Consider the following 56901-nt stretch of genomic DNA (forward strand, 5'->3'; position numbering starts at 1 on the left):
CGGTCGCGCTCGCCCCCGACGAGGTGATCATCACGGAGACCCCGCGCGAGGGCTGGTCGGTCGCCTCGGACTCCGGCGCGACGGTCGCCCTGGACCTGGAGATCACCCCGGAACTGCGCCTAGCGGGCCTGGCCCGTGACGCGATCCGCCTCATCCAGGAGGCCCGCAAGAACAGCGGCCTCGACGTGGCGGACCGTATCGCGGTCCGCTGGACGACGTCGTCCCCGTCCACCACGGAGGCCCTGACGGCACACGCCCCGCTGATCTCCGAGGAGGTCCTCGCGGCGGACTTCGCCACGGGCGAAGCGGACGACGCGTACGGCACCGCCTTCACGGACGAAGGCCTGTCCCTCACGTTCCACCTGCGCAAGATCTAACGCCCCCCTGAACGGCCCGGCCCGGCATCCCGGACCGGGCCGGGGTGGCCGGGGCGCACGGGCGCGTGAGCCGGCACCCGATGCCCGCGCGCGCAGGGGCACGAGAACTCGCGCCGCGAAGCAGGCGCACCCGGGGCGCGGGGCCCCGCCCCGGGTGGCGCGCTCACAGCAGCGGGAGCCGACGCCACGAGGCCGCCGCGGCCATAGCGCAGGCCCCCCATCCGCGCTCCACCGGCACGCTACGCCCCAGGGGCGCGTGAGTCGGCACCCGATGCCCGCGCGCTCAGGGGCACGAGAACTCGCGCCGCGAAGCAGCCGCACCCGGGGCGCGGGGCCCCGCCCCGGGTGGCGCGCTCACAGCAGCGGGAGCCGACGCCACGAAGCCAACACACCCACAGCACAGCACCCACCCCTGAACAGCGCGCTCACAGCAGCGGGAGCCGGCGCCGCGAAGCAGGCGCGCCTGGGGCGCGGGGCCCCGCCCCGTCGTCCCTACCCCACCGCAACGGTGGGGGCCGGGGTCCGGGGCAGCGCCCCGGTTTCGGGAAGGGGCGGGTCAGGGGAGAGCCCCGCGCAGCGGCCCAGCCCCGCACCGGCCACCGCACCGCCACCCGCACCCGCACACCCGCACCCCGCCCACAAAAAAGGCCGGGCCCGAGGTAAAAACCCCGGGCCCAGCCCTCAGCCTGCCGACGGCTACGCGCAGCTCACGCGCGCGCCGCCCCTCAGTTGTCGTCCTCGTCGATCAGGAAGCCCCGCATCGGCGACGGTGCCTGCTGCATCGGCTGCGGCGCCTGCGGCCGCACCGGTGCCATCGGCTGGGTCATCGCCGGAGACATCTGCTGCTGACCGCCGTACGACGGGCCCGGCGAAGGCGTGTGGCCACCCATGGAACCACCCATGGAACCGCCCATCGAACCGCCCATGGACGGGCTGCCACCCATGCCGTGTCCCATCGCGCCCGCACCGGCCGGAGCCATGGACGGCGACGGCGGCAGCGACGCGGTCGCCGGGGTCCTCGGCGGGGCCAGCGAGTCGTCGGCCTGGGTCTCCAGCTGACGCAGCTGGCTCTCCAGGTAGGACTTCAGCCGCGTACGGTACTCGCGCTCGAAGCCGCGCAGGTCCTCGACCTTGCGCTCCAGCGTCGCGCGGGCGGACTCCAGGGAGCCCATCGCCACGCGGTGCTTCTCCTGCGCGTCCCGCTCCAGCGCGTCCGCCTTGGCGCGTGCGTCACGCTCCAGACCCTCGGCACGGCTGCGCGCCTCGCCGACGATCTTGTTGGCCTCGGAGCGCGCCTCGGCGATCGCCTGGTCGGCGGTCTGCTGGGCGAGCGAGAGGACCCGCGCGGCGCTGTCGCCGCCGGGGCCCTGACCGGGCTGCGGCATCCCCGGGCCGTGGCCGCCCATGGGGCCGCCCATCGGTCCACCCATGGGACCGCCCTGCATGGGGCCACCCTGCATCGGACCGCCCTGCATGGGGCCGCCCTGCTGCATGGGACCACCCTGCATCGGACCGCCCTGCATGGGGCCACCCTGCTGCATGGGGCCACCCTGGCCCATCGGGCCCGGGCCGTGCTGGCCCCGCGGGTCATGACCCTGCGGACCGGGGCCGTGGCCGTGCGCGCTCGGACCCGCGGGCAGCTGCGGAGCTCCGCCGGGCAGCTGGGGGGGACCCATCTGCGGGGGCTGCTGCTGCTGCGGCGGTCCGGATATGGCGGCGGGTACCGGGGCACCCGGCCGTTCCTGCTGTTCGGGAGGCTTCCGCATACCCTGCTGCTGTTGGTTCTGCGCGGCGGCACGCGTGGCGGCGGCCAGCTTGGCGCGCAGGTCCTCGTTCTCGCGGAGCAAGCGGGTCAGTTCCGCCTCGACCTCGTCGAGAAAGGCATCGACCTCGTCCTCGTCGTAGCCTTCTCGGAGGCGGACGGTCGTGAACTGCTTGTTCCGCACGTCCTCAGGGGTCAACGGCATCTCTACTTCACCTCTACGTAGTCGTCGGCAGTCGGCAAGACCGTATCGTTCACATTCCCCTCGCCAGGTTGCTCACAAGCGAGATCAGGATGTAAACGATGATCATCAGAACGAAGAAGGACAGGTCGAGTGCCACGCCCCCGAGACGCAGCGGCGGGATGAACCGCCGCAGAAGCTTGAGCGGTGGATCGGTGACAGTGTAGGTGGCCTCCAGAACGACCACCATCGCCTTGCCGGGCTGCCATGAGCGGGCGAACTGGAAGACGTAGTCCATGACCAACCGGAAAATAAGCACGATGAGGAAGCACATCAGCGCGATGTAAACCACCTGTAGTGCGACGCCCATCCCGCTGCTTCCCTCTCCCCTGGCTCACTCTGGTCCGGCCGTTCGCCGGGTCTTTCCCGCCGTTCGACCGGGTCGTTCCCGGTGCTGCTTCCTAGCTCTGGTTGAAGAACCCGCCCTCTGCGATGCGGGCCTTGTCCTCCGCCGTGACATCGACGTTAGCAGGAGACAGCAGGAACACCTTCTGGGTCACTCGTTCAATGCTGCCATGGAGACCGAAGACAAGTCCCGCGGCAAAGTCGACAAGTCGCTTCGCATCGGTGTCGTCCATCTCGGTCAGATTCATGATCACCGGGGTGCCCTCACGGAAGTGTTCCCCGATAGTACGGGCCTCGTTGTAGGTCCTCGGGTGCAGCGTGGTGATGCGGTAGGGCTCCCGCTCGGACACAACCTTGGGCATGATCACCGGTGCGTTCTTCTCCAGGCTCGGACGTTCAGGTGTGATGGACGCCACGGGGGCGATTCGGGCGGGACGTCCGCTTTCTGCCGCTAGCGACACCGGCTCGCGCTCGCGCTGCGCGGGTGGCTGGGCCATCCGCACCGGCTCTTCCCGCTCCTGCTGACGCACGGGCTGGTGACGCCGGTGTTCCCGTTCGGGTTCCGGCTCGGGTTCGAAATCATCGTCGGGGTCGAAGCCCCGGCCGTCGTACCCATCGTCCTCCACGAGGCCGAGGTAGACCGCCATCTTGCGCATCGCGCCGGCCATGCTCTGAGTCCTCCGCTCTGTGGTGGATCGGCCTCGTCACCAAGTGCCCGCGATCCACTAGGCCTGTCCGCTTTTTGGCGAAATGACCATATTTTCTGCTGTGGTCCGACTTGCTTCGCGACGTTACCCGAGGCTGGGTCGGACTCCGAGTACCGCCGTACCGACGCGTACATGTGTCGCACCGGCCTTCACGGCGTCCTCAAGGTCCGCACTCATCCCTGCTGAGACCATGTTCGCAGCCGGATGGTCCGCGCGCAGGCGGGATGAGAATTCCAGCAGCCGCTCGAACGCCGCCTGTTGCCGGCCCGCGTACGGTCCGGCGAGCGGCGCCACGGTCATCAGACCGCCGAGCCGCAGTCCTGGTGCACCGGCCACCGCTGTGGCCAACTCCTCAATTCCGTCGGGTGCCGTGCCGCCCCGCGCACCGCGTTCGCCGGACTCGGCGTCGAGGGCGACCTGAATCAGACAGGTCAGCTCACGCTCCGCGCGCACCGCGGCGGCGGAGAGCGCGGAAACCAGCTTGATCCGGTCGACAGACTGCACGACTTCGGCGTAACTGGCTACGGAACGGGCTTTGTTCGTCTGCAATTGACCAACAAAGTGCCAGGTCAGCGACAAATCCGCGCAGGCAGCGGCCTTGGGGGCGGCATCCTGGTCACGGTTCTCCGCGACGTGCCGTACGCCGAGTTCATGAAGCAGCCGGACATCGCTCGCGGGGTAGGTCTTGGTGACCACGATCAGGGTCACGTCCTCCCGCGGACGCCCGGCCGCCGCGCAGGCGGAGGAGATACGTTCCTCCACCATCACCAGATTCTCGGCGAGTTCGGTCTTCCGGTCCTTCATGTGCTTATCAGTCCAGCCAGACATAGCCGGCGAGCCGCCCGGTGGTGCGGTCGCGGCGGTACGAATAGTGGTCGTCCGACTCCAGTGTGCAGATAGCCGAACGCTGCCGGTCGCGGACCCCGAGCGCGTCGAGCTGTGCGTGGACCCCGGCGACGACATCCACGGCCGGGGTGGACCAACTGGTCTCGGAGCGAGCCTCCGGTACGACGGCGGCGACCTCGTCCCGCATCCGCTCGGGGACTTCGTAGCAGCGACCGCAGACGGCCGGTCCGGTACGGGCGGTGATCCGGGACGGTTCCGCGCCGAGTGTGATCATCGCCTCGACGGCGGCCGGTACGATCCCCGCGACCAGTCCGGGACGGCCGGCATGGGCGGCGGCCGCGATCCCGGCGACCGGATCGGCCAGCAGCAGCGGAACGCAGTCCGCGGTGAGTACGGCGAGTGCCAGTCCGCGACGCGGTGTGACGATCGCGTCGACGGCCGGGATGTCCGCGCTCGTCCACGGCCCTTCGACAACGGCCACATCGCGGCCGTGCACCTGGTTCATCCAGACGACCCGCGCGGGGTCGAGCGCCAGGGACTTCGCGGCGAGTTCGCGGTTGGCGCGTACGGCCCCGCGGTCGTCGCCGACCGCGCCGCCGAGATTGAGCTGATCATACGGAGCGGCGCTCACCCCGCCCCACCGGTCGGTGAAGGCGAAGTGCGCGCCGCTCCGTGTTTCGTGCTGTCCTATCACTTCAAGAAGTCCGGGACGTCCAGCTCCTCGGCCTGGCTGTCCTGGTACGGACGGGCCGGGGGAACCTGCGGGGGGTTCACCGGGGAGAGCGGCTTCTCGTTGACCGTCGGAATGGGCTCGGGCTTGACCGGGCCGTCCTCACGCGGCGGGACGGTGCCGAGTCCGCCGGAGCGGCCGGTGTCCGAGGACCGGGAGGGCGCAGGCTGGTCGTCGCGCTTCGCGGAGCCCGCGCCGAGTACGGTCTCGCGCCGGGTCGGCGGCTGTCCGCCGTCGAAGCCTGCCGCGATCACCGTGACCCGTACCTCGTCGCCCAGGGCGTCGTCGATGACGGCGCCGAAGATGATGTTGGCCTCGGGGTGGGCCGCCTCGCTGACCAGCTGCGCCGCCTCGTTGATCTCGAAGAGACCGAGGTCGCTGCCGCCGGAGATGGAGAGCAGGACACCACGGGCGCCGTCGATGGACGCTTCGAGGAGCGGCGAGGAGATCGCCATCTCGGCGGCGGCCACCGCGCGGTCGTCGCCGCGGGCCGAGCCGATGCCCATGAGCGCGGAGCCCGCCTCGGACATCACGGACTTGACGTCGGCGAAGTCGAGGTTGATCAGGCCCGGGGTGGTGATGAGGTCGGTGATGCCCTGGACACCCGACAGCAGCACCTGGTCCGCGGACTTGAACGCGTCGAGGACGCTGACCTGGCGGTCCGAGATGGACAGCAGCCGGTCGTTGGGGATGACGATGAGGGTGTCGACCTCTTCGCGGAGCTCGGCGATGCCGTCCTCCGCCTGGTTCGCGCGGCGGCGGCCCTCGAAGGTGAACGGGCGGGTGACCACACCGATCGTGAGGGCGCCCAGCGAGCGGGCGATATTGGCGACGACGGGCGCGCCGCCGGTGCCGGTGCCGCCGCCCTCGCCGGCGGTGACGAAGACCATGTCGGCCCCCTTGAGGACCTCCTCGATCTCCTCGCGGTGGTCCTCTGCCGCCTTGCGGCCGACCGCCGGGTTGGCTCCGGCGCCGAGGCCGCGGGTGAGTTCCCGGCCGACGTCGAGCTTGACGTCGGCGTCACTCATCAACAGGGCTTGTGCGTCGGTGTTGATCGCGATGAACTCGACGCCCTTGAGGCCGACCTCGATCATTCGGTTGATGGCATTGACACCACCGCCGCCGACACCGATGACCTTGATGACTGCGAGGTAGTTCTGCGGTGCTGCCACGTCGAAGGCCTCTCGCCTCGAGTTACGTGTCGTCGCTTCGCTGATGTGGCGCCGCGACGACTGATGCCGATGGGACGGTCCGAAACGCCGACCCAAACCCTCACGTTGAAGTTCAGGGTTACCAGTGTGTCCGCTTCTTGGACTCTTCCGAACAGGACACTAAGTCGACAAGTGGCGCACGTTCAACGAACACGCCGAACCTCCCGTTTTTCTTTTCACCCTATGTGATCACCCATAGCGCTGACCAACCAGGGTGCTGGCCAGCACATATGCCCGTCAACTCCCGGACGCGGCAGGCGCGGTGGGTGCGCTCACATCGAAGTGCCCCGCCGCGGGGACCGCTTTCATGAGAGCGGTGAGCGCACGCGCCTTGGCCGAACCGTCCTCTCCGCTTCCCCAGATCACCGTACGGCCGCCGGTCAGCTCCAGGGAGATCGAGTCGTACGAACGGACTCGTACGACCCTGATGTCCCCGGCCACTTTCTCCGGCAGTTCGGCGCGGACCCGTACCGCTTCACGCATCAGCCGTTCCGTTCCGAAGCGTTGCGTTCCGGCTGACTGATCCACCGTCAATTCGAGGAGGGGGACATCCTTGGGCGCCTTCTCGACCGTAGCGAAACGTACGCCCCCGGCGTCCACTTCGATGAACTTTGCTCCCTTTTCGAGAAGCAGCGCGGGCTTTCGCTCGATCACTTTCAGCCCGATGCCGTTCGGCCATGAACGGACCACCTCGACCGAATCGATACGCGGCAGCTTCCGGCGGAGCCGCGCCTCAATCCCGTCCGTGTCGGCGGAAATCAGCGGAGCCCCGACCGGCACGGCGGCGGCCGCCACGACTTCGGCGCGGGTCAGCACGTCGGTGCCCGAGGTGTTCACCTTCTCGATCCGCAGCCACGAGGAGCCGTACAGCGCCCAGATCCCGCCGGCGGCCAACAGGACCACGGCGATGACCACGATCAGCGTGCGGGAGGAGAAGCGGAGGCGGGGGAGCCCGAACCGGCGGCCCGGCGGCCCCTCGTCGGGGCGGCCGGGCTCCGACCGCGGTCGGGCGCCACGCTCGGCGGTCGTCGGTCCGGCCACGCTCCCCTGCCTCCCTGCGCCGCTACGCCTGGCGGCGTGCGGCGATCGCCTCGTACACCATTCCTACGAGCAGATCATCAGCGTCCCGACGGCCGAACTCTGAGGCCGCGCGGGACATCTCGTACAGCCGGTGCGGATCGGCGAGCACCGGGAGCACATGGCTCTGGACCCACTCGGGGGTCAGTTCGGCGTCGTCGACCAGCAGTCCACCGCCGGCCTTCACCACCGGCTGGGCGTTGAGCCGCTGTTCACCGTTGCCGATCGGCAGCGGTACATAGGCGGCCGGCAGTCCGACGGCGGAGAGTTCGGCGACGGTCATCGCGCCCGCGCGGCAGAGCATCATGTCGGCCGCGGCGTACGCGAGGTCCATCCGGTCCACATACGATACCGGGATATAAGGCGGCATTCCGGGCATGTTGTCCACGCGCGGCATTTCATTCTTCGGACCGACCGCGTGCAGGATCTGAATTCCGGAGCGCTGGAGCACCGGCGCGATCTGCTGGATCACCTCGTTGAGCCGGCGCGCGCCCTGGGAGCCGCCGGAGACGAGCAGCGTCGGCAGATTGGGGTCGAGCCCGAACGCCGCGCGCGCCTCGGGGCGTACGCGGGCCCGGTCGAGGGTGGCGATGGTGCGGCGCAGCGGGATGCCGATGTACCGGGCGCCGCGCAGCTTGCTGTCCGGGGTGGAGACGGCCACACCGGCCGCGTACCGCGAGCCGATCTTGTTGGCCAGTCCCGGCCGCGCGTTGGCCTCATGGACGATGATCGGCACCCCGAGCCGTTTGGCGGCCAGATAGCCGGGCAGCGCGACATAGCCGCCGAAGCCCACCACACAGTCCGCCTTGGTGCGCTCCAGGATCTGCTCGGCGGCCTTGATCGTGCCGCGCAGCCGCCCGGGGACGGTGATCAGTTCGGGCGTGGGTTTGCGCGGCAGCGGTACGGCGGGGATCAGCCCCAGTTCGTACCCCCGCTCCGGTACGAGCCTGGTTTCCAGTCCGCGCTCCGTGCCGAGGGCCGTGATCCCCACGGTGGGGTCCTGCCTGCGCAGGGCGTCCGCGAGGGCGAGCGCGGGCTCGATGTGGCCGGCGGTCCCCCCACCGGCGAGTACGACATGCACCGAAATTCACCGCTCTCCGGACGGACGCTTCTTGACGCGCCGTCTCATCGTCTTCCATCTCACCCCGGGCCGTCGCATGGCCAGGGCCGCTTTCGCGGCGGGATCCTCTCGCGCGAACGCGATCAGCAGCCCGATAGCGAACATGGTCGGCAGCAGAGCCGACCCTCCGTAGGAGAACAGCGGGAGCGGGACTCCGGCGATCGGCAGCAGGCCGAGCACCGCACCAATGTTGATCACGGCCTGCACCGTGATCCAGGTGGTCACACCTCCCGCGGCGTACCTCACGAAGGGATCCTCCGTGCGTCCGGCCACGCGGATACCCGCATAGCCTAGAGCCGCGAACAGTGCGAGTACCGACAGCGTCCCCGCCAGCCCCAGTTCCTCCCCGGTGATGGCGAAAATGAAGTCGGTGTGCGGTTCGGGCAGTTGACCCCACTTTTCCACACTCGCGCCGAGACCGGAACCGAACCATCCGCCGGAGGCCAGCGCGTAGATCCCGTGGACCGCCTGCCAGCACTCCCCGTCCGGGCCCAGATCGATCGCGCCGACGCAGGAGAACCGCGACAGCCTGTTCTCGCTGGTCTTGATCAGCGCGAAGCCGATCAGCCCGGCGACGGCCAGCACACCGGCGAAGAGCCGGGTGGGGGCGCCGGCCAGCCAGAGCAGTCCGAAGAGGATCGCCGTGAGAATGATCGCGGTCCCCATGTCGCCGCCGAGCATGATCAGTCCGAGCAGCATCAGGGCGACCGGGACGAACGGCACCAGCAGATGTTTCCACTGGGTCAGCAGCCGCTTGTCCTGTTTACGTGCGAGCAGATCGGCGCCCCAGAGGATCAGCGCCAGTTTGCCGAACTCGCTGGGCTGGAGCTGGAACGGGCCGCCCAGATAGATCCAGTTCTGGTTGCCGTTGACGGAACGCCCTATCCCCGGGACCTGGACGAGCACCATCAGGAAGACCGTCCCGACCAGCAGCGGGTACGAGAGCGCGCGGTTGAGCTTGATCGGCATCCGGGAGGCGAGCAGCAGCAGGCCGGTGCCGAGGACCACCGCGAGGAACTGCTTGCGGAAGAAGTACGTGGCGGGCAGCGACAGCTGGAGCGCGTAGATCATCGACGCGGAGTACACCATCACCAGACCGAGCACGGTGATCAGCAGACCGCTGCCGAGGATCAGGTAATACGCGGTGAGCGGCCGGTCCCAGGCACGACGCATCCGCTCGTAGAAGCGCCGGGGGCCGCCGCGCGGCCTGCGGGGGGCGGCGCTCCTGCCGCCCCCGCGCCGGGCGGTGGCCGGACGCCCTACGGCGGCTCCGGCGCCCCGGCCGCGCAGCACAAGCCCGGCCGGGCGCCTCGCGCGGGCGTCCGCACCGGCGTGCGCGCTCTCCTCGGGGGTGTCCACGCCACCTGGCGCCCCCGCGAGAGCGGGAGCGCCAGGAAATGCGCCCAGGTAGCCCCAGCCGCGCCTGACAGGCCCCGGCGCGGGCCGCGGATCTCGGTCCCCGGTGTCGTCGGCCGGCATCGTCGCTGTCCCCTCCAGTCGTGCCTGGCGCGGCTGGCGCGGGTGGTCAGTGGGCTGCGGCCTGCTGCTGCGACACCGGGTCAGGCGTGCTCGGCGGCGAGGGCGTGTACCGCGTCCGCGAACGCCTCGCCCCGCTTGTTGTAGTTGACGAACATGTCCATCGAGGCACAGGCCGGGGCCATCAGTACCGTGTCCCCCGGCTGTGCGAGCCGTGCCGCTTCGCGGACCGCGGCCGACATCGCCCCAGTGTCGGTCCGGTCGAGGTCCACGACCGGGACTTCGGGGGCGTGTCGCGCGAGGGCTTCCCGGATGAGCGCCCGGTCCTTGCCGATGAGGACCACACCGCGCAGCCGCTTCGCGGACGCCTCGACGAGTTCGTCGAAGGTCGCGCCCTTGGCGAGACCGCCCGCGATCCAGACGATCGGGTCGTACGCCGCGAGCGACGCCTCGGCGGCATGGGTGTTGGTGGCCTTGGAGTCGTCGATGTACGTGACGCCCGCGACCTCCGCGACGCGCTCGATCCGGTGCGGGTCGGGGCGGAAGGCGCGCAGTCCGTCACGTACGGCGGCCGGCTCGACACCGTACGCGCGCGCCAGCGCGGCGGCGGCCAGCGCGTTGGCGATGTTGTGCGGTACGGGCGGGTTGACGTCGGAGACGTGGGCGAGCTCCTGGGCCTGCTCCCGGCGGTTCTCGACGAAGGCGCGGTCGACCAGGATGCCGTCCACGACGCCGAGTTGGGACGGTCCCGGGGTGCCGAGGGTGAAGCCGATCGCGCGGCAGCCCTCCTCGACGTCGGCCGCGCGCACCAGGTCCTCGGTGGCCGGGTCGGCCACGTTGTAGACGCAGGCGACGCTGTTGCCCTCGTAGATCCGGCCCTTGTCGGCGGCGTACGCCGCCATGGAGCCGTGCCAGTCCAGATGGTCGGGCGCGAGGTTGAGCACGGCGCCGGAGTGGACGCGCGGACTCGGCGCCCAGTGCAGCTGGTAGCTGGACAGCTCCACGGCGAGTACGTCGTACGTCTCCTCGCCGGTGACCGCGTCCAGCAGCGAGACGCCGATATTGCCGACGGCGGCCGTACGCAGCCCCGCGGCGGCCAGGATCGAGGCGAGCATCCTGACGGTCGTCGTCTTGCCGTTGGTGCCGGTGACGGCGAGCCAGGGGGCCGCGCCGGGCCCGCGCAGCCGCCAGGCCAGCTCGACATCGCCCCAGATCTCCACCCCGGCCGCCTCGGCGGCCTGGAAGAGCGGCTTGTCCGGCTTCCAGCCGGGGGTCGTGACGACGAGTTCGGTGGCCTCGGGCAGCGTCGCCCCGTCGCCGAGGCGGACGGTGACTCCCAGTTTCTCCAGCTCGGCGGCCTGGGCGCGGGCCCGCTCGTCGTCGCCGTCGTTGACGACGGTGACCTCCGCGCCGAGTCCGTGCAGCACCCGGGCCGCCGGGATCCCGGAGATCCCGAGACCCGCGACGGTGACCCGCTTGCCCTGCCAGTTCACTTCTCGGCCGCCCACCCTGCGTAGAAGAGCCCCAGACCCACGATGACGCACATGCCCTGGATGATCCAGAAGCGAACCACCACAAGGACTTCCGACCACCCCTTGAGTTCGAAGTGGTGCTGGAGTGGCGCCATCCGGAAGACACGCTTGCCGGTCATCTTGAACGAACCGACCTGGATGACCACGGACATGGTGATCATCACGAAGAGGCCGCCGAGGATGGCCATCAGGAACTCCGTACGGGAGCAGATCGCCAGACCGGCGAGCGCGCCGCCGAGCGCGAGCGAGCCGGTGTCCCCCATGAAGATCTTGGCCGGTGAGGTGTTCCACCACAGGAAGCCGAAGCAGGAGCCCATCAGCGCCGAGGCGACGACCGCGAGGTCCAGTGGATCCCGTACCTCGAAACAGGCGTTGGGGTTGGTCAGGGTCGTCGCGTTGGCGCAGGACTCCTGGAACTGCCACAGACCGATGAAGGTGTACGCGCCGAACACCATCACCGAGGCGCCGGTGGCGAGACCGTCGAGACCGTCCGTCAGGTTCACACCGTTGGACATCGCGAGAATCATGAACAGCGCCCAGACCACGAACAGCACCGGGCCGATCGACCAGCCGAAGTCCGTGACGAACGACAGCCTGGTGGAGGCGGGGGTGTTGCCGCGGTAGTCGGCGAACTGGAGCGACAACACCGCGAAGGCGATACCGACGATCAGCTGGCCGGCCATCTTCGCCTTCGCCCGCAGGCCCAGCGACCGCTGCTTCACGATCTTGATGTAGTCGTCGAGGAACCCGACGAGCCCCATCCCGGCCATCAGGAACAGCACCAGCACACCCGAGAAGGTCGGGTCCTCACCGGTGATCACCTTCGCCAGGGCGTAGGCGATGAGCGTGGCCAGGATGAAGGCGATGCCGCCCATCGTGGGCGTGCCCTTCTTGCTGCCGTGCGTGCGCGGGCCGTCGTCCCGGATGAACTGCCCGTATCCCTTGCGGGCCAGGAGCTTGATCAGCAGCGGGGTGCCGATCAGGGTCAGGAAGAGCCCGATGGCTCCCGCGAAGAGGATCTGCCTCATCGGCCGGCGACCTCGCCCTCGGTGGCGTTCTCAAGCAGTGCCTCGGCGACTCGCTCAAGACCGACCGACCTCGAAGCCTTCACCAGCACGACGTCTCCCGGACGCAGTTCACTGCGCAACAGGTCGACCGCCGCCTGCGCGTCGGACACGTGCACCGACTCCTCACCCCACGAACCCTCGTTGTAAGCGCCCAGTTGCAGCCAGGACGCTTCCCTGCCCCCGACTGCCACGAGCTTGCTGACGTTGAGCCGGACGGCGAGCCGTCCGACCGCGTCGTGCTCGGCGAGCGATTCGTCACCCAGCTCGGCCATCGGGCCGAGCACCGCCCACGTACGGCCCCCCGTGGCCCGTGAGGCACCACCCATGGCGACCAGCGCGCGGAGCGCCGCTCTCATGGATTCCGGGTTCGCGTTGTAGGCGTCGTTGACGATCGTCACGCCGTCCGAGCGCTCGGTGACCTCCATACGCCAGCGGGAGAGGGTTCCCGCCTCGGAGAGCGCCACGGCGATCTCGTCGACGGACATGCCCAACTCATGGGCGACGGCGGCCGCGGCGAGCGCGTTCGACACGTGGTGCTCACCGTACAGCCGCAGCGTCACGTCGCTGCACCCGGAGGGTGTTCGAAGCCGGAAAGCGGGCTGTCCGGTCTCGGTGAGGCGGACGTTCTCTGCCCGTACGTCTGCTTCGTCTGACTCTCCGAACAGGACGGTACGGGCCTTGGTGCGGGTGACCATCGCCCGGACGAGCGGGTCGTCGGCGTTGAGGACCGCGACCCCGCCCTCGGCCGCGGACGGCAGGGACTCGACCAGTTCCCCCTTGGCCTGGGCGATCTGCTCCCGGCCGCCGAACTCGCCGATGTGGGCGGTGCCTACGTTCAGTACGAGGCCGATCCGGGGCGGGACGAGTCCGGTGAGGTAACGGATGTCACCGATGTAGCGCGCGCCCATTTCGAGGACGAGATAGCGGGTGTCCTCGACGGCCCGCAGGGCGGTGATCGGCAGGCCGATCTCGTTGTTGAGATTGCCCTCCGGCCAGATCGTGGGCGCGCTGCGCTGGAGCAGCTGGGCGATGAGGTCCTTGGTGCTGGTCTTGCCGGCCGAGCCGGTCAGCGCGACGGCGGTGGCGCCGAGGCGCTCCACGACGGTACGGGCGAGGGCGCCGAGGGCGCGTACGACGTCGTCCACGACGATCGCGGGCACACCGACGGGGCGGGTGGCCAGTACGGCCACCGCGCCCGCCTCGACGGCACGCCGCGCGTAGTCGTGGCCGTCGACGCGCTCGCCGGCGAAGGCGGCGAACAGGCTGCCGGTCTCCACCGCGCGGGAGTCGTAGACGACGGATCCGGTGACACGGACGGCCGGATCCGGTATGTCGTGCGGCTGCCCGCCGACGATGGCGGCGATCTCGGCGAGAGAGAGGGCGATCACTGGGTCATCCCTGACTGTTGTTCTCGTGACGGTGCTCATGGCCGGGCTCCCGGCCCGGCTGATGGCGGAGGGAGCGCTCGATGGCCTCGCGCAGGACCTGCCGGTCGTCGAAGGCGCGTACCACCCCGGCGATGTCCTGGCCCTGTTCATGGCCCTTGCCGGCGACCAGTACGGTGTCGTCGTCCTGGGCCAGGGCCACGGCGGCGGCGATGGCGGAGGCCCGGTCGGCGTCGACCAGGACGTCCCCGCGCTCATGGATCGGCACCTCCGCGGCGCCCGCGAGCATGGTGGCGAGGATCGCGAGCGGGTCCTCGCCACGCGGGTTGTCGGAGGTCAGTACGGCGGTGTCGGCGAGCCGGGCCGCCGCCGCGCCCATCGGCCCGCGCTTGGTCTTGTCGCGGTCGCCGCCGCAGCCGAGGACGATGTGGACCTTGCCCTTGGTGACCTTGCGCAGGGAGCGCAGGACCGATTCGACGGCGTCCGTCTTGTGGGCGTAGTCGACGACGGCGAGATACGGCTGGCCGGCCTCCACCCGCTCCAGCCGGCCCGGCACTCCGGGGACCGCGGCGATGCCGTCGGCGGCGGTGTGCGGGTCGATCCCGGCGACGGCGAGGGTGACGACCGCGGCCAGGGTGTTGGCGACATTGAACGGCCCCGGCAGCGGTGCCTCGGCCCGGACCCGCTCGCCCTTGGGGCCGATCGCGGTGAAGGTGGAGCCGTGCGAGCCGACCTCGACGTCCTCGGCGCGCCAGTCGGCGTCCGGGTGGCCCTCCGCGGAGAAGGTGGTGACCGGGACGGTCGCCTCGGCGACGAGCCGGCGGCCGTACTCGTCGTCGAAGTTCACGACGCCGGTCTTGCTGCGCTCCGGGGTGAAGAGCCGCGCCTTCGCCTGGAAGTAGTCCTCCATGCCGGAGTGGAACTCCATGTGCTCCGGGCTGAGGTTGTTGAAGACGGCGACATCGAACACACAGCCGTCGACCCGGCCGAGCACCAGAGCGTGGCTGGAGACCTCCATAGCGACCGATTCGACGCCGCGCTCGCGCATGACGGCGAAGAGCGCCTGGAGGTCGGTGGCCTCGGGGGTGGTGCGCTCCGACTTGATGCGCTCGTCGCCGATGCGCATCTCGACGGTGCCGATGAGGCCGGTGCTGTGGCCGGCGCCGCGCAGTCCGCCCTCGATGAGATACGCCGTGGTGGTCTTGCCGGAGGTACCGGTGATCCCGATCTGGAGCAGATCCCTGCCGGGGTGTCCGTAGATCTCGGCCGCGAGCTGCCCCATGCGGCCCCGCGGGTCGGGGACGATCAGGACCGGCAGGCCGGTGGCGGCGGCGCGCTCGGCGCCCGCCGGGTCCGTCAGGATCGCCGCGGCACCGAGGTCGGCGGCCTGGGCGGCGAAGTCGGCGCCGTGGAAGCGGGCGCCGGGGAGGGCGGCGTATACGTCCCCGGGGCGTACGGCCCGCGAGTCATGGGTGATGCCGGTCGCTTCCCCGGGGCCACTCACCTCCCCCGGGTCCGGTGCCTCGGCGCCCAGCCGGGCCGCCAGCTCCGCGAGGGAGGTCGGGCGTACCCGGTCCGGACGGGGCGTCCCCGGATGGTTCACAGGGGCGTCCTTCGGGGTGGTTCGGTACTGATCAGCTTGTGGCACGGCGGTGAGCGTACCGGGCTCCGCGGGCCGCGAGCCACGTGAGGGGGACTGGGGCGCGGGGGGTTCCGGGTGGTTCCCGGAATCGGGGGTGATCGTTGTCACTGGGGCTTTCCCTGGGGTCACTCGCCGGGTTTGAAGGTGACCGGCAGCCGGGCGGGTTTACTGCCGGTCGGTTCGACCTGCAGGGTCTTGAGAGCGAACTCCATGACCTTCTTGTAGATGGGGCCGCAGATCTGTCCGCCGAAGTAGCTGCCCTTGGTGGGGTTCTGAATGGCGCAGTAGACGGTGATCTGCGGGTCGTCGGAGGGCGCGAAGCCGGCGAAGGAGGCGGTGTAGCCCTTGTAGACGCCGAGCTTCGGGTCGACCCGGTTGGCCGTACCCGTCTTGCCCGCGACGCGGTAGCCGGGGATGGCGGCCTTGGTGCCTGTCCCCTCCTCGTTGCCGACGACCGACTCCAGCATGGTGGCGACCGTCTTGGCGGTCCGCTCGCTCACCACGCGGGTCTTCTTGGGCGCGGGGGCGGCGGTGAAGCGGCCGTCGGGGCCCTGCGTGCCACGGATCAGGGTGGGTTCGATCCGTACGCCGCCGTTGGCGATGGTCGAGTAGACCGAGGCGGCCTGCATCGCGTTGAGGGAGAGGCCCTGGCCGAAGGGGATCGTGTACTGCTGTGAGGTGGACCAGTCCTGCGGCTCGGCCAGGATGCCCTGGGTCTCACCGGGGTAGCCGAGACCGGTGGGCCGGCCGATGCCGAACTTGCTCAGATAGGAGTGGAGGACCTTGTTGGCCTCGGGCTGGGTCCTGCCGAGCTGGCCGGTCGCCAGGATGGTGCCGATGTTGCTGGACTTGGCGAGGACACCGTTGAGGGTCAGGTTCCAGGTGGGGTGGTCGATGTCGTCCTTGAAGAGCCGGTCCCCGCGGTGCAGCCGGTTCGGGACGACCACATGGGTGGCGGGGGTGGCGGCCTTCTCCTCCAGTACGGCGGCCATCGACATGACCTTGCTGGTGGAGCCGGGCTCGTAGACGTCCTGGAGGGCCGCGTTGCCCATGGCGGCGGCGTTGGCCTCGGAGACGTCGTTGGGGTCGAAGCCGGGGGCGTTGGCCATGGCGAGCACCTCGCCCGTCCGGGTGTTCTGGACCACCACATAGCCGCGGTCCGCCTTGGACTCCTTCACCTGGTCGGTTATGGCCTGCTGGGCGGCCCACTGGATGTCCCGGTCGATGGTCAGCTCGATGTCGGAGCCGGGCACGGCGGGGGTCTCGCGGTAGCTGGCGGTGGGGACGCGGCGGCCTCCCGACTGGGCGTAGGTGACCTTTCCGTCCTCGCCGGCCAGCTGCTTGTCCAGCATGGATTCGACACCGCCGGCGCCGCGGCCCGCGGCGTTGACGTACCCCAGTATCCCGGCGGCGAGATCGCCGTTGGGGTACACGCGCTTGCTGCTGGCCTCCTGGAGGACGCCCGACAGCACACTGACGGTGGAGTCGCCCGCGGCCTTCCCCTTGGCGGCCCTGCTCGCCTTGCTCGCCTTCTGGGCGAGTACGCGCTTGAGGTCCTTGATCTGGTTCCAGACCTGCGGGGTCTGGCGGCGTGCCAGCACGGTGTAGCGGGGGGAGTCGGGGGTCCTGAGCTTCTTCACGATGTCGGCGCTCCGCACGCCCAGGATCGGGGCGAGCAGCGCGGCGGCCTGTTCGGGAGCGTCCGGAACCTTGGTGAAGTCGGCGGTGAACATCGACGGGTCGGCGGTGATGTCGTACGCGTCGACGCTGGTGGCGAGGGCGATCCCGGAGCGGTCGGTGATCTTCCCGCGCTCGGCCGCGATCGTGTGGCTGAGGTAGCGGCTCTTCTCCGCCTTGGCGGCGTACGCGCTGGCGTCGATCGCCTGCACCTGGAGGAGCCGGACGACGAACGCCAGCATGACGAGGGTCAGTCCGAGGCTGACCAGCCGCAGTCGTGGGCGGGGGCTGCCGAGCCTGATCTGCCGCGAGGTACGGGACCCGGGCTGCGGGCGGCGCGCGGCGGGCCGGGATGCGGGGCGGGATCGTCCGTCGTTCCCGGAGCGCGCGGGCTTGGGCACCCGGCGGCGCGGGGGTTCCTGGGAGGGCACTGGGTCACCTGCCGGGGGTCGTCGGGGCCGGCGTGCCGGATGCCGGTGCGGGGGCCCGCTCGGGGGTCTCGCGCGCGGTGATGGAGGAGGACGTGGAAGGAGAAGGGGGCAAGAACGCCGAGGGCGGGGCCTCCTCCATGGGAGAGGGCTGTCCCTGCGACTGGGCCGACGGCTGGGCGGAGGGCGTCGCCCCGGCCGCCGGCACGCCGCGGACCGTACCGTCCGGATTGAGGAAGGCGGGGCTGCCGCCGGGGACCATGCCGAGCTCACGGGCCCGCCGCTCCAGGGCGTTCGGCGCGGAGCGGTCGTCCACGTCCCGTTGCAGGGCCTGCTCCTCGTCGGTGAGGTCGGTTGTCTTTTTCTTGAGTTCGCTCAGCTGGAACGAGCCCTCGTTGAGGGAGGAGTTCAGCAGCAGCAGGGTGATCAGGCCCCCGCCGAGGAGCAGCACGACCAGCAGGACGAAGGGGGTGCGCGCCGCCGAACTGGATCCGGAGGGCATCAGCTGGGCGAGCCGCGCGGCCCGCCCCCTCAACTGCTTGGCCGGTCCGCTCACAGAGCGTCCTCCCGGATCCGCTGCGCCCCCCGCAGCCGCGCCGGAGCCGCGCGGCGGTTCTCCGCGATCTCTTCCTCCGAGGGAAGTTCGGCGCCGCGGGTGAGGAGTCTCAGCCGGGGCTGATAGCGCTCGGGGACGACGGGCAGGCCGGGCGGCGCGGTGTTGGTGGCCCCGGCCGCGAAGACCTGCTTGACGAGGCGGTCCTCCAGCGAGTGATAGGAGAGGACGGCGATCCGGCCGCCGACGGCGAGGGACGTCACGGCGGCCGGAATGGCCCGCTCCAGAACGGACAGCTCGCCGTTGACCTCGATACGCAGGGCCTGGAAGGTGCGCTTGGCGGGGTTGCCGCCGGTGCGCTTGGCGGCCTGCGGGAGGGCGTCACGGATCAGCTCGACCAGCCGGGCGCTGTGTGAGAAGGGCTCCTTCTCGCGCTCCCTGACAACCGCGGAGACGATCCGCTTGGCCTGCTTCTCCTCGCCGTACGCGCGCAGGATCCGCACCAGCTCGCCGGGCGGGTAGGTGTTGAGGACCTCGGCGGCGCTGACTCCGGACGACTGGTCCATGCGCATGTCGAGAGGGGAGTCCTGGGCGTAGGCGAAACCGCGCTCCGCCTCGTCCAGTTGCATCGAGGAGACGCCGAGGTCGAAGAGCACGCCCTGGACGCGCGGGATCCCCAGCCGGTCGAGCACGTCGGGCAGTTCGTCGTAGACCGCGTGGACGAGGGTGGCGCGGTCGCCGAACGGGGCGAGCCGCTCGCCGGAGAGCCGCAGCGCCTCCTGGTCACGGTCGAGCGCGACCAGCCGTGCGGCGGGGAAGGTGGAGAGCAGGGCCTCGCTGTGTCCGCCGAGACCGAGGGTGCAGTCGACCACGACCGCGCCGGGCTCGGCGAGGGCGGGGGCCAGCAGGTCGAGGCACCGCTGGAGCATCACGGGAACATGCCGGACCTGATTCATGCGGGCCCCTCGCGGCGTGCGCGCCCCTCACGAAGGCCGTCGGCCCGTGGTGTACGGGGGGCGTCCTTACCGCGTTCCGCGGGCGCGCGGCTCTCCATGATTCGCTCGCTGCGCTCGCTCATGCGCCCTCTCAGATCCGGCGCGGCCGTACGTACCGCCGGGTCCCCGCCCGCTCAGAAGGGGAGGTGGTCCGCCGGCGCCGGAAGAGGCGTCGGCCGACCGCCGAGCGGGAGGAGGCCGAGCCGCACGTACGCCGCGACATGCGGGAATATTGTGGTGGGTTCGGAATGTGTTCGGGATGTGTCCGTGAACTTCGCGTCACTTTAGTCCACTCGCTCTTCCGGTCAATCAACCGGTCAGCGCGTCGCAAGGGTCACTCACCACAAGACCATAAACAGCACAATTCACCCACTCGGCCCCGCCGGACTCACCCATGTGGGTTAGCTCACACCGGGCCACGTTGACGCTCTTTGTCCCCTCCCGCAGCAGGCCTCAGGGCGCGGCGACGACTACCGTCATAGGTATGTCGACTTCCGCACACCTCCCCGCAGAGCCCGTCCAGGCTCCCGCCGGCGCGGCCCGCACCGGCGGGACGGTCACCGACCGGCTCATCGACGCCAACCTTCTCTACGCCGCCGGGTTCGACGACCCCGGCATGGACGCGCGCCCCGTACTGCGGGTCGCCGTGGTCGCCTGCATGGACGCCAGGCTCGACCTGCACGGGGCGCTCGGGCTCTCCCTGGGCGACTGCCACACCATCCGCAACGCGGGCGGTGTCGTCACCGACGACGTCATCCGCTCCCTGACCATCAGCCAGCGGGCCCTTGGAACGCGCAGCGTCGCCCTGATCCATCACACCGGCTGCGGCCTGGAAAGCCTGACCGAGGAGTTCCGGCACGAGCTGGAAATGGAGGTGGGCCAGCGGCCCGCCTGGGCCGTGGAGGCGTTCCGCGATGTCGACCAGGACGTACGGCAGTCGATGCGGCGAGTCAGGACCTCGCCCTTCCTGCCGCACACCGACGACGTCCGCGGCTTCGTCTTCGATGTGAAGACGGGCCTGCTGCGCGAGATCGAAGCCGACGCCTGAGCTCCGGAGCCCGGGCACCGGAGCCTGAACACCGGAGCCCGGGCACCGGAGCCTGAGCGCCACCGCCGGACAGGCCATCGCGAGATAAACAGCAAATCCGACATATCGCGCCCACTTATCCACAGGCGGATGACACGAAGCGGTAACGGCAACAACAATGCGTGTGGGACACCGTTCCGGAGCCATCCGGAGACGGTGTCCGTGTTTCGGGGTGGGCCGGGCCGTCTGATGAGCATCGGCCCGAGGAAAGGGCCGAGGAGGGCCGGGTGACGACCTATGACGATCGAGCGAGCCTCACAGATCTGACCACCACAGCGGAGCGGGTGCGCGCGTCGGTGGAGGGTGTGATCGAGGGCAAGCCGGAGGTCGTACGGCTTTCGCTGACCGTGCTGCTCGCCGAGGGGCATCTTCTGATCGAGGATGTCCCCGGCGTGGGCAAGACCATGCTGGCCAAAGCGCTCGCGCGCTCCATCGACTGTTCGGTGCGGCGCATTCAGTTCACCCCCGATCTGCTGCCTTCGGACATCACCGGAGTGTCGATCTACGACCAGCAGCAGCGGGACTTCGAGTTCAAGCCGGGCGCGATCTTCGCTCAGATAGTGATCGGCGACGAGATCAACCGCGCCTCGCCCAAGACCCAGTCGGCGCTGCTGGAGTCCATGGAGGAGCGCCAGGTCACCATCGACGGGCATACGTATGAACTGCCCGACCCCTTCATGGTGGTGGCCACCCAGAACCCGGTGGAGATGGAGGGGACGTACCCCCTGCCCGAGGCGCAGCGCGACCGCTTCATGGCCAGGGTCTCGATCGGCTATCCGAGCGCGGAGGCCGAGTTGCGGATGCTGGACGTGCACGGCGGGATATCCCCGCTGGACGACCTCCAGCCGGTGGCCCACGCGCACGACATCGTGAAGCTGATCGACGCGGTGCGTACGGTCCATGTCGCCGAGTCCGTGCGGCGGTACGCGGTCGAGCTGGTCGGGTCGACCCGTAACCACCCCGACCTCAGACTCGGCGCCTCGCCTCGTGCGACGCTCCATCTGCTGCGCGCCGCGAAGGCGGCGGCGGCGCTGAGCGGACGGGACTACGCGCTGCCGGACGATGTGCAGTCCCTGGCGACGGCGGTGCTCGCGCACCGACTGCTGCCCACGGCCCAGGCGCAGCTGAACCGCCGTACCGCCGAGCAGGTCGTGCTGGAGATCCTGCAGCGCGTCCCGGTGCCGACGACGGGCGGCGGCCAGGGCCCCGGGCGCCAGGCACCGCACGGCGGACCGCTCTACGGCCAGCAGCCCGGCGCACGGCGGCTGTGATGGCGCCCGGGGGGCCGGTGGCCGAGGGCGGCGAGGAGAAGGGCGGGGCGCGGGCCGCGCTGTCCGGACTGACCACGCGCGGCCGGTCGTTCCTCGCGGCCGGGATCGCGGCGGCCGTCTGCGCCTACGTCCTGGGCCAGTCGGATCTGCTGCGTGTGGGGCTCCTGCTCGCCGTGCTGCCGCTGCTCTGCGTGGCGGTCCTCTACCGCACCCGCTACCGGGTCGCGGGCAGCCGGCGGCTGTCGCCCTCCCGGGTCCCCGCGGGCTCCGAGGCGCGGGTGCAGCTGCGGATGGACAACGTCACGCGGATGCCCACCGGACTGCTGATGCTCCAGGACCATGTGCCGTACGTGCTCGGCCCGCGCCCCCGGTTCGTGCTGGACCGGGTCGAGCCGGGCGGTCGCCGCGAGGTGTCCTACCGGGTGCGCTCCGATCTGCGCGGGCGCTATCCGCTCGGACCGCTCCAGCTGAGGCTGAGCGACCCCTTCGGGATGTGCGAGCTGACCCGCTCGTTCAGCGCGTACGACACCCTGACCGTCGTCCCGCGCACCGAACCGCTGCCACCGGTACGGCTCGGGGGCGAGGCGTCGGGGTACGGCGAGGGGCGGCAGCGCTCGCTGTCGCTGGCCGGCGAGGACGATGTGATCCCCCGCGGCTACCGGCACGGCGACGATCTGCGCCGGGTGCACTGGCGCTCCACGGCCCGCTACGGCGAACTGATGGTGCGCCGCGAGGAGCAGCCGCAGCGAGCCAGATGCACAGTGCTGCTGGACACCCGGCGAAGCGCCTACCAGGGCGCGGGCCCCGACTCCGCCTTCGAATGGGCGGTGTCGGGCGCGGCCTCCGCCCTGGTGCATCTGCTGGAACGCGGCTTCGCGGTACGGCTGTTGACGGACACCGGCAGCTCGATGCCCGGCGAGGGCGCCGACGGCTTCGCGGGGGCGACCCAGGAGTCCGCCGACTCGGCCGGACTGATGATGGACACCCTCGCGGTCGTCGAGCACTCCGCCGGCACGGACCTCTCCCCCGCGTACGCGGTCCTGCGCGGCGGCACGGAAGGACTGCTGGTCGCGTTCCTCGGCGATCTGGACGAGGAGCAGACTGCGGTGGCGGCGCGGATGCGCCGGCGCAGCGCCGTGGCCATCGCCTTCGTACTGGACAGCACCGGCTGGACGCAGGGCGCGGGACCCGCCGGGCCCGTCGAGGACCGGCTGCGGCAGCTGCGCGAGGCCGGGTGGACGGCGCTCGCCGTGCCCGCGGGGGCCGCGCTGCCCGAGCTGTGGCAGCAGGCCTCGCGGCAGCGATCGGAATCGGCCGTCACGGGCGGTACGACTGGCTTCTCCGGAGGATGGTCATGAGCGGTAGCGGAAGGCTGGCGCTGTGCGCTTTCGCCGCCACGCTGATGGCGGCGGGCGCACTGCTGCCGCTGGTCCAGTCGGCCGTCTGGCTCCTGCACGCCGGGATCATGCTGGCGGTCGTCGGCGGGGTCGGCGCGCTGACCCGGCGGGTGCCGCTGGCCCGGACCCTGACCGTGGCGCTCCAGGGCCTCGCCGCCCTGCTGATGCTCACGGCGGTCTTCGCCCCGGACCAGGCGCTGCTCGGCATCGTGCCGACCCCCGAGGTCTTCGCGCAGTTCGGCCGGCTGCTCACCGAGGGCGGCGATGACGTCGGGCGGTTCGCGATACCGGCGCCCGCGACCGACGGCATCAGGCTGATGCTGATCGGCGGCGTGCTGGTCATCGGGCTCGCGGTGGACGCGATCGCGGTGACCTTCCGCGGCGCGGCCCCGGCGGGTCTGCCGCTGCTGGCGCTCTACTCGGTCGCGGCGGGGCTCTCCGGCGGCGCCGGGGGCTGGCTGTGGTTCCTGCTCGCGGCCAGTGGCTACCTCCTGCTGCTGCTGGCGGAGGGGCGGGACCGGCTGTCGCAGTGGGGCCGGGTGTTCGGGGGGTCTCCGCGTACGCCGGGCCGGTTCTCGTCCGGCTCCGACGCCTCGGGCGGGCGCGCCCCGGTCCGTACCGGACGCCGGATCGGTGTGGTGGCGCTGGGTGTCGCGCTGGTGGTGCCGGCGGCCCTGCCCGCGCTGGACGGCGGCCTGCTGGCCGGCACCGGCGCCGGGAACGGCTCCGGGGTGGGCGGCGGGGGCACGATCTCCGCCGTCAACCCGCTGATCTCGCTCCAGGACAATCTGAACCAGCCGGAGGACCGCGAGGCGCTGCGTTACAGGACCAACGCGCCGGACACCCAGGACATGTATCTGCGGATCATGGCGCTGGACAAGTTCGACGGCACGTCCTGGCGGTTCTCGCAGCGCAAGGTCGAGGACGTACCCGACCGGCTGCCCGGCTCCCCCGGGCTGGGCCCCGGGGTCGGCACGACCGAGATCAGGACCAATATCTCCGCCGCCGGCTGGTACCGGCAGAACTATCTCCCGATGCCCTACCCGGCGACCCAGGTGGACATCGAGGGGCGCTGGCGCTTCGAGCCCGCCGGCAGGACGCTGGTGGGCGACCGCGGGCAGTCGACGCGCGGCGCGCGGTACGAGGTCAGCAGCCTGCTGGTGAAGCCGACCCGGGAACAGCTCGCCTCGGCGCCCCCGGCCCCGTCCGCGCTGCGCCGTGAGTACACCGAGGTCCCGGCGATCCTGCCGGACGTGGTGAAGGCGACGGCGCTCGATGTCACCGAGGGCGCGGCCAACGACTACGAGAGGGCCGTCAGGCTCCAGGACTGGTTCGCGCTGGACGGCGGCTTCACCTACAACACCGACGTGGACTCGGGCACCGGCGTCATGGCGATCACGCGGTTCCTCAGGAACAAGGAAGGCTTCTGCGTCCACTTCTCCTTCGCGATGGCCGCGATGGCCCGCACGCTGGGCATCCCGGCGCGGGTCGCGGTGGGCTTCACACCGGGCACCCCGCAGCCGGACGGCAGCATGTCCGTCGGGCTGCGTGACGCGCACGCCTGGCCCGAGCTGTATTTCGAGGGCGTCGGATGGACCCGGTTCGAGCCGACGCCGAGCCGGGGCAGCGCGCCCGACTACACCCGCGAGGACGCGCCGTCCGACGGGCCGAGCGACACGGCCCTCCCCGACGCCAGCGCCTCGGCCGCCCCGTCCGCGGAGCCGTCCGCCTCGGACAGCTGCCCGGCGCCGTCGCAGCAGCTGGGCGAGTGCGGAACGGTCGCTCCCGGCGCCGCCCTGCCGCCGACGGACTCGGGTTTCCCCCTGCAGACCGTGCTGTGGTTCGTCCTCGGCGGGCTGGCGGTGGTGGCGCTGCCGCTGCTGCCGCTGCTCTGGCGGACCAGGATCAGGGCCCGGCGGCTGGGCTCCGGCGGGCGCACCCCCGCGGACGTGACGGCGCGGACGCTGATGGCCTGGCGGGAGATCACCGATACGGCCTGGGACCACGGGGTCCCGCCCGACGAATCACGGACGCCGCGGAAGGCGGCGGAACGCATCGTGCGTCTGGGCCGGCTGGAGGGGGCGGCGGCCGAGGCGGTGCACCGGGTGGCCGGTTCTGTGGAGCAGGTGCTGTACGCGCCCGAGCCACGGCCGGGTACGGGCCTCGCCGACGACGCCCGGCGGGTCCGGGAGGGGCTGGGCTCCGCGGCCGGCCGCTGGACCCGGCTGCGCGCACTCCTCGCGCCCCGCTCGTCCGTACGGGTGGTCTGGGCCGCCTCGGAGCGCTGGACGTCTCTCACGGCCCGCTGGAGCCCTCAGCGGCTCTCGGAGGCGGCCCGGGCGGCCACTACGCGCTGGCGCCCCTCGCGTCAGCGCGGCTGAGGCGCTGAGCCGCTGAGCCGCTGGGCCGCTGAGCGGCGCCGGAGGGGGCGCCGATCAGCGGCCTGACCGCTCCGGGAAACGGCTGCTTCGGGAAACGGCTGAGGGGCGAACGCTTCGAGCGTTCGCCCCTCAGCCGTACCGTTCACCGGCTCTGTTTTCGTCTCACTGGCCCTGTTCATCGCGGCGGCGTTGCCACCGCTGCTCGATGCGGTTCATCATCGAGCGGCGCTGTCTCGATTGTGCGGGCGCGGGGCCGCCGGATGGGCTGCCCGCCGCCTGCTGCTGACCTGGTTTGGGCGCTTTGCGCCAGCCGGTGACCGCCAGGACCGCACAGCCCAGCATGACGAGGAACCCCACCACGCTGATCCAGATCTGCTGGGCGACCATTCCGGCCATGAGGAGCGCGATACCCACCAGGAAGCCTGCGACCGCCTGGTAGACCCGTCGCCGGGTGTACGTACGCAGCCCGCTTCCCTCAAGCGCTGTCGCGAACTTGGGATCTTCGGCGTACAGCGCTCGCTCCATTTGCTCGAGCATTCGCTGCTCGTGCTCCGAGAGCGGCACGGAGTCCTCCTAGTCGTCGGTCGCGGGGGGCGACCGGTATGCGGCTCCTTCAAGGATAGGCAGGGAATCGCCCCCGTGAAACCCGCCCTCAACGCCAATTCGCGATTCCGGGCCGCCATGTCGGCTCGGCCGCTGAGGCGTTGATTCCCCAACCGTCGATCCGTCATGCCGGATGTCGTACCCCGATCATACGGCGCTCTGCGCCCTACTGGGGGGCCTGTGGCGTACTCCATGTACCGCTGCGTTGCTGATCAGCCACGCGATCACCGTCCCGGAAGCGCTCCGGAAGCGTTCCGGGAGGGCTCCAGAAGGGCTTCGGCAGCGCTCCGGACGCCCCAGGACGGCTCCGGGACCAGGGAATCGCGTCAGTCCCGCTTCTCGCCCAGGACGTGCAGCTGGGTGGCGATGGAATGGAAGGCGGGCAGCTCGGCAGCCGCCGCCTCCAGCTGGAGCAGCGCGTCCAGGGCGCCCGGCTGGGTGTCCACCAGCCCGCCGGGGACCAGGTCCGCGAAGACCCGTACGCCGTGCACGGCACTGACGTGGAGGCCGGCTCCGGCGGCCAGCTCCGTCAGCTGCTCGGCGGTGAAGCGCCGGGGCACCGGGTCGCCCTGCCCCCAGCGGCCCGCCGGGTCGGTGAGCGCCTGCCTGGCCTCGGTGAAGTGCCCGGCGAGCGCCCTGGCGAGCACGGCGCCGCCCAGACCCGCGGCGAGCAGGCTGAGTGCCCCGGCCGGACGCAGGGCGTCCACGGCGTTCCGCACGCCCTCCGCCGGATCGTCCACGTACTCCAGGACGCCATGGCAGAGCACCGCGTCGAAGCCGCCGCGCCCGACCACGTCGAAGAGGCCGTGGATGTCCCCCTGCACCCCGCGGACGCGCTCGGCGACTCCGGCCTCGGCCGCCCGGCGCTCCAGCGCGAAGAGCGCGTTCGGGCTGGGGTCCACGACGGTCACGCGATGCCCCAGACGAGCGACGGGCACCGCGAAGCTGCCCGTCCCCCCTCCGGTGTCGAGCACGTCCAGGACGTCGCTCCCGGCCACCTTGGCGCGGCGGCCGAGGGCATCCCTGAGGACTTCCCACACCACGGCGGTACGCAGGGAGCCGCGGGGGCGGGAAGGCGTCTCCCCACCGGCAACAGGGGAACGGTCCGACACGGCAGTTGACTCCTCGGCGCGGTGCCGCCCCTGGTGACGGGGCGTGAACAGTGCGGGCTCCGCCCACCCTATTGCCTTGGCCGCACCTCCCCGTCACCCAGCGGCATCGCCCTGCCGGGGGTGTTCGGCACGGGGCTGGGGCAGGACCGGGTCGAGCACGAGCAGCCGCTCGACCAGGCGCAGGAACATGCCGGCGTCACGCAGCAGATCGTCCGCGTCACGACCGGTGGCCGCGCCGGGTATGCCCGCCTCGGCGCGCGCCCTGCGCGGGGCGCCCGAGGCGAAGAGGGCGCTCCATTCCGACAGCTCGGGCGCGATCTCGGGCAGGACCTCCCAGGCGCTCCTGATCCGGCGCCGCCGCTGCGGGGTGGTCTCCGGGCGGCCACGGGCGGCGAGCACCGCGGCGGCGGTGCGCAGGGCGGCGAGATGGGCGGTGGCGTAGCGCTCGTTCGGAGTGTCCAGCGCGGCGGCCTCGCCCAGGCCCGCATGCGCCTGGGCGAGGAGATCGAGGGCCGCCGGCGGGGCCGTGGCCCTGCGCGGGACGGGGTGGACATCGCTCGGCGGACCGGTCAGGGCGGGGGCAGGGCCGTCTGTACGGCGCCGACGTGCGGCACCGGCGTAGGAGCTGGCCATGACGGAACCTCCTGTCGTCGTGTGACGGTGCTGTAGCCGTATGTGTCCATGGTGAGGGGCACCACTGACAATCGGCCCTGACCTGCGACTTTGCCTCGTACACCGGTTCGGAGTAGTTTTTGCACTGACCAGTCAGTACAAAGAAATTCGGCACCAAGAAATTTCGGTACGAGGGAAATCGAGGCCCCCGTGGACAGCCGGGAACACGTGGACAGCCAGGAACGCGCAGGCAGCGGGGAACGCGCAGGCGGCCGGGAACGCGCAGGCGGCCGACGGGACGGCCCGCGCGGCGCGGTCGTCATCGCCGAGGACTTCGGGCTCAAGGCCGCGCGCGGCTGGGCGTTCCGCCATGTCCGCGTCGATGCCGCGCCCGGCACGGTCGTCGTGATCGAGGGCCCCTCGGGCTCGGGACGCACCTGTCTCCTGCTCGCGCTCACCGGCCGGATGCGCCCCACCGAGGGCCGCGCCGAGATCGTCGGCCTGCCCTTGCCCCGCGCCATGGCGGCCGTACGCCGGATCAGCGGCCTCGGCCATGTCCCGGGCGTCAGTGATCTCGATCCGGCGCTGACCGTCGCCGAGCATCTGCGCGAACGCGCGCTGCTCCAGCGCCGGTTCGGCGGCTCCCCACGTGCCCTGCGGCGACCCCGCGCCCAGCGGGCGGCCGAGGCCCGGGACCGTATCGACACCGCGCTGACGGCCGCCGGGCTCGACACGTCCGCCCTGCCGAAGGGCGAGCGCACGTCGGTGCGCGATCTGGAGCGGCTGGAGGCGCTGCGGCTCTCGGTCGCCCTCGCGCTGATCGGCCGGCCCCGGCTGCTGGCGGTGGACGATCTGGACCTCAAGCTCTCCGACGCCGACCGCGCGCGGGCCTGGCGGCTGCTGCGCTCCGTCGCCGAGGACGGCACGACCGTGCTCGCCGTGTGCGGCCAGGCCCCCGAGGACGCGGACACCGTCATCCGTACCGGCGAGCCGGACTCCGTCATCCGTACGAACGAGGAGGGGGCGGCCGATGCGCTCGCCGAAACTGGCCGCACTTGAGCTGAAGCGCTTCGGCAGGGGAAAGCTGCCGCGCGCCGCGCTCGTCGCGATCCTGCTGCTGCCGCTGCTGTACGGCGCGCTCTATCTGTGGTCGTTCTGGGATCCGTACGGACGGCTCGACCGGATCCCCGTCGCGCTCGTCAACGAGGACAAGGGCGCCACCGCGGCGGGCCGGAAGATCACGGCCGGTGACGAGATCACCAAGGGTCTGCGCGACAGCGAGGTCTTCGCCTGGCACGAGGTGAGCGCGGCCGAGGCGCGCGAGGGCATGGAGGACGGTTCGTACTACCTCTCGCTGACCATGCCGGCCGACCTCAGCGAGCGGATCGCGTCCAGTTCCGGCGACGCCCCCGAGACCGGCGCGCTCCAGGTGCGTACGAACGACGCGAACAACTACATCGTCGGGCAGATCTCCAGGACCGTGTTCTCCGAGGTACGGACCGCCGCCTCGACCAACGCCTCCCGCTCCTTCCTCGACCGGATCTTCATCTCCTTCTCGGACATCCATGACGCCACCGCGAAGGCCGCCAAGGGCGCCGACGAGCTCAAGGGCGGTATCGGAAAGGCCCAGAAGGGTTCGAAGGACCTCGTGGACGGGCTGAAGACCGCCAAGGAGGGCAGCGGTGATCTGGCGGGCGGTCTGAGGAAGCTCGGTTCGGGCGCGAGCGATCTGGACACCGGCGCCCAACAGGTCGCCGCCGGTACCCAGTCGCTCTCCGACAAGATCAACGCGATGGCCGGGAACGTCCGTCCGTATCTCAAGGACAACGGGAAGGCGATCGGTGACGCGGCCCGGCTCGTGGCGGACTCCTCCCAGTCGATACGGGACAACCTCGGGCGGCTCGTGAAGGCCGCGCCCAGCGCCGCGTCGAAGGCCCGCCTGGCCTCCGACGAGCTGAACTCCCTCTACACGGAACGCTGCGAGAACGCCGCCCCCGCCGTCCCCGATCCCGCCCCCGATCCCGTCGCCGGCACCGCCTCCCCTGACGCGGACCCCAGCGCCTGCCCGCCCCTCAAGCGCGCCAGGACCGCCGCCGCGGACGTGGCCGCCGTCGCCGATGACGTCAACACCCTGGTGAAGGAGAACAACGGTGATCTGAAGGCACTGGACGGCCGGCTCGCCACACTCCAGAAGGAGGCGAAGGCTCTCGCCGAGCACGCGCCGAAGCTGGACGAGGACCTGGAGACCGCCGTCACGAAGATCAACGCTCTCAACACGGGCGCCCGGAAGGTCGCCGAGGGAGCGGGCCGGCTGCACTCCGGACTCACCGACGCCCAGAAGGGCTCCGCCACCCTCAACTCCGGTGTCGGCAAGCTCAGTACCGGCGCGAACACCCTCGACGGCGGGCTCTTCAAGCTCGCCGACGGTTCGACCGAGCTGGCCGGAGGGCTCAACGACGGCGTCGGCGAGATCCCCGACTACGACAAGAACGACCGGGACCGGCGGACGGAAGTGATGGCCGACCCCGTCCAGCTCGCCTCACGGTCGCTGCACGCCGCGCCCAACTACGGCACCGGCTTCGCCCCGTACTTCATCCCGCTCTCCCTCTGGGTCGGCGCGATGGTGGCGTACATGCTGATCCAGCCGCTGAACCGGCGCGCGCTGGCCGTCGGCGCCTCGGCCTGGCGCATCGCCCTCGCGGGCTGGCTGCCGGTCGCCGCGATCGGCCTGCTCCAGGTGGGCGCGCTGATCTCCGTACTGCACTGGGCCATCGGCCTGGAGATGGCGCGCGCCGCCGGCACGGTCGGCTTCCTGGCGCTGGTCACCTGCTGCTTCACCGCGATCGTCCAGTGGCTCAACGCCCGCTTCGGACCCGCGGGCCGGATCCTCGTGCTCGCGCTGCTGATGCTCCAGCTGACCTCGGCGGGCGGCACCTATCCCGTCCAGACCAGTCCGGGCTTCTTCGGCGCCATCCACCCGTTCCTGCCGATGAGTTACGTGGTCGACGCGCTGCGCCGGCTCATCTCGGGCGGCGGGCTCGGCCCCGTGTGGCAGGCCTGTGCCGTGCTCGCCGCCTTCACCGCGGGCGCGCTGGCGCTGACCGCCCTGTCCGCGCGGCGCAAGCAGGTATGGACGCTCGACCGGCTCCACCCCGAGCTGAGCCTGTGAGCACGGGGGACCTGTGACAATCGTCGCCATGGACAGCAGCAGCACCCGCCGTCAGGCCACTCGGCAGAAACTCTACGAGGCCGCGGTGACCCTCATCGCGGAACAGGGCTTCTCGGCGACGACAGTGGACGAGATCGCCGAGCGCGCCGGAGTCGCCAAGGGCACGGTCTACTACAACTTCAAGAGCAAGACGGAGCTTTTCGAGGAGCTGCTGCGGCACGGCGTCGGGCTGCTCGCCTCGTCCCTGCGGACCGCCGCCGACACCACGGCGGAGCGCGGCGGCAGCAGGATCGAGGCGCTGGACGCGATGATCGGGGCCGGACTGGTCTTCATCGACCGCTATCCCGCCTTCACCCAGCTGTACGTCGCCGAGCTGTGGCGGACCAACCGGGCCTGGCAGTCGACGCTGTTGGTGGTACGTCAGGAGGCCGTCGCCGTCGTCGAGAGCGTGCTCCGGGAGGCCGTCGAGGGCGGTGAGCTGAGCGACGAGATCGACGTTCCGCTGACGGCGGCGGCGCTCGTCGGGATGGTGCTCGTGGCGGCGCTCGACTGGCAGGCGTTCCAGCCGGAGCGGTCGATGGACGAGGTGCACGCGGCGCTGTCGCGGCTGTTGCACGGCCGGGTCGGCGGGCGCTGAGGCCGGCACATAGGCACAGGCACGCGTACGCGAGTGCGCCGGTCCGGTGAGGCTCGATCCCCCTGAGCCTCACCGGACCGGCGCGTTCCCCCGTACCCCGTTCCCCGTTCCCCGTGATGCCGGAGAGCCCGCTTCCCCGTGATCCCCCGTGGTCACTGGGCTCCCCGTCTGCACCCCCGTTACGGCAGGGGAGCCGCGCCGTTCCGCCGCCCCGTGTCGGCGGTGCCGGCGCCGCGCCCCTTCCGTGGTCCCCACTCTTCCGTCCGCGCAGGTCGGAGCCCATCCGCGTGCCTACTCATCTCCCCCACTAGGTACCGGTACTCAGTCCTGCGTACTCCCGCCCAGCACGGGCGGCGACCGGCGCTCCCCCGGCGCTCTAAAATCGCTGCCATGGCACGGATTGCGGTGATCGGCGCCGGGATGGGCGCCATGGCGGCGGCTGCCCGGCTGGCGGTGGCGGGGCAGCGGGTGACGGTGTACGAACGCGCCGCGACGTACGGCGGGTCGGTGGGCCGGTTCGAGCGGGACGGGTTCGTCTTCGACACCGGGCCCGGTCTGCTGCATCTGCCGGCCGTCTACCGCGATCTGTTCGTCAAGACCGGTAAGGAGCCACTGGAGAGCCGCGTCCGGCTCGGCCAGGTGGATCCGGCGAGCCGGCATGTCTTCGCCGACGGTACCGACGTACGGCTGCCCAACGCGTCGCGCGGCGGGGTGGTGTCCGCCCTGGACGCGGCGCTGGGCGCGGGCGCCGGGGAGCGCTGGGGGGAGTTCCTGGGCCGCGCCCGGGACGCCTGGGACCGCTCGCGCCGACCGCTGCTGGAGGAGCCGTTGTGGGCGGACTGGCGGGTGCTCGGGCGCGATCCGTATCCGGCCGTACGGCGGCGACGGCTGCTCCGCGGCGCCCGGCAGGCCACGACGGTCGAGGAGATCGGCGCCTGGGAGCTGGCCGACCCTCGGCTGGCCGCGCTGCTGGACGGTTACGCCCTGTCGTACGGGCTCGACCCGCGGCACGCCCCGGCGAGCGCCGCCCTGCTGCCGTATCTGGAGCAGACCTTCGGCAGCTGGTATGTCGGGGGCGGGATGCGGGAATTGGCCCGCGCGGTGTACGAACGGTGCCTGGCCCGCCGGGTGGAGTTCGTCTTCGGCGCCGAGGTGACCCGGATCGTAGAGAAGGACGGCGCGGCGACAGGCATCGAGCTGGCGGACGGCTCGGTCGCGGAGGCCGACCATGTGGTGGCGGGAATCGCGCCCGGCCCTCTCGTGGAGTGGCGGCTCGACGCGGACGGTGACGTACGGCCATCGGGTATCGACGCCACGCCGCCCGGTCGGTTCACCGTGCTGCTGGCGCTGCGCGGCGCCCGTGACCCCGGCGCCGCGCACCGGACGGTGGTGCACTCCCCCGACGGGTGCGCCGAGGCGGCCGAGGTCTTCGCGGGCCGGACCGCGGCGCGGCCCACGGTCACGGTGCTGCGACCCGACGACGCGGCGACGCGCCCCGACGACGGCCACGAGGCGGTCACGCTCACCGCGACGGTGGCCCCGCACGGCCCGGTCGACTGGTCCGACGCCGCGCTGCGCGAGCGGTACGCCGATGTGCTGGTGGCGGCTGCCGGGGCGGCCGTGCCGGAGATCGCGGGACGGATCGTCTGGCGCGAGGTGCTTACCCCGGCCGATACGGCGGCGCTGACGGGGGCCGCGGGCGGTTCCGTACCGGCGCCCGCGCTGGCCGGGGCCGAGGGCCGGCTGCTGCGTCCCGCGAACCCCACCCGGCTGTCCGGGCTGTACCGCGCGGGGGGCTGGGCGCATCCGGGCGGCGGACTCGCGCACGCCGGGATGTCGGGGGCGCTGGTCGCCGGACTGATCGTCGAGGGGGCGGACTTCCGCGGCTCCCAGTGAGCCACGGACTCCCATTGAGCCACGCGCACCGCCACCGCCACCGCGTCCGCGTCCGCTCGGTCAACAACTGCCCTGTCGGCGGGTAATCCTGACGAGTCGTCAGTGCGGGTGCGGGTGCGGGTGCGGGTCCGTCTCAGTATCGGTATTGCTGCTCGTTGTAGTCGGGGTCCGGGTAGCCCTGCCGACGCGGCTCTTCGTGGGGTACCGGCGGGAACTGCTCCCCGTCGCGGTCGCGCTGCTGCGGGACCCATACGCCGCCGGGCGGGGTGTCGCCGCCGTACTGCTGCTGGCCGCCGTACGGGTCGGCGTACTGCTGCTGGCCGCCGAAGCTGTCGTACGAGCCGTACTGCTGGCCGCTGCCGGCCGAGCCGGTGTACGGGTCGGTGTACGCGGCGTACTGCTGCTGTCCCGCGTCGTAGCCGTACTGCTGCGCGTAGACGTCCTGGCCGGGATACATGTCCTGGTCGGAGTGGTAGGCGTCCTGGGGGACGTAGCCGTCGTGGCCCGCCGGCTGCTGCTGTCCGTACCCCGGATACGCGTCATATCCGCCGCCGTACTCATGCGCGCCGGCGCCGGCCCCGGCCGCCGCGCCCGCGCCGGTGTCCGCGTGGGGCTGCCGCTGACGGGCCTCACGGGCCGCGTCGTCGTATATCCCGTACTGCCCGGTGTCATCGGGCAGCGGCTCCGGCTCGTACACCGCGGTGTCCGGCGCGGGCGGTTCCGCCGGCCCGTACGCGGCCGGCTCGTACTCCACCGGCTCGTACTCCAGGTCCGAGACCTCAAGCGCGGGCTCGCGCTCCTCCGCCTGCTGGCTCCCGGCCTTGCGGCGGCGGCTCGCACCCGGGCTGCCGCCTATCGCCCAACCCGTCGAGAAGCCGCGGCGGAAGGACAACGTCACATACGTCTGGCCGACCGCGAAGGCGACCGCGCCCAGCGCGATGACGAATATGGAGGGGATCAGTACACCGAGGACGACACCCATGAACCCGGTGAAGGCGAGCAGTCGCCAGCGCAGCCGCGCCTTGTACTGGAGCAGCACCTCGCCGAGCAGCCACAACGCGACGATGCCGAACGCGATGTAGAGGACCGTCCAGCCCATGCCCGCCCCTCTCCTAGGCCCACCGCCCCGGGACAGGGCGGGTACGACCGGTCACGACTGCTCGTGCAGTCCGAGATTCTCGTAGATTTCGAGCGTCGCCGTGGAGTTGTTGAGCGTGATGAAGTGCAAGCCGGGGACACCCTCGGAGAGCAGTTCGGCACAGAACTCCGTAGCGAACTCGATGCCAATGGAGCGTACAGCGGCGGGATCCTCCTTGACCGAGAGGATCCGCTCTTTCAGCTCGGGCGGGAAGACCGCGGTGGAGAGCTGCGGCAATCGCTCCAGCATCTTCACACTGGTGACCGGCATAATTTCCGGAATGATCGGCGTCTCGCAACCGGCGGTGGCGACGCGGTCGCGCAGCCGAAGATAGCCCTCGGTGTCGAAGAACATCTGCGTGATCGCGTAATCGGCGCCCGCGCGGCACTTGGCGACGAAGTGACTGACGTCGGTGTCCCAGTCGGTGGAGCGCGGATGCATCTCGGGGAAGGCCGCCACTCCGACACAGAAGTCCCCGGACTCTTTGATCAGGCTGACCAGTTCGGCGGCGTAGCGCACACCGTCGGGGTGCTTGATCCACTCGCCCATGGGGTCGCCGGGCGGATCCCCGCGTACGGCGAGGATGTTACGGATCCCGGCGTCGGCGTACTGCCCGACCATGTTGCGCAGTTCGGCGACGGACTGGCCGACGGCCGTGAGGTGCGCGACCGGTGTGAGCGTGGTGTCGGCGGCGATCCGCTCCGTGGCCCTGACCGTGCCCGCGCGGGTGGAGCCGCCCGCGCCATAGGTCACGGAGACGAAGCTGGGGGCGACCGCCTCGATCCGGCGCAGTGCGTTCCAGAGGTTCCGCTCGCCCTTCTCCGTCTTGGGCGCCCAGAACTCGAACGAGAACGAAGTCTTGCCGGTCGCGAGCAGATCACGCACGGTCAGCGCGTGATCCGATCTGGTCGAAGCTGTGCCTAGGGCCATATGTGCAGGTTATCGAGGGCGTGGCGGTCCCCCAACCGGAGGGAGGGGTTTTGCCTGGATTGCCGGTTAGGTCCTGTGCGGCGCGCTGTCGTCGCGCGTACGCCGCACCGCCGTTCATACGGCACGGTCCCGCACGCGCTTCGCCAGGGCCGCGGTCGCCGCCGCCGGGTCGTCGGCCTCGGTGATCGCCCGTACGACGACGACCCTGCGCGCACCGGCGTCAAGCACCTCGTCGAGATTGGCCGCGTCGATCCCGCCGATCGCGAACCACGGCCGCTCCGTGGCGCGGGACGCGGCGTACCGCACCAGACCGAGCCCCGGCGCGTGGCGGCCCGGCTTGGTGGGGGTGGGCCAGCAGGGGCCCGTACAGAAATAGTCCACACCGGGCTCGGCGACCGCCGCGTCCACCTCGGCCTCGGCATGGGTGGAACGGCCGATCAGCGGGGCGTCCCCGAGGATCGCGCGCGCGGCGGGGACGGGCAGATCGCCCTGTCCCAGATGCAGCACGTCCGAGCCGATGGCGTGGGCCACATCGGCGCGGTCGTTCACGGCGAGGAGCCGGCCGTGCCGACGGCAGGCGTCCGCGAAGATCCGGAGATGGTCCAGCTCCTCGGCCGCCTCCATGCCCTTGTCGCGCAACTGCACGATGTCCACGCCCGACGCGAGCACCGCGTCAAGGAACTCGGGGAGATCGCCCTGCCTCTTGCGGGCGTCCGTACACAGATAGAGCCGGGCGTCGGACAGCGACGCGGAAGCCGCGGACCCGGAAGCCGTGGACGCGGAAGCCGTGGACATGGAAGATCCCCCCGTGGTGTTGGGTCGGCGGTGCACGGCGGCCGACGCGCGACCGGACGGTCGAACGGGGCCACCGGGCACCGCGGATGGTGATGTCGTCAGACGGCGAGCGCCTGGGCCCGGCGCTTCACCTCCGTGCCGCGATTCTCACTGAGCGCCTGCGCGGGCGTGCCCGGCAGCGTGGGGTCGGGGGTGAAGAGCCACTCAAGCATCTCTTCGTCGGTGAAGCTGTCGTCCCTCAGGAGCGTCAAGGTGCCCGCGAGGCCCTTGACGACCTTGTTGCCGTCGATGAAGGCGGCGGGCACCTGGAGCGTCCTGTTCTCGCCGCGGCGCACCGCGATCAGCTGGCCTTCCTTCACCAGCTGCCGCACACGCGTCACCTCGACATCGAGCTTTTCCGCGATGTCGGGCAGGTGGAGCCAGGCGGGGACGAGAGCATCGATCTTTGCGTCAATCTCGGTCACAAGGACAAGCGTGCCATCCCGGACTGACAGACGGTAGCCGAGGAGCCCCAATCGGGCCGCCGCCCCGGAGGGGCCGGGAAGCCCCCGGCGGGGTGGGGAGCCCCGGAGGGCCGGAAGCCCCGGGCGGGGTTGGGGAGCCCCGGGCGGGGTTGGAGCCCCGGGCCGGGTCCCGCCGGGGTCAGAGCGCGGCCTTGCGCAGCGGTAGGGACGGGTCCGCGGTCCGCGCCGGGTCCAGCCGCGCGCCCGCCTCGATCAGCTTGCGCCCCTGGGCCAGATCCCGGGGCCTGCCGACGGCCAGCAGCGCGGTCGGCGTGCCGTCCCGCAGCCACACCACCGACCAGGCGCTCTCGGCCGGATCGCCGCGCCACACCAGGGTGTCGCCGGCCTCGTGGTGGCCCGCGTACTGCACGAAGCGGCCGAACTGCTCCGACCAGAAGTACGGCACGGGGTCGTAGACCTCGTCGGTCTCGCCGACCACCTGCGCGGCGACCGTACGCGGCCCCTGAAGGGCGTTGTCCCAGTGATGTACGAGCAGTCGCTCTCCGTAACGGGCCGAGGGGAACGAGGCGCAGTCCCCGACCGCGTACACCTCGGGCAGCGAGGTCCGCAGCCGCTCGTCCGCCACGATGGCGCCGTCCGGTCCCAGCTCGATCCCCGATCCGGCCAGCCAGCCCGTCGCGGGCCGCGCGCCGATGCCCACGACCACCGCGTCGGCGTCCAGCCGCCGGCCGTCCGCGAGGATCACCGCGCCCGGTTCGACACCGGCCACCGGGGCGTCCGTCAGCAGTTCGGCCCCGCTCTCCGCGTACCAGCCGGTCAGGGGCGCGGCGACCTCGGCGGGCAGGACGCCCGCGAGCGGCCGGTCGGCGGCCTCGACGACAGTCACGGCGCAGCCCGCCTCCCGGGCGGCCGTGGTGAACTCCGCGCCGATCCACCCGGCGCCGACGACCACGACCCGCTGTCGCCGGCCGAGTACCGGACGCAGCCGTTCCGCGTCGTCCAGCGTGCGCAGCAGATGGACCCCGGGCAGCGACTCGGTGCCCGGCAGGTTGACCGGCTCCGCGCCGGTCGCGATGACCAGCACGTCGTACGGGACTGGCCCGCGCGCGGTGTCCAGTTCGCGTGCGCCGGAGCGCAGTCCGGTGACATCGAGGCCGAGCCTGAGCCGGACGGACAGCGCCGCGAAGTCGATGTCGAAGGCCGAGCTCTCGGCCTTGCCCAACAGGACCGCCTTGGAGAGCGGGGGCCGGTCGTACGGCGGATGCGGCTCGGCGCCGAGCACCGTGACCGGGCCGCCGAAGCCCTTCTCCCGCAGGGCCACCGCGGTCTGCACCCCCGCCATGCCCGCGCCGACGATGACCACCCGCGGCTGTGCGGCCGGACCGGGCTCCTGCTGTCCCTGCTGTCCCTGCTGTCCCTGCTGTCGCTCGCTCACCCGATCACCTTAGAGGCCACGCACACAGCTGGGGCGGCGCCCACGGCGATCGCTCCCTTACGGTGATCGCTCCCTTACAGCGCGCGGAACGGAGCGTTAGTCTGGCTTTCGACACTACCTCGCGGGAGTCCGGACGCACCGGGCTGAGAGGGAGGCTGAGGCGGCCTCCGACCGTACGAACCTGATCCGGGTCATGCCGGCGAAGGGAGGGGCTGGACGCCCATGCAGTCACCCCATCAAGGAACCACTACGGGCTCCGACGTCCTCGTCATCGGGGGCGGGCTGATCGGCCTGGTCACCGCCTGGCGGGCGGCGCAGCGCGGGCTGCGTACCGCCGTCACCGACCCCGATCCGGGCGGCGGCGCGGCGCGGGTCGCGGCGGGGATGCTCGCCGCCGTCACCGAACTCCACCACGGCGAGGAGACGTTGCTCGGCCTCAACCTCGCCTCCGCCGCGCGCTACCCCGGCTTCGTCGCCGAACTGGAGGCGGCGAGCGGACGGGACACCGGCTATCGCGCCTGCGGCACCCTCGCCGTCGCCCTCGACACCGACGACCGCGCGCAGTTGCGCGAGCTGCACGACCTCCAGCAGCGCTCGGGGCTGACGTCCCAGTGGCTCACGGGCCGCGAGTGCCGGCGCCTGGAGCCGATGCTCGCGCCGGGCGTGCGCGGCGGTCTGCGGGTCGACGGCGACCATCAGATCGACCCCCGCCGGCTGGCCGCGGCCCTGCTGACCGCGTGCGAACGGGCCGGGGTGGTGTTCCACCGCGCCCACGCCGACCGGCTCTCCGTCGTACGCGACCGGGCCACCGGCGCCGTCCTGGCCGACGGCCGCGCGCTCACCGCGGACCAGGTGGTCCTGGCGGGCGGCAGCCTCAGCGGCCGGCTCGGGGGCGTACCGGCCGACGCGCTGCCGCCCGTACGGCCCGTCAAGGGCCAGGTCCTGCGGCTGACCGTGCCGCGTACCCACGCGCCCTTCCTCTCCAGGACGGTACGGGCCGTGGTGCGCGGCAGCCACGTCTATCTGGTGCCGCGCGAGAACGGTGAACTGGTCGTCGGCGCCACCAGCGAGGAACTCGGCTGGGACACCACGGTCACGGCGGGCGGGGTGTACGAACTGCTGCGGGACGCGCACGAACTCGTCCCCGGCATCACGGAACTGCCGCTCACGGAAACCCTCGCCGGGCTGCGCCCCGGCTCCCCGGACAACGCCCCCCTGCTCGGACCCACCGCGCTGCCGGGGCTGTCCCTGGCCACCGGCCACCACCGCAACGGGGTGCTGCTCACACCCGTCACCGGCGACGCGATGGCCGCGGTGCTGACGACCGGTGAACTGCCCCCGGAGGCCCGCGCCTTCTCCCCGTCGCGTTTCTCCTCGCGCCCCTCGCCCGTCGCGGCCATCCCTCAGGAGCAGCCCGTATGAACATCTCCGTGAACGGCGAGCCGTACGAGCTCGCGCCCGCCACCACCCTCGACGTCGTGGTCGCCGCGCTCACCGCCGCGCCCTCGGGCGTCGCCGCGGCCGTCAACGAGACGGTGGTCCCGCGCACCCGCTGGTCCGGCACACCACTCAGCGACGGCGACCGGGTCGAGGTCCTCACCGCCGTCCAGGGGGGCTGAACCATGGCCGACGATCCGCTGACCATCGGCTCCACCACGTTCGCCTCCCGGCTGATCATGGGCACGGGCGGCGCGCCCAGCCTCGACGTGCTGGAACGGTCCCTGGTCGCCTCCGGCACCGAGCTCACCACGGTCGCGATGCGCCGCCTCGACCCCACGGTGCACGGCTCCGTCCTGTCCGTACTCGCCTCGCTGGGCATCCGGGCGCTGCCCAACACGGCGGGCTGCTTCACCGCCGGTGAGGCGGTACTCACGGCGCGGCTCGCCCGTGAGGCGCTGGGTACGGACTGGATCAAGCTGGAGGTCGTCGCGGACGAGCGCACGCTGCTGCCCGACCCCATCGAACTGCTCGACGCGGCGGAGACCCTGGTCGACGACGGCTTCACGGTGCTGCCGTACACCAACGACGATCCCGTGCTCGCCGCGAAGCTGGAGGACGTGGGGTGCGCGGCGATCATGCCGCTCGGCTCGCCGATCGGCTCCGGGCTCGGCATCCGCAACCCGCACAACTTCGAGCTGATCGTGGAGCGGGCGCGGGTGCCGGTGATCCTGGACGCGGGGGCGGGTACGGCGTCGGACGCGGCGCTGGCGATGGAGCTGGGGTGCGCGGCGGTGATGCTGGCGTCGGCGGTGACGCGGGCGCGGGAGCCGGTGCTGATGGCGGAGGCGATGCGGTACGCGGTGTCGGCGGGGCGGCTGGCGTGGCGGGCGGGGCGGATGCCGCGGCGGCGGATCGCGTGGGCGTCGTCGCCGGTGGAGGGGGTGGCGTCGCTGGACCCGGAGAGGCCGGCGTTCTGAGCGGCGGGGTGCGCCGTCCGGCGGGGGTGCGCCTCCGGCGGGGGTGCGGGGTGCGCCGTCCGGCGGGGGTGCGGGTGCGGGTGCGTGCGTCGTGGTGCGGGTGCGCCGTCGTGGTGCCGGGGCCTGCGGAGGTGCGTGTCCGGACTGCGCTGCGATCGATTTGCGACTCCGTCGCGTGGTCACCGCGCTTCGCGCGTGCTGCGACGCTTTACGTCCGGACACGCACCTCCTCCGACCCCGACCCCCTCCCCCCGGTGGTCCCGGCCATTCGCCACCCTGGCTGGGGGTCGGGGGTGGGTGCGGCCCGGTGGGCCCGGCCATTCGCCGTCCTGGCGGGGAGCGCCACCCGGCAACAGGCCAACGCACCCCCTGACCACGCCCCCGCCGGGGACGCACCGCTCGTAGACTCGGGCGCGTGGATACGACCCTCAAGGACCCCATCGTCGGCCGCGTGCTCGACGGCCGCTACCGCGTGGACGCGCGGATCGCTGTCGGCGGTATGGCCACGGTCTACCGGGCCGTCGACACCCGGCTCGACCGGGTCCTCGCCCTCAAGGTGATGCACCCCGCCCTCGCCGCCGACGCCACCTTCGTCGAGCGCTTCATCCGTGAGGCCAAGTCGGTGGCCCGGCTGGCGCATCCCAATGTCGTCGCGGTCTTCGACCAGGGCGCCGAGGGCGCGTATGTCTATCTGGCGATGGAGTACGTCGCGGGGTGCACGCTGCGCGATGTCGTGCGGGAGCGCGGGGCGCTTCGGCCCCGGGCCGCGCTGGACATTCTGGAGCCGGTGCTGGCCGCGCTGGGGGCCGCGCACCGCGCGGGGTTCGTGCACCGGGACATGAAGCCGGAGAACGTGCTGATAGGGGACGACGGCCGGGTCAAGGTCGCCGACTTCGGACTCGTGCGGGCCGTGGGCGATGTCACGAACACCACCGGGAGCGTCCTCGGCACGGTGTCCTATCTGGCGCCGGAGCAGATCGAGGACGGCACGTCCGACACCCGCGTCGATGTGTACGCCTGCGGGGTCGTCCTCCACGAGATGCTGACCGGTACGAAGCCGCACGGCGGGGACACCCCCGCGCAGGTGCTCTACCGGCATCTCAACGAGGACGTGCCCGCGCCGTCGGCCGCCGTGCCGGGGCTCGCCGTCGAGCTGGACGAGCTGGTCGCGGCGGCGACCGCCCGTAACCCCGAGGTGAGGCCTGTCGACGCGGTGGCGCTGCTCGCGATGACGCGGGAGGCACGGGCCGCGCTGACCGACGCGCAGTTGGACGCCGTACCGCCGCGGGCCAGGCCCGAGCCCGAGGACGGGGTCGATGCCACCAGCCGTACGACGGTGATTCCCCGCATCCGGCCCGTCGAGGAGGCGAAGAACGGGACGCCGAACCGCACCAGCCGACTGGAGACGGCGCCCCCGACCGGCCGCCGCCCGGTCATGCCGCGCCGGGGCGTCGTCGCGGCGGTGGTCGCCGTGCTGCTGGTGCTCGGTATCGGTACGGGTGTCTGGTACATCAACTCCGGGCAGTTCACACGGGTCCCCTCGCTGCTCGGCCAGAGCGAGCAGGAGGCCAGGAAGCGGCTTGCGGACGCGGGGCTGGAGGTGAAGGTCACCAGGGACTTCAGCGACTCCTTCGACCGCGGCACGGTCATGGGCAGCGACCCCGAGCCCCGCGCGCGTATCCGCGGCAATGGCTCGGTGACGGTCGTGATCTCGCGCGGCCCGGAGATCGTCAAGGTGCCGGATCTGGAGAGCATGCCGCTGGGCGAGGCCCGGCGGGCGCTGAAGAAGGTGGGGCTGGCGGCCGGGGTCGTCACGCGGGAGTTCGACGACAACATCCAGCAGGGCGCCGTGATCGGTTCGACCCCGGTGTCCGGGACCGAGGTACGGCCCGATTCCGGGGTCGCGCTCGTGGTGAGCAAGGGCAGCCCGGTCGACGTCCCCGATGTGACCGGTGAGTCCGTGCAGGACGCCACCGAGGAGCTGGAAGGCGAAGGGCTCAAGGTGAAGGTCGCGGCCGAGCGCGTGAACTCCGACGAGGACGCGGGATCGGTCGCCCGGCAGTCCGCGGCCGAGGGTGCCCAGCTGGCGCGGGGCGATACGGTCACGCTGACGGTCTCGAAGGGGCCGCGGATGATCTCCGTACCCGATGTCACCGGCAAGAAGACCGAGGAGGCCAAGCGGCTGCTGGAAGAAGCGGGCTTCGAGGTCACCGTGGACCGGGGCTTCCCCTTCCTGGGGGACACCGTGGACAAGCAGTCGGTCGAGGGCGGCCAGGAGGCCCCCGAGGGCGGCACCATCACCATCACGACCAAGGGACTCTAGGAACCATGCGCAACCCTGTCGGCGGCCATGTCCCCGTGGCCGGCGGCCTCGCCTCGACCGGCCTGGCCTACGCGCGTGAGCTGGGCGCCGAGACCGTCCAGGTATTCGTGGCCAATCCTCGCGGCTGGGCGACCCCGCCGGGCAATCCGGCGCAGGACGAGCAGTTCCGCGCGCGGTGCGCGGCGGAGGGGATCCCGGCGTATGTGCACGCGCCGTATCTGATCAACTTCGGTTCGCACACGGAGGCGACCGCCGAGAAGTCGGTGGAGTCCCTGCGGCACAGCCTGCGCCGGGGCCGGGAGATCGGCGCGCTGGGCGTGGTCGTGCATACGGGCTCGGCGACCGGCGGGCGGCACCGCGAGGTGGCGCTCGCGCAGGTACGCGAGCGAATGCTGCCGCTTCTCGACGAGCTGACCCATGACGACGATCCGTTCCTGCTGCTGGAGTCGACCGCGGGGCAGGGCTTCTCGCTCTGCTCAAGAACCTGGGACTTCGGACCGTACTTCGAGGCGCTCGACGCCCACCCCAAGCTGGGGATCTGTCTGGACACCTGCCACATCTTCGCGGCCGGGCACGATCTGGCGGGACCGCACGGGATGCGGCAGACGCTGGATCTGCTGGTGGACACGGTCGGTGAGGGGCGGCTGAGGCTGATCCACGCCAATGACTCCAAGGATGTGGCGGGCGCGCACAAGGACCGGCACGAGAACATCGGCGCGGGACACATAGGCGAGGAGCCGTTCCGTGAGCTGTTCTCGCATCCGGCGACCGAGAACGTTCCGCTGGTGATCGAGACACCGGGCGGCAAGGAGGGGCACGCGGCGGATGTGGCGCGGCTGAAGAAGCTGCGCGACGGCTGAGGCTACAGCTCGGGTCCGTCCCCCGGGACCTCCTGGTAGGAGTAGCGCTGCTCGGCCCAGGGGTCGCCGACGTTGTGATAGCCGCGTTCCTCCCAGAAGCCGCGGCGGTCGGCGGTCATGTACTCCACGCCCCGGACCCACTTGGGCCCCTTCCAGGCGTACAGATGCGGTACGACGAGGCGCACGGGGAAGCCGTGCTCGGCGGTGAGCAGTTCACCGTCCTTGTGGGTCGCGAATATCGTGCGGTCCGAGAGGAAGTCGGAGAGCCGCAGATTGGAACTGAAGCCGTACTCGGCCCAGACCATGACATGGGTGACGCTCGGCGCGGGCGGTGAGAGTTCCACGACCGTACGGGCGGGGACGCCGCCCCATTCGGCCCCCACCATGCTGAACTTCGTGACGCAGTGCAGATCGCCCACGACCGTGGAGAACGGCAGTGCCGAGAACTCCTCGTGATTCCAGCAGTGCTTGTCGCCGTCGGCGGTGGCGCCGAAGACCCGGAACTCCCAGCGTTCCTGCCGGAATTTCGGTACGGGCCCGTAATGGGTCACCGGCCAGCCGCGCTGCAGACGCTGGCCCGGTGGTAGCTCGGACTGTTCCGGCGCTTGACGTTCCCGGCTTTCCGGCTGACCCATGCCTTCCATGGTGACAGACCGCGAGGGGTGGTCATGACCAGGCCCGGAACCAATCGGGCAAACAGTGCTAAGCATGCACTTACTGGACGGCCCTCGGTGACGATGCGAGGATGCGCGCATTCTGCCCCGTCACACGCCTGGAAGGAGCCTCTGCGATGCAGGGCGACCCCGAGGTCATCGAATTCCTCAATGAGCAGCTGACCGCCGAACTGACCGCCATCAATCAATACTTCCTGCACAGCAAAATGCAGGAGAACAACGGGTGGACCAAGCTGGCGAAATACACCAGGGCCGAGTCGTTCGACGAGATGAGGCACGCCGAGCTGCTCACCGACCGGCTGCTCTTTCTGGAGGGGCTGCCGAACTACCAGCGGCTTTTCCATGTGCGGGTCGGGCAGACGGTGACCGAGATGTTCAGTGCGGACCTGGAGGTCGAGGTCGAGGCCGTCGACCGGCTGAAGCGCGGAATCGAAGTCATGCGGGGGAAGGCCGACCACACCTCGAAGCGGATCTTCGAATCGATCCTCAAGGACGAGGAGCACCATATCGACTATCTCGAAACCCAGCTGGAGCTGATCGAGAAGCTTGGCGAGCCGCTCTATATCTCCCAGCAGATCAAGCAGCCCGACGGTTAGGGCCGCGACCGGGCGGACAGGACCTAAGCGGCGTTCCGCAGGGCCGGCGGGGCCGTGCTCTCTTCCGCGTCGAGCCGGGGGCAGCCGCCACGGCCGAGAAGGGACTGGATACGGCGTACGCACGATCCGCAGTCGGTGCCGGCCTTGCTGACCGACGCTATCCGGCGGGGGGTGCACGCCCCGGCGGCCGCGTGTTCCTTGACCTGTGTTTCGGTGATGCCGAAGCACGAGCAGACGTACACGCGGTTCACCTCCCGGAGGGGTCGCTGGTTCGGGCCACCCCGTATTCGAGGTGAGGCTAACCTAACCTTACCTGCCACTCCGGCAACGCGAAAGCCCGGGAAACACCGATGGGGCACGGATCACATCGATCCGTGCCCCATCGTGGCGTTCCGTCCCGCTCCGGCGTTCCTACTGGTCGCGGTACATCTCGGCGACCAGGAAGGCCAGGTCGAGCGACTGGCTGCGATTGAGTCGCGGGTCGCAGGCCGTCTCGTAGCGCTGGTGCAGATCGTCGACGAAGATCTCGTCGCCGCCGCCCACGCATTCTGTGACATCGTCGCCGGTCAGCTCCACATGGATGCCGCCCGGGTGGGTGCCGAGGCCCTTGTGGACCTCGAAGAAGCCCTTGACCTCGTCGAGCACATCGTCGAAGCGGCGGGTCTTGTGGCCGGAGGCCGCCTCGAAGGTGTTGCCGTGCATCGGGTCGGTCACCCACGCCACCGTGGCACCGGAGGCCGTGACCTTCTCGACCAGCTCGGGGAGCTTGTCCCTGACCTTGTCGGCGCCCATCCGGACGATGAAGGTCAGCCGGCCGGGCTCGCGGTCGGGGTCGAGCCGGTCGATGTAGGTGAGTGCTTCATCGACCGTCGTCGTCGGACCGAGCTTGATCCCGATCGGGTTGTTGATCTTCGAGGCGAACTCGATGTGCGCGCCGTCCAGCTGGCGGGTGCGCTCACCGATCCAGACCATGTGGCCGGAGACGTCGTACAGCCGGCCGGTACGGGAGTCGATCCGGGTCAGCGCCGACTCGTAGTCCAGCAGCAGCGCCTCGTGCGAGGAGAAGAACTCGACCGTGCGGAATTCCGCCGGGTCGGTGCCGGCGGCCTTCATGAAGTTCAGCGCGTTGTCGATCTCGCGGGCGAGCTGCTCGTAACGCTGGCCCGACGGGGACGACTTCACGAAGTCCTGGTTCCAGGCGTGGACCTGGCGCAGATCGGCGTAGCCGCCGGTGGTGAAGGCGCGGACCAGATTGAGGGTGGCGGCGGACGCGTGGTACATCCGCTTGAGCCGCTCGGGGTCCGGGATCCGGGCCTTCTCGTTGAAGTCGAACCCGTTGACGGAGTCGCCGCGGTACGTCGGCAGCGTCACGCCGTCGCGGGTCTCGGTGCCCTTGGAGCGCGGCTTCGAGTACTGCCCGGCGATCCGGCCGACCTTCACCACCGGCACGGACGCCGCGTAGGTGAGGACGGCGCCCATCTGGAGAAGCGTCTTCAGCTTGTTGCGGATGTGATCCGCGGAGACGGCGTCGAACGCCTCGGCGCAGTCGCCGCCCTGGAGCAGGAACGCCTCGCCCTTGGCGACGGCTCCCATCCGGGCGCGCAGCTGGTCGCACTCGCCCGCGAAGACGAGCGGAGGATAGGACTCCAGCTCGGCGACGACCTCGCGCAGGGCTTCCTGGTCCGGATACTCCGGCTGCTGGGCAGCGGGAAGATCTTGCCAGGAGGGCACGTGGGCGGCGGGGTTCTCAGCGTTCACTGTCACGCGCTCCAGATTACGTGGTCGCGGGCTGTGGTACAGGCGGCGCTCACAGTGTGGAACGGGGGGCTCGGGGGACGGATGCGCTAGGGTTCCGCCCATGTTCGCGCTTTCGAATCAGACCTGGTGGTGGACCGCTCGTTCGGCGGCCCACTGATTCACGCGCGCACCACGAATCGCGAAGGCCGCCCGAGGGGCGGCCTTCAGTGTTTTCCGGGTCCGGGGTTCGGACCGGAGAAGCGGGCCGTTCCTCCCCCTCCACTCGGAAGGAACACCGCAGATGACCGACGGAACACCCCGGACGCTCGTCGCCCGACTCCTGGACGACGACTGCCCGCCCTTCGCCCTGCTCCGCCGCCGCACGCCCGGCCGGGACCACGGCGTCGTGGAGCTGCTGATCGGAGCCGTACACGAGGCCGACCGGCTGGCCGAGCTGCCGGACGGCGCGGCCGGGCCCTCACTCGCGCTGGTGCCGTTCCGGCAGATCAGGGAGCGCGGCTTCGACGTACGGGACGACGGGACCCCGCTGGCCGTGCTGGTCGCGGACGAGACATACGAACTGCCGCTCGCGGAGCTGGTGGCCCGGCTGCCCGCCCATGACGTACGGGTCGAGGACGGCGCGTTCGACCTGGACGACGAGCGGTACGCGCAGATCGTACGGCGGGTGATCGAGGACGAGATCGGACAGGGTGAAGGCGCGAACTTCGTCATCCGGCGGACCTTCGAGGGCCGTATCCCCGGTTTCGGCCGGGCCGACGCGCTCGCCCTCTTCCGGCGGCTGCTCGCCGGTGAGCGCGGCGCGTACTGGACGTTCCTCGTCCACACCGGCGAACGCACCCTGGTCGGCGCCGGCCCCGAGGTCCATGTCCGGATGAGCGGCGGGACCGTCGTGATGAACCCGATCAGCGGGACCTTCCGCTATCCGCCGCAGGGCCCGTCCCCGGAAGCGCTGCTGGAGTTCCTGGGTGACCGCAAGGAGACGGAGGAGCTCTCCATGGTCGTCGACGAGGAGCTGAAGATGATGTGCACGGTCGGCGACCGGGGCGGGGTGGTGATCGGCCCCCGGCTCAAGGAGATGGCCCATCTCGCGCACACCGAGTACGAGTTGCGCGGCCGGTCCTCGCTCGATGTGCGCGAGGTGCTGAGGGAGACGATGTTCGCGGCGACGGTCACCGGCTCGCCGGTGCAGAACGCGTGCCGGGTCATCGAACGGCATGAGGCGGGCGGTCGCGGCTACTACGGGGGCGCGCTCGCGCTCATCGGGCGGGACGCCGGCGGGGCCCAGACCCTCGACTCCCCCATCCTGATCCGTACCGCCGACATCGACCGCGACGGCGGGCTGCGGGTGCCGGTCGGGGCGACGCTCGTACGTCATTCGCGCCCGGAGAGCGAGGTCGCCGAGACCCACGCCAAGGCGGCGGGGGTACTGGCGGCCCTCGGCGTACGGCCGGGCCGGCCGCGCGAGGAGTCCGCGCGCCCGCGGCTCGCCGACGACCCGAGGGTCCGGGCCGCACTGGACGCGCGGCGCGCGGACCTCGCGCCGTTCTGGCTGAGGATGGGGGCCGCGTCCGCGACGCTCACCGGGCACGCGCTGGTCATCGACGGCGAGGACACCTTCACCGCGATGCTGGCGCATGTGCTGCGCTCGTCAGGTCTGGAGGTGACGGTGCGGCGCTACGACGAGCCGGGGCTGCGCGCGGGTGCGCTCGCGCACGAGGGGCCGGTGGTGCTGGGGCCCGGACCGGGTGATCCGGCGGATATGACGGATCCCAGGATGCGTCTGCTGCGCGGGCTGGCGGCCGACCTGATCCGGGAGCGGCGCAACGGGCTGCTCGGGGTCTGTCTCGGGCATGAGCTGATCGCGGCCGAGCTGGGCCTGGAGACCGTACGCAAGCGGGTGCCGTACCAGGGCGCGCAGACCCGGATCGATCTGTTCGGGCGGGAGGAGACGGTCGGCTTCTACAACAGTTTCACCGCGCGCTGCGACGACGCGGCGGCGGAGGAGTTGGCGGCGCACGGGGTGGAGGTCAGCCGGGACGAGGAGAGCGGGGAGGTGTACGGGCTGAGGGGCGGTGGTTTCGCCTCGGTGCAGTTCCATCCGGAGTCGGTGCTGACGCTGAACGGTCCGGACGTGGTGGCGGGACTGCTCGCGGGGGCGATGGCCTCCGGGCGGGGGGTCGTGGACGTGGGGTGAGGCGTGGTGGGGGCCGTGGCCGGGACGGGACGCGCGCCACGGCCCCCCGCGGGCGAACGGAGATCAGCCGAAGAAGACGCCGGCCTCTTCGTACAGCTCCGGCCTGACCGTTTTGAGCTGGGCCGTGGCCTCGGCGATCGGGACGCGGATGATGTCCGTGCCGCGCAGGGCGACCATCATGCCGTAGTCGCCGTCGCGTACCGCCTCGATCGCGTGCAGGCCGAAACGGGTGGCCAGCCAGCGGTCGAAGGCGCTCGGGGTGCCGCCCCGTTGTACGTGGCCGAGCACCGTCGTCCTGGCCTCCTTGCCGGTGCGCCGCTCGATCTCCTTGGCCAGCCATTCGCCGACGCCGGACAGCCGGACATGGCCGAAGGAGTCCAGCGTGCCGTCCTTGAGGACCAGGTCGCCGTCCTTCGGCATCGCGCCCTCCGCGACGACGACGATCGGGGCGTACGACGCCTTGAACCGGGAGGTCACCCAGGCGCAGACCTGGTCGACGTCGAAGCGCTGCTCCGGTATGAGGATGACGTTCGCGCCGCCGGCCAGACCCGAGTGCAGGGCGATCCAGCCCGCGTGACGGCCCATCACCTCGCAGACCAGGACACGCATATGGGATTCGGCGGTGGTGTGCAGCCGGTCGATGGCCTCGGTGGCGATGCCGACCGCGGTGTCGAAGCCGAAGGTGTAGTCGGTGGCCGAGAGATCGTTGTCGATGGTCTTGGGTACGCCGACGCAGGGGATGCCATGGGTGTCGGAGAGCTGGGCCGCCACCCCGAGGGTGTCCTCGCCGCCGATCACGATCAGCGCGTCGACGCCGTGCGCGGCGAGGGTTTCCCTGATGCGGCGGACGCCGTCCTCGGCCTTGAGGGGGTTGGTGCGTGAGGAGCCGAGGATGGTGCCGCCGCGAGGCAGGATGCCGCGTACCGCGGGTATGTCGAGCCGTATCGTGTCGTCGTCCAGCGGTCCTCGCCAGCCGTCCCTGAACCCGGTGAACTCATAGCCGTATTCCTGGACACCCTTGCGTACGATGCCGCGGATGACCGCGTTGAGCCCGGGACAGTCGCCGCCCCCGGTCAGTACTCCGACGCGCATGGAAAACACTCCCCTTCGCCATCGATCGGGTACCCGGGCCACAGGAAGGGTGACTCAGGTCACTCCGGCATGGTGCGCAGGGTCAATAGCGTTGCACCAGAGGGCGGATGGAGGCTTGTGCGGGGATTCTCCGGGGGCGGGCCGGCTCAGATGTCGTCGAGGCCGCGTTCGATGGCGTAGCGCACCAGCTCGACGCGGTTGTGGAGCTGGAGCTTGCCGAGGGTGTTCTGCACATGGTTCTGCACGGTGCGGTGCGAGATGACCAGGCGTTCGGCGATCTGTTTGTACGAGAGGCCCTTGGCGACCAGCCGCAGCACTTCGGTCTCGCGCTCGGTCAGTTCGGGCGCCTTGGGTTCGTCGGGAGCGGCGGGCGCGGGCTCGGAGGCGAGTCTGCGGTACTCACCGAGCACCAGGCCCGCGAGGCCGGGGGTGAAGACCGGGTCGCCGACGGCGGTGCGGTGTACGGCGTCGATCAGGTCTTCCGTACGGGCCGACTTGAGCAGATAGCCGGTGGCGCCGGACTTCACCGCCTCCAGCACATCGGCGTGCTCGCCGCTGGCGGAGAGCACCAGGACGCGGAGTCCGGGATGGGAGCCGACCAGCTCCTTGCAGACCTGAACGCCCGGCATACCGGGCAGATTGAGATCGAGGACGAGCACCCGCGGGGTGGTGGCCCGCGCGCGGCGCACCGCCTGCGGGCCGTCCTCGGCGGTCGCGACCACGTCGAAGCCGGCCGCCTCCAGATCGCGGGCGACGGCGTCACGCCACATCGGGTGGTCGTCGACCACCATCACCCTGATCGGGTCGGTCTGTTCGCTCATTTCCGGGTCCCTCCCCGTGGAACCTTCAACTCGACTTCCGTGCCCTGTCCCGGCACCGAGATCAGCTCGGCCGTGCCGCCCAGGTCCCGCAGCCGGCCGCGGATCGAGAGGGCGACGCCGAGCCGGCCCTCCCCCTCGGCCTGGGCGAGCCGGCCTTCCGGTATGCCGGGGCCGTCGTCCCGTACGGTCACGATCACTTGGTCCGGCCACTCCTCGACCAGGATCCAGGCGTGGGCCTCGGTACCCGCGTGTGCGTGGACATTGTCCAGGGCGGCACTGACAGCGGCCGCCAGCTCCTTGGCGGCGGACCGCGGCAGCAGTACCGGAGCGCCCGGTTCCGAGAAGGTGACGCGTGAACCGGCGTACGGCGCGAGGAGCGTGCGCAGGTCGCACGGCTCGTCGTCCCGCCCGTCCGTATGGACCGCCGTGTCCTCGGACGCGCGGGAGGCGGGCACCAGGCCGCTGGAGACCAGGGTGCGCAGGGCGATCTCCTGCTCCCCCGCCAGCCGGCCCAGTTCGGCGGCCTCACCGCCCAGCGCCGTACCGCGCCGCTGCACCATCGCGAGTACCTGGAGCACGCTGTCGTGGATGTCACGGGCCAGCCGCTCGCGCTCCCGCGTCGCGGCCTCGATCTCCAGGGCGCGGGCGAGGGTACGTTCGGAGGCGCGGGCGACCTCGACGACGTATCCGATGGCGATGGAGGCGACCCAGACGAGCAGGACATTGTGGAGGGTGTCCCGGCTCGGGTGCGCGCGCTCGACGAGGTTGGCGACGGCGACGACGGAGGAGGCGACCGCGGCCCAGCGCCAGCCGCCCTTGATGGCGAAGGCGAGGACCGAGCCCGCGGCCCATATCGACGGCAGGGTGGGACCGTCGATCTGCTGGGCGTTGGTGTCGGCGAGCGGGGTGAGCAGGATGCCGGTGACCGCGACGGTCAGATCGGCGACCAGGAAGCGCTTGGTGCAGCTGACGGCGTTCGCCACTCTGGGCAGCGTGGCGAGGGTCCATACGGCCAGGAACCCGAGGAAACAGGCGGCGACCCAAGGGCGTTCGAACCGCTCGCGCTCGTAGAAGAAGATCAGGACCGCGTAGACCATGGTCAGTACGCGGTACGCGGTCAGCGCGCGCCACAGCGGCTGCTCCACGGACATCCGTACGACGCGCTCGCGCCTGGCCACTCGCCCCCCTTTGTTCCTCCCGCGGCCCGTTCGCCCCCGGCCCGCTCCCCGCCGGTGCGGCTCACTCCCCGCTTGTGCGGCTCACTCCCCGCCGGTGCCCGCCGCCTTCTCCGCTTCCGCGAGTTGGCGCTTGGCCGCCGTCGCGTAGATGTCGACATACTCCTGGCCCGAGAGCTTCATGATCTCGTACATCACCTGGTCGGTGACCGAACGCAGGATGAACCGGTCGCCCTCCATGCCCTGATAGCGGGTGAAGTCCAGCTGCTTGCCGATCCTGATCCCCGGGCGCATCAGCTTCGGGACGACCTTGCCGGGCGGCTGGATCTTCTCCGTGTCGATCATGGCGACCGGGATGACGGGAGCGCCGGAGGCGAGCGCCACGCGCGCGAGGCCGCCGGGCTTGCCGCGGTAGAGACGGCCGTCGGGCGAGCGGGTGCCCTCCGGGTAGATACCGAAGAGTTCACCGTTGGCCAGGACCTTGATACCGCTCTGGATCGCGGCCTCGCCCGCGCCGCGCGCGCCCGAGCGGTCAACCGGCAGCTGTCCCACGCCCTTGAAGAAGGCGGCGGTGAGCTTGCCCTTCACCCCGGGCGAGGTGAAGTACTCGGCCTTGGCGATGAAGGTGACCTTGCGGTCGAGCACGGCCGGGAGGAAGAACGAGTCCGAGAACGAGAGATGGTTGCTCGCGAGGATCGCCGGCCCTTCGGCGGGAATGTTCTCCAGGCCCTCCACCCAGGGCCTGAAGGCAAGCTTCAGCGACCCTCCGATGGAGAACTTCATGGCGCCGTAGATCAACTCGAATGCCTCCTGTGTGCTGTCGCACCGACCTTAACCCGTGGGGCCCCCGCGCTCTCCTTCATGGGTGCCCGACGGATCTGGTCGGTGTCGGTCCGGTCGCGTACGGTGAAGTACATCGTCCGATCCTCACGAACAGGAGAACCCGGTGCCGGTCCTTCCCGGAGCCGAGCCGTACCGCCATGAGGGCGGCGAGGTCGGCGTCCTTCTCTGTCATGGATTCACCGGTTCCCCGCAGTCGCTGCGCCCCTGGGCCGGGTATCTGGCCGAGCGCGGGCTGACCGTATCGCTGCCGCTGCTCCCCGGGCACGGCACCAGCTGGCAGGACATGCAGGTCACCGGCTGGCAGGACTGGTACGCGGAGGTGGACCGGGCGCTGCGGGAGCTGCTGGAGCGGTGTGCCCAGGTCTTCGTCGCCGGGCTGTCGATGGGAGGGGCGCTGGCGCTGCGGCTGGCGGCCAAGCACGGCCCGGAGGTCAGCGGGGTCGTGGTGGTCAACCCCGGGATCAAGGTGCATGGAGCGGCGGCGTACGCGCTGCCGGTGATCCGTCATCTGGTTCCGACGACCAGGGGTCTGACGAGCGACATCGCCAAGGAGGGTGTCCGGGAGCTGGGTTACGACCGGGTGCCGCTGCACGCCGCGCACTCGCTGCGGAATTTCTTCCGGCTGGTGGACACGGCGCTGCCACAGGTCACCCAGCCGTTGCTGCTGCTGCACAGCCCCCAGGACCATGTGGTGCCGCCGGCCGACTCGGCCAGGATCCTGTCCCGGGTCTCGTCGCTGGATGTCCGTGAGGTCATGCTGGAACAGAGCTACCACGTGGCGACGTTGGACCATGACGCGGAGCGGATTTTCGAGGAGAGTCACGCGTTCATCGGCCGGCTCGCTCCGAGTGTCGGGAAGAAGGGGAGCACCACCGGTGGCTGAGCATGACGCGGACCGCGAGCCGCAGCCGATCGACGAGGACGCGGCCTGGGCGGCGATCGTGGCCGGATACGGCGAGGAGCCGGCGGATCCGCCGGGCGCCAAGCCGTTCAAGTCGGTGGACGATCAGGCCCTGCTGGAGAGCGAGCGGAACAGTACGGGCCCGAGGGGCGAGCCGGAGTCCGCTGCTCCGGACAAGACGCTGGGCAAGCCCCCCGAGAAGAAGCCGGAGAAGAAGGCCGAGAAGGAGCCGGATCCGGACGCCGGGGACGGGAAGCCCACGCTGGGCGGTTCGGTGGTCTTCGCGCCCGGCGTCGGCGGGCCGCGCGACTACCAGCTGGACGAGCCGCGGGAGGACGACCTCGACGAGAGCGACGAGGGCCATTTCGTCCCGCCGGAGCCGCCGGAGCTGCCGGAGTCCGACGCGACGGCCAGATTCGCCTGGCTCGCGGTGATCGGCGGCCCCGTGCTGATGCTGGTCGCCGTGCTGCTGCGGTGGGACATGACGTGGTGGCTGAGCACGATCTGCATCGGCGGCTTCCTGGGCGGTTTCGTCACATTGGTGGCGCGGATGAAGCAGGACGACGACGAGAGCGACGACCCGGGGCGCGGCGCGGTGGTCTGACGGGACCCGACGGGCGCGGCGGTTCAGGAGTTCAGGACGCCGGTACGCGAAGGGCGGCCAGCACCGGAAGGTGATCCGTGGCCGCCCTCAGGTCCGCCTCGTCGAGGCCGGGCAGATCGCGTGGCACCCCGCAGCCGAGCACCTCGACGCCGTGTGTGGCGAAGATCGCGTCGATGCGCTGACGGGGGTGCTCGGCGGGCGAGGTGTACTCGTCCCCCCAGGGCGCGACGGCCCAGCAGTCCTGGAGTTCACCGGCCAGCAGCCGGAAACCACGGCCCGTGGGGCGGTCGTTGAGATCTCCGGCGACGATCGTGTGCGGCACGTCCATGGCCTTGAGCCGGTCGAGCGCCATCCCCGCCTGCGCGTGGCGCTCATCGGCCCGGAGGCTCAGATGGCAGCTGAGCAGCCCGATCCGGGCGCCCGCGATCCGTACCACCGCCGTCGCGAATCCCCGCCGGTGGAGGCCCGGGGTGAGCGGCAGCAGGATGTCCTCCGTCCGCTCGACCGTGGCGCGCAGTGAGCAGAGCAGCAGCGGTCCCGCCGCGGTGGCGCCGCCGCTCAGCACCACGAGATCGGTGTGCGCCGCCAGCCAGGCCGCGCGTTTGCGCCAGCGGAAGAACCGCGGCGCCTCCTGGACGAGGACCAGATCGGGCGCACAGGCCCTGATCACCCGGGCCAGCGCCTCGTTGTCGTCGCGCATCGACCGGATGTTGTAGCTGAGCACCCGGATCACCGCCGAACCATCCGGCTCGGTACGGGAGTCGGGCAGCGTGGGCATCGCCATGCCACCAAGATATCGGCGGGCGGGACGGCCGTACGCGCCGACACCACCGGCCCCGGACATGACGGCGCCCGCCGCACCGATGACATGGTGACGGCGGGCGCGATCGCGCCGGGTCGGCCCGGGTCAGCCCTGTCGGGCCAGGTCCGCGGCTCCCACGAGCCCCGCCTCGCCGCCCAGTTGGGCCGCGAGCACCTGGGCGTGCGGGCGCCACTCGCCACCGATCAGCCAGCGCCGGAAGGACTTGCGGATCGGGTCGAGGACCAACTCGCCCTCGTCCGACACCCCGCCGCCGACGATGAACGCGGACGGGTCGAAGAGCGAGGCCAGATCGGCGAGACCGGCACCCGCCCAACGGGCCAGCTCACGGAAGGAGTCGATGGCGACGGGGTCACCGGCACGGGCCGCCGCGCTGATGTGCCTGCCCTCGATACCCTCCGGGGTGCCGTCGCCGAGACCGAGCAGCGTCCCGGCGTTCTCCGGCGTCGCGTTGGCGCGCTGCCTGGCGTACCGGACGAGAGCACGCCCTGACGCGTACTGCTCCCAGCAGCCCTGGCTGCCGCAACCGCACAGCAGCCCGTCGGGCACGACCCGGATGTGCCCGAACTCGGCGGCCACACCGAAGCGTCCGCGGCGCAGCTTGTTGCCGATGATGATGCCGCCGCCGAGCCCCGTGCCGAGCGTGATGCAGATGACGTCGTCATGGCCCTGCCCGGCGCCGAACCTGTACTCGCCCCAGGCGGCGGCGTTGGCGTCGTTCTCCACGACGACCGGCAGTCCGACCCGCTGCTCGACCTTGTCCTTGAGCGGTTCGTGACGCCAGTTGATGTTCGGCGCGAAGAGGACGGTCGCGCGCTTGTCGTCCACATAGCCGGCGGCACCGATGCCGACGGCCTCGATCTGGTGCCCCTCGCCGGCACCGGAGACCGCGGCGCAGATCGCGTCCACGATGCCTTCGGCGGTCGGCGGAGTGGGTACCTTGTGCGTTTCCAGGATGGTGCCCTCTTCGTCGACCACGCCGGCCGCGATCTTTGTGCCGCCGATGTCGACGCCGATGGTGAGTCCCATGTGTCCCTCAGTTTTCGGTCGAGCCCCGCTAGGGCCAACCGTACCCGAGGGCGGGCACAGGACCGGCCGGTCCTGCCCCGGCCACCGCTGTCGCCCGGCCGGTCAGTCCAGGTCGATCCGGCCGTCCGGACCAGGTCCTTCGTCCCTCGGGTCGGTGGGATCGCCGGCCTTCTCCGTCTCCCGTACGGGACCGGTCGACGGAGGCGTCTCCTGGGTCCAGCGGGCTTCCTGGGACTCGACGGCGGAGCGGTACGCGGCGAGCAGTTCATTGCCCGCGGCGGCGAGATGGTCGAAGACTCCGGGGTTGCGCTCGATGACCGGCTCGACGGCCGCCTTGGCCTGGTTGATGAACTGCTGAACGGCGCCCTGCGCGGCCATGCCGAACAGCGGGCCGGGCAGCGCGGAGACCTTGTCGGCGACGGCGTCGACCAGCTTGCGCAGTTCCTCGGTGGCGGAGCCCGGCTGCGGTCCGTAGGTGGCGCGGCGGCGCTCCTTCTCGGCCTCCAGGTCCTCGGCGCATGCCGTGGCCCAGGCGTCCGAGTCGGCGGCGGGGCGCTCGGTGGCATCGCTCATGCGGTACTCCTGCGTCAGAGACAGGGTCTTCCGCCACGGGCGGCGGAAGGGCTCGTACCTTCGACGGTACCCGAACGCCGGTACGTCGTTCAGTGTGCGCGCGGCCACAATGCGGGGTCGGGG

General features: G+C 71.2%; 53 protein-coding genes and 1 riboswitch (2 of these 54 only partly in view). Of the genes, 18 read left to right on the forward strand and 35 right to left on the reverse strand.

Annotated features, from left to right (window positions below):
- On the forward strand, window positions 1-377 hold the 3' end of the coding sequence (gene ileS / locus ACFRMN_RS17505; RefSeq protein WP_383020137.1) for an isoleucine--tRNA ligase. 2773 nt of this gene lie to the left of the window's left edge; 377 of the gene's 3150 nt are visible here — the last part of the coding sequence; its start codon lies beyond the left edge, outside the window; the stop codon is at window positions 375-377.
- A 725-nt stretch (window positions 378-1102) separates the two neighbouring features.
- On the opposite strand, the gene ACFRMN_RS17510 is transcribed toward ileS, so the two are convergent.
- The 16 genes from ACFRMN_RS17510 to rsmH all read right to left on the reverse strand — a co-directional run bounded on the left by ACFRMN_RS17510 (window position 1103) and on the right by rsmH (window position 19132).
- Window positions 1103-2344 (reverse strand): DivIVA domain-containing protein, encoded by a 1242-nt coding sequence (locus tag ACFRMN_RS17510; RefSeq protein WP_383020003.1) that lies wholly within the window; start codon window positions 2342-2344, stop codon window positions 1103-1105.
- A gap of 49 nt (window positions 2345-2393) precedes the next feature.
- Window positions 2394-2690: a YggT family protein gene (locus ACFRMN_RS17515; protein WP_030353517.1), complete on the reverse strand. Its 297-nt coding sequence runs from the start codon at window positions 2688-2690 to the stop codon at window positions 2394-2396.
- Between the two features lie 91 nt (window positions 2691-2781).
- Window positions 2782-3393 (reverse strand): cell division protein SepF, encoded by a 612-nt coding sequence (locus ACFRMN_RS17520; RefSeq protein ID WP_383020005.1) that lies wholly within the window; start codon window positions 3391-3393, stop codon window positions 2782-2784.
- 123 nt (window positions 3394-3516) lie between these two features.
- Window positions 3517-4236, reverse strand: coding sequence for a YggS family pyridoxal phosphate-dependent enzyme (locus ACFRMN_RS17525; protein ID WP_383020007.1), 720 nt, complete (start codon window positions 4234-4236; stop codon window positions 3517-3519).
- A gap of 7 nt (window positions 4237-4243) precedes the next feature.
- Window positions 4244-4972, reverse strand: a complete 729-nt coding sequence (gene pgeF / locus ACFRMN_RS17530; RefSeq protein ID WP_383020009.1) for a peptidoglycan editing factor PgeF — start codon at window positions 4970-4972, stop codon at window positions 4244-4246.
- The gene (gene ftsZ, locus ACFRMN_RS17535) at window positions 4969-6180 is read right to left on the reverse strand and encodes a cell division protein FtsZ (protein WP_383020011.1); all 1212 of its coding nucleotides are present in this window, start codon (window positions 6178-6180) and stop codon (window positions 4969-4971) included. Before ftsZ ends, pgeF begins: the two co-directional genes overlap by 4 nt.
- A 276-nt stretch (window positions 6181-6456) precedes the next feature.
- Entirely contained in the window at window positions 6457-7260 is an 804-nt protein-coding gene (locus tag ACFRMN_RS17540) for a cell division protein FtsQ/DivIB (protein WP_383020013.1), read from the reverse strand.
- Between the two features lie 22 nt (window positions 7261-7282).
- Window positions 7283-8377, reverse strand: a complete 1095-nt coding sequence (gene murG, locus ACFRMN_RS17545) for an undecaprenyldiphospho-muramoylpentapeptide beta-N-acetylglucosaminyltransferase (RefSeq protein ID WP_383020015.1) — start codon at window positions 8375-8377, stop codon at window positions 7283-7285.
- A gap of 6 nt (window positions 8378-8383) precedes the next feature.
- Window positions 8384-9895 carry a putative lipid II flippase FtsW gene (gene ftsW, locus ACFRMN_RS17550; protein ID WP_383020017.1) on the reverse strand — a complete coding sequence of 504 codons (1512 nt, stop codon included), beginning with the start codon at window positions 9893-9895 and terminating at the stop codon, window positions 8384-8386.
- A gap of 80 nt (window positions 9896-9975) precedes the next feature.
- The gene (murD, locus tag ACFRMN_RS17555; RefSeq protein WP_383020019.1) at window positions 9976-11400 is read right to left on the reverse strand and encodes a UDP-N-acetylmuramoyl-L-alanine--D-glutamate ligase; all 1425 of its coding nucleotides are present in this window, start codon (window positions 11398-11400) and stop codon (window positions 9976-9978) included.
- Window positions 11382-12452, reverse strand: coding sequence for a phospho-N-acetylmuramoyl-pentapeptide-transferase (gene mraY, locus ACFRMN_RS17560; RefSeq protein ID WP_129766852.1), 1071 nt, complete (start codon window positions 12450-12452; stop codon window positions 11382-11384). Before mraY ends, murD begins: the two co-directional genes overlap by 19 nt.
- Window positions 12449-13879, reverse strand: coding sequence for a UDP-N-acetylmuramoyl-tripeptide--D-alanyl-D-alanine ligase (gene murF, locus ACFRMN_RS17565; RefSeq protein ID WP_383020023.1), 1431 nt, complete (start codon window positions 13877-13879; stop codon window positions 12449-12451). Before murF ends, mraY begins: the two co-directional genes overlap by 4 nt.
- 4 nt (window positions 13880-13883) lie before the next feature.
- A complete protein-coding gene (locus ACFRMN_RS17570) occupies window positions 13884-15626 on the reverse strand; it encodes a UDP-N-acetylmuramoyl-L-alanyl-D-glutamate--2,6-diaminopimelate ligase (protein WP_383020025.1) in 1743 nt (580 codons plus the stop codon).
- Between the two features lie 17 nt (window positions 15627-15643).
- Entirely contained in the window at window positions 15644-17626 is a 1983-nt protein-coding gene (locus ACFRMN_RS17575) for a peptidoglycan D,D-transpeptidase FtsI family protein (protein WP_383020027.1), read from the reverse strand.
- Window positions 17627-17630: 4 nt separating this feature from the next.
- Entirely contained in the window at window positions 17631-18179 is a 549-nt protein-coding gene (locus ACFRMN_RS17580; RefSeq protein WP_383020029.1) for a septum formation initiator family protein, read from the reverse strand.
- Window positions 18176-19132: a 16S rRNA (cytosine(1402)-N(4))-methyltransferase RsmH gene (gene rsmH / locus ACFRMN_RS17585; RefSeq protein ID WP_383020031.1), complete on the reverse strand. Its 957-nt coding sequence runs from the start codon at window positions 19130-19132 to the stop codon at window positions 18176-18178. Before rsmH ends, ACFRMN_RS17580 begins: the two co-directional genes overlap by 4 nt.
- 460 nt (window positions 19133-19592) lie before the next feature.
- Here rsmH and ACFRMN_RS17590 point away from each other — a divergent pair, with 460 nt between their 5' ends.
- From ACFRMN_RS17590 to ACFRMN_RS17605, 4 genes are all read left to right on the forward strand, one after another.
- Window positions 19593-20219, forward strand: a complete 627-nt coding sequence (locus ACFRMN_RS17590; RefSeq protein WP_383020033.1) for a beta-class carbonic anhydrase — start codon at window positions 19593-19595, stop codon at window positions 20217-20219.
- Window positions 20220-20485: 266 nt separating this feature from the next.
- On the forward strand, window positions 20486-21529 hold the full coding sequence (locus ACFRMN_RS17595) for an AAA family ATPase (RefSeq protein WP_383020034.1): 1044 nt from the start codon (window positions 20486-20488) through the stop codon (window positions 21527-21529).
- Window positions 21529-22887 carry a DUF58 domain-containing protein gene (locus tag ACFRMN_RS17600; RefSeq protein WP_383020036.1) on the forward strand — a complete coding sequence of 453 codons (1359 nt, stop codon included), beginning with the start codon at window positions 21529-21531 and terminating at the stop codon, window positions 22885-22887. Before ACFRMN_RS17595 ends, ACFRMN_RS17600 begins: the two co-directional genes overlap by 1 nt.
- Complete coding sequence (locus tag ACFRMN_RS17605; RefSeq protein WP_383020038.1) at window positions 22884-25307, forward strand: DUF3488 and DUF4129 domain-containing transglutaminase family protein; 2424 nt, start codon at window positions 22884-22886, stop codon at window positions 25305-25307. The genes ACFRMN_RS17600 and ACFRMN_RS17605 overlap by 4 nt, the downstream gene beginning before the upstream one ends.
- Before the next feature lie 162 nt (window positions 25308-25469).
- On the opposite strand, the gene ACFRMN_RS17610 is transcribed toward ACFRMN_RS17605, so the two are convergent.
- From ACFRMN_RS17610 to ACFRMN_RS17620, 3 genes are all read right to left on the reverse strand, one after another.
- Complete coding sequence (locus tag ACFRMN_RS17610) at window positions 25470-25871, reverse strand: DUF3040 domain-containing protein (protein WP_356507225.1); 402 nt, start codon at window positions 25869-25871, stop codon at window positions 25470-25472.
- Window positions 25872-26236: 365 nt separating this feature from the next.
- Window positions 26237-27022: a methyltransferase gene (locus ACFRMN_RS17615; protein ID WP_383020040.1), complete on the reverse strand. Its 786-nt coding sequence runs from the start codon at window positions 27020-27022 to the stop codon at window positions 26237-26239.
- 93 nt (window positions 27023-27115) lie between these two features.
- Window positions 27116-27655 (reverse strand): SAV_6107 family HEPN domain-containing protein, encoded by a 540-nt coding sequence (locus tag ACFRMN_RS17620; RefSeq protein WP_383020042.1) that lies wholly within the window; start codon window positions 27653-27655, stop codon window positions 27116-27118.
- A 300-nt stretch (window positions 27656-27955) separates the two neighbouring features.
- Here ACFRMN_RS17620 and ACFRMN_RS17625 point away from each other — a divergent pair, with 300 nt between their 5' ends.
- The 4 genes from ACFRMN_RS17625 (at window position 27956) to ACFRMN_RS17640 (ending at window position 33336) form a co-directional block, all read left to right on the forward strand.
- Complete coding sequence (locus ACFRMN_RS17625; protein ID WP_383020140.1) at window positions 27956-28693, forward strand: ATP-binding cassette domain-containing protein; 738 nt, start codon at window positions 27956-27958, stop codon at window positions 28691-28693.
- Complete coding sequence (locus ACFRMN_RS17630) at window positions 28665-30803, forward strand: YhgE/Pip family protein (RefSeq protein ID WP_383020044.1); 2139 nt, start codon at window positions 28665-28667, stop codon at window positions 30801-30803. The genes ACFRMN_RS17625 and ACFRMN_RS17630 overlap by 29 nt, the downstream gene beginning before the upstream one ends.
- A 28-nt stretch (window positions 30804-30831) precedes the next feature.
- Window positions 30832-31440, forward strand: coding sequence for a TetR/AcrR family transcriptional regulator (locus ACFRMN_RS17635; RefSeq protein ID WP_383020046.1), 609 nt, complete (start codon window positions 30832-30834; stop codon window positions 31438-31440).
- A 390-nt stretch (window positions 31441-31830) separates the two neighbouring features.
- A complete protein-coding gene (locus tag ACFRMN_RS17640; protein WP_383020048.1) occupies window positions 31831-33336 on the forward strand; it encodes a phytoene desaturase family protein in 1506 nt (501 codons plus the stop codon).
- 133 nt (window positions 33337-33469) lie between these two features.
- Here ACFRMN_RS17640 and ACFRMN_RS17645 read toward each other — a convergent pair whose 3' ends face one another.
- From ACFRMN_RS17645 to ACFRMN_RS17665, 5 genes are all read right to left on the reverse strand, one after another.
- On the reverse strand, window positions 33470-34435 hold the full coding sequence (locus ACFRMN_RS17645) for a hypothetical protein (protein ID WP_383020050.1): 966 nt from the start codon (window positions 34433-34435) through the stop codon (window positions 33470-33472).
- Window positions 34436-34486: 51 nt separating this feature from the next.
- Complete coding sequence (metF, locus tag ACFRMN_RS17650; protein WP_383020052.1) at window positions 34487-35404, reverse strand: methylenetetrahydrofolate reductase [NAD(P)H]; 918 nt, start codon at window positions 35402-35404, stop codon at window positions 34487-34489.
- A 114-nt stretch (window positions 35405-35518) separates the two neighbouring features.
- Window positions 35519-36199, reverse strand: coding sequence for a thiamine phosphate synthase (gene thiE / locus ACFRMN_RS17655; protein ID WP_383020054.1), 681 nt, complete (start codon window positions 36197-36199; stop codon window positions 35519-35521).
- 98 nt (window positions 36200-36297) lie between these two features.
- Window positions 36298-36663, reverse strand: coding sequence for an Rv2175c family DNA-binding protein (locus ACFRMN_RS17660; protein ID WP_365742402.1), 366 nt, complete (start codon window positions 36661-36663; stop codon window positions 36298-36300).
- Between the two features lie 178 nt (window positions 36664-36841).
- Window positions 36842-38098, reverse strand: coding sequence for an NAD(P)/FAD-dependent oxidoreductase (locus ACFRMN_RS17665; RefSeq protein ID WP_383020056.1), 1257 nt, complete (start codon window positions 38096-38098; stop codon window positions 36842-36844).
- A gap of 111 nt (window positions 38099-38209) precedes the next feature.
- Window positions 38210-38323: riboswitch (TPP riboswitch) on the forward strand.
- Here ACFRMN_RS17665 and thiO point away from each other — a divergent pair.
- The 5 genes from thiO (at window position 38321) to ACFRMN_RS17690 (ending at window position 43698) form a co-directional block, all read left to right on the forward strand.
- Entirely contained in the window at window positions 38321-39520 is a 1200-nt protein-coding gene (gene thiO / locus ACFRMN_RS17670) for a glycine oxidase ThiO (RefSeq protein ID WP_383020058.1), read from the forward strand. (Overlaps the previous riboswitch by 3 nt.)
- Window positions 39517-39717: a sulfur carrier protein ThiS gene (gene thiS / locus ACFRMN_RS17675; RefSeq protein ID WP_383020060.1), complete on the forward strand. Its 201-nt coding sequence runs from the start codon at window positions 39517-39519 to the stop codon at window positions 39715-39717. The genes thiO and thiS overlap by 4 nt, the downstream gene beginning before the upstream one ends.
- A 3-nt stretch (window positions 39718-39720) precedes the next feature.
- Window positions 39721-40515: a thiazole synthase gene (locus tag ACFRMN_RS17680; protein ID WP_383020062.1), complete on the forward strand. Its 795-nt coding sequence runs from the start codon at window positions 39721-39723 to the stop codon at window positions 40513-40515.
- Between the two features lie 415 nt (window positions 40516-40930).
- The gene (gene pknB, locus ACFRMN_RS17685) at window positions 40931-42838 is read left to right on the forward strand and encodes a Stk1 family PASTA domain-containing Ser/Thr kinase (RefSeq protein WP_383020064.1); all 1908 of its coding nucleotides are present in this window, start codon (window positions 40931-40933) and stop codon (window positions 42836-42838) included.
- 5 nt (window positions 42839-42843) lie between these two features.
- On the forward strand, window positions 42844-43698 hold the full coding sequence (locus ACFRMN_RS17690) for a deoxyribonuclease IV (protein WP_383020066.1): 855 nt from the start codon (window positions 42844-42846) through the stop codon (window positions 43696-43698).
- Between the two features lie 2 nt (window positions 43699-43700).
- Here the strand turns inward: ACFRMN_RS17690 and ACFRMN_RS17695 are convergent, their stop codons facing one another.
- Window positions 43701-44333 (reverse strand): sulfite oxidase-like oxidoreductase, encoded by a 633-nt coding sequence (locus ACFRMN_RS17695; RefSeq protein WP_383020068.1) that lies wholly within the window; start codon window positions 44331-44333, stop codon window positions 43701-43703.
- Window positions 44334-44488: 155 nt separating this feature from the next.
- Between ACFRMN_RS17695 and bfr the strand changes: the two genes are divergently transcribed.
- Entirely contained in the window at window positions 44489-44968 is a 480-nt protein-coding gene (gene bfr, locus ACFRMN_RS17700) for a bacterioferritin (RefSeq protein ID WP_383020070.1), read from the forward strand.
- Between the two features lie 23 nt (window positions 44969-44991).
- Here the strand turns inward: bfr and ACFRMN_RS17705 are convergent, their stop codons facing one another.
- Both ACFRMN_RS17705 and ACFRMN_RS17710 read right to left on the reverse strand, forming a co-directional pair.
- The gene (locus ACFRMN_RS17705) at window positions 44992-45210 is read right to left on the reverse strand and encodes a bacterioferritin-associated ferredoxin (protein WP_383020072.1); all 219 of its coding nucleotides are present in this window, start codon (window positions 45208-45210) and stop codon (window positions 44992-44994) included.
- Window positions 45211-45379: 169 nt separating this feature from the next.
- Entirely contained in the window at window positions 45380-46732 is a 1353-nt protein-coding gene (locus ACFRMN_RS17710) for a class II 3-deoxy-7-phosphoheptulonate synthase (protein ID WP_383020075.1), read from the reverse strand.
- A 274-nt stretch (window positions 46733-47006) separates the two neighbouring features.
- Between ACFRMN_RS17710 and ACFRMN_RS17715 the strand changes: the two genes are divergently transcribed.
- The gene (locus tag ACFRMN_RS17715; RefSeq protein WP_383020077.1) at window positions 47007-48920 is read left to right on the forward strand and encodes an anthranilate synthase family protein; all 1914 of its coding nucleotides are present in this window, start codon (window positions 47007-47009) and stop codon (window positions 48918-48920) included.
- Window positions 48921-48983: 63 nt separating this feature from the next.
- Here ACFRMN_RS17715 and ACFRMN_RS17720 read toward each other — a convergent pair whose 3' ends face one another.
- From ACFRMN_RS17720 to ACFRMN_RS17735, 4 genes are all read right to left on the reverse strand, one after another.
- Entirely contained in the window at window positions 48984-50012 is a 1029-nt protein-coding gene (locus tag ACFRMN_RS17720) for a 6-phosphofructokinase (protein WP_383020080.1), read from the reverse strand.
- Between the two features lie 146 nt (window positions 50013-50158).
- Window positions 50159-50833: a response regulator gene (locus ACFRMN_RS17725; RefSeq protein WP_383020083.1), complete on the reverse strand. Its 675-nt coding sequence runs from the start codon at window positions 50831-50833 to the stop codon at window positions 50159-50161.
- Window positions 50830-52011 (reverse strand): MacS family sensor histidine kinase, encoded by a 1182-nt coding sequence (macS, locus tag ACFRMN_RS17730; RefSeq protein WP_383020086.1) that lies wholly within the window; start codon window positions 52009-52011, stop codon window positions 50830-50832. The genes ACFRMN_RS17725 and macS overlap by 4 nt, the downstream gene beginning before the upstream one ends.
- An 81-nt stretch (window positions 52012-52092) precedes the next feature.
- Window positions 52093-52791 (reverse strand): lysophospholipid acyltransferase family protein, encoded by a 699-nt coding sequence (locus ACFRMN_RS17735; protein ID WP_383020089.1) that lies wholly within the window; start codon window positions 52789-52791, stop codon window positions 52093-52095.
- Between the two features lie 163 nt (window positions 52792-52954).
- On the opposite strand from ACFRMN_RS17735, the gene ACFRMN_RS17740 reads away from it, so the two are divergent.
- Together ACFRMN_RS17740 and ACFRMN_RS17745 are read left to right on the forward strand one after the other, a co-directional pair.
- A complete protein-coding gene (locus ACFRMN_RS17740) occupies window positions 52955-53734 on the forward strand; it encodes an alpha/beta hydrolase (RefSeq protein WP_383020092.1) in 780 nt (259 codons plus the stop codon).
- Entirely contained in the window at window positions 53643-54356 is a 714-nt protein-coding gene (locus tag ACFRMN_RS17745; RefSeq protein ID WP_383020095.1) for a hypothetical protein, read from the forward strand. The genes ACFRMN_RS17740 and ACFRMN_RS17745 overlap by 92 nt, the downstream gene beginning before the upstream one ends.
- Before the next feature lie 31 nt (window positions 54357-54387).
- On the opposite strand, the gene ACFRMN_RS17750 is transcribed toward ACFRMN_RS17745, so the two are convergent.
- The 4 genes from ACFRMN_RS17750 to ACFRMN_RS17765 all read right to left on the reverse strand — a co-directional run.
- On the reverse strand, window positions 54388-55140 hold the full coding sequence (locus ACFRMN_RS17750; protein ID WP_383020097.1) for an endonuclease/exonuclease/phosphatase family protein: 753 nt from the start codon (window positions 55138-55140) through the stop codon (window positions 54388-54390).
- A 123-nt stretch (window positions 55141-55263) separates the two neighbouring features.
- Window positions 55264-56205 carry an ROK family glucokinase gene (locus ACFRMN_RS17755; RefSeq protein ID WP_030355398.1) on the reverse strand — a complete coding sequence of 314 codons (942 nt, stop codon included), beginning with the start codon at window positions 56203-56205 and terminating at the stop codon, window positions 55264-55266.
- Window positions 56206-56307: 102 nt separating this feature from the next.
- A complete protein-coding gene (locus tag ACFRMN_RS17760) occupies window positions 56308-56778 on the reverse strand; it encodes a DUF5304 domain-containing protein (RefSeq protein ID WP_383020099.1) in 471 nt (156 codons plus the stop codon).
- 89 nt (window positions 56779-56867) lie between these two features.
- Window positions 56868-56901, reverse strand: partial view of an ArsA family ATPase gene (locus ACFRMN_RS17765; protein ID WP_383020102.1) — the 3' portion only. 1148 nt of this gene lie beyond the right edge of the window; the window shows 34 of its 1182 coding nt (coding positions 1149-1182); its start codon lies off the right edge, out of view — the gene reads right to left on this strand; its stop codon occupies window positions 56868-56870.

Source organism: Streptomyces sp. NPDC056835, assembly GCF_042789485.1.
Classification (GTDB): domain Bacteria; phylum Actinomycetota; class Actinomycetes; order Streptomycetales; family Streptomycetaceae; genus Streptomyces.

Bases quoted from the DNA above. Each gene is read 5' to 3' on its own strand.
- ACFRMN_RS17695 (WP_383020068.1), bottom strand. From the start codon at position 44,333: ATGGGTCAGCCGGAAAGCCGGGAACGTCAAGCGCCGGAACAGTCCGAG.
- thiS (WP_383020060.1), top strand. From the start codon at position 39,517: ATGAACATCTCCGTGAACGGCGAGCCGTACGAGCTCGCGCCCGCCACC.
- ACFRMN_RS17715 (WP_383020077.1), top strand. From the start codon at position 47,007: ATGACCGACGGAACACCCCGGACGCTCGTCGCCCGACTCCTGGACGAC.
- ACFRMN_RS17600 (WP_383020036.1), top strand. From the start codon at position 21,529: ATGGCGCCCGGGGGGCCGGTGGCCGAGGGCGGCGAGGAGAAGGGCGGG.
- ACFRMN_RS17525 (WP_383020007.1), bottom strand. From the start codon at position 4,236: ATGAAGGACCGGAAGACCGAACTCGCCGAGAATCTGGTGATGGTGGAG.
- ACFRMN_RS17680 (WP_383020062.1), top strand. From the start codon at position 39,721: ATGGCCGACGATCCGCTGACCATCGGCTCCACCACGTTCGCCTCCCGG.
- thiO (WP_383020058.1), top strand. From the start codon at position 38,321: ATGCAGTCACCCCATCAAGGAACCACTACGGGCTCCGACGTCCTCGTC.
- ACFRMN_RS17745 (WP_383020095.1), top strand. From the start codon at position 53,643: ATGACGCGGAGCGGATTTTCGAGGAGAGTCACGCGTTCATCGGCCGGC.
- ACFRMN_RS17620 (WP_383020042.1), bottom strand. From the start codon at position 27,655: ATGGCCAGCTCCTACGCCGGTGCCGCACGTCGGCGCCGTACAGACGGC.
- ACFRMN_RS17520 (WP_383020005.1), bottom strand. From the start codon at position 3,393: ATGGCCGGCGCGATGCGCAAGATGGCGGTCTACCTCGGCCTCGTGGAG.
- ACFRMN_RS17630 (WP_383020044.1), top strand. From the start codon at position 28,665: ATGCGCTCGCCGAAACTGGCCGCACTTGAGCTGAAGCGCTTCGGCAGG.
- ACFRMN_RS17635 (WP_383020046.1), top strand. From the start codon at position 30,832: ATGGACAGCAGCAGCACCCGCCGTCAGGCCACTCGGCAGAAACTCTAC.
- ACFRMN_RS17605 (WP_383020038.1), top strand. From the start codon at position 22,884: ATGAGCGGTAGCGGAAGGCTGGCGCTGTGCGCTTTCGCCGCCACGCTG.
- ftsW (WP_383020017.1), bottom strand. From the start codon at position 9,895: ATGCCGGCCGACGACACCGGGGACCGAGATCCGCGGCCCGCGCCGGGG.
- ACFRMN_RS17510 (WP_383020003.1), bottom strand. From the start codon at position 2,344: ATGCCGTTGACCCCTGAGGACGTGCGGAACAAGCAGTTCACGACCGTC.
- ACFRMN_RS17645 (WP_383020050.1), bottom strand. From the start codon at position 34,435: ATGGGCTGGACGGTCCTCTACATCGCGTTCGGCATCGTCGCGTTGTGG.
- rsmH (WP_383020031.1), bottom strand. From the start codon at position 19,132: ATGAATCAGGTCCGGCATGTTCCCGTGATGCTCCAGCGGTGCCTCGAC.
- ACFRMN_RS17760 (WP_383020099.1), bottom strand. From the start codon at position 56,778: ATGAGCGATGCCACCGAGCGCCCCGCCGCCGACTCGGACGCCTGGGCC.
- ACFRMN_RS17640 (WP_383020048.1), top strand. From the start codon at position 31,831: ATGGCACGGATTGCGGTGATCGGCGCCGGGATGGGCGCCATGGCGGCG.
- mraY (WP_129766852.1), bottom strand. From the start codon at position 12,452: ATGAGGCAGATCCTCTTCGCGGGAGCCATCGGGCTCTTCCTGACCCTG.
- ACFRMN_RS17725 (WP_383020083.1), bottom strand. From the start codon at position 50,833: ATGAGCGAACAGACCGACCCGATCAGGGTGATGGTGGTCGACGACCAC.
- ACFRMN_RS17690 (WP_383020066.1), top strand. From the start codon at position 42,844: ATGCGCAACCCTGTCGGCGGCCATGTCCCCGTGGCCGGCGGCCTCGCC.
- metF (WP_383020052.1), bottom strand. From the start codon at position 35,404: ATGGCCCTAGGCACAGCTTCGACCAGATCGGATCACGCGCTGACCGTG.
- ACFRMN_RS17720 (WP_383020080.1), bottom strand. From the start codon at position 50,012: ATGCGCGTCGGAGTACTGACCGGGGGCGGCGACTGTCCCGGGCTCAAC.
- ACFRMN_RS17750 (WP_383020097.1), bottom strand. From the start codon at position 55,140: ATGGCGATGCCCACGCTGCCCGACTCCCGTACCGAGCCGGATGGTTCG.
- thiE (WP_383020054.1), bottom strand. From the start codon at position 36,199: ATGTCCACGGCTTCCGCGTCCACGGCTTCCGGGTCCGCGGCTTCCGCG.
- ACFRMN_RS17515 (WP_030353517.1), bottom strand. From the start codon at position 2,690: ATGGGCGTCGCACTACAGGTGGTTTACATCGCGCTGATGTGCTTCCTC.
- bfr (WP_383020070.1), top strand. From the start codon at position 44,489: ATGCAGGGCGACCCCGAGGTCATCGAATTCCTCAATGAGCAGCTGACC.
- ACFRMN_RS17735 (WP_383020089.1), bottom strand. From the start codon at position 52,791: ATGAAGTTCTCCATCGGAGGGTCGCTGAAGCTTGCCTTCAGGCCCTGG.
- ACFRMN_RS17755 (WP_030355398.1), bottom strand. From the start codon at position 56,205: ATGGGACTCACCATCGGCGTCGACATCGGCGGCACAAAGATCGCGGCC.